Annotated in this window: 59 protein-coding genes (1 of these 59 running past the window's edge); 23 read left to right on the forward strand and 36 right to left on the reverse strand. The window is 46.1% G+C overall.

What is annotated here, in order from left to right:
- Positions 1 to 111: 111 nt before the first annotated feature.
- Positions 112 to 657 (forward strand): gamma carbonic anhydrase family protein, encoded by a 546-nt coding sequence (locus tag AB6D06_RS16840; RefSeq protein ID WP_017058763.1) that lies wholly within the window; start codon positions 112 to 114, stop codon positions 655 to 657.
- Here the strand turns inward: AB6D06_RS16840 and AB6D06_RS16845 are convergent.
- The 4 genes from AB6D06_RS16845 to AB6D06_RS16860 all read right to left on the reverse strand — a co-directional run bounded on the left by AB6D06_RS16845 (position 654) and on the right by AB6D06_RS16860 (position 3,343).
- Positions 654 to 923, reverse strand: a complete 270-nt coding sequence (locus AB6D06_RS16845; RefSeq protein WP_017058764.1) for a DUF1488 domain-containing protein — start codon at positions 921 to 923, stop codon at positions 654 to 656. The genes AB6D06_RS16840 and AB6D06_RS16845 overlap by 4 nt on opposite strands.
- Positions 924 to 940: 17 nt before the next feature.
- On the reverse strand, positions 941 to 1,771 hold the full coding sequence (aroE, locus tag AB6D06_RS16850; protein ID WP_372111112.1) for a shikimate dehydrogenase: 831 nt from the start codon (positions 1,769 to 1,771) through the stop codon (positions 941 to 943).
- 77 nt (positions 1,772 to 1,848) lie between these two features.
- Positions 1,849 to 2,766, reverse strand: a complete 918-nt coding sequence (hemF, locus tag AB6D06_RS16855; RefSeq protein WP_372100684.1) for an oxygen-dependent coproporphyrinogen oxidase — start codon at positions 2,764 to 2,766, stop codon at positions 1,849 to 1,851.
- Positions 2,767 to 2,785: 19 nt separating this feature from the next.
- On the reverse strand, positions 2,786 to 3,343 hold the full coding sequence (locus AB6D06_RS16860; RefSeq protein ID WP_017058767.1) for an L-threonylcarbamoyladenylate synthase: 558 nt from the start codon (positions 3,341 to 3,343) through the stop codon (positions 2,786 to 2,788).
- Between the two features lie 195 nt (positions 3,344 to 3,538).
- Here AB6D06_RS16860 and purE point away from each other — a divergent pair, with 195 nt between their 5' ends.
- Both purE and AB6D06_RS16870 read left to right on the forward strand, forming a co-directional pair.
- Positions 3,539 to 4,024: a 5-(carboxyamino)imidazole ribonucleotide mutase gene (purE, locus tag AB6D06_RS16865; protein WP_004735777.1), complete on the forward strand. Its 486-nt coding sequence runs from the start codon at positions 3,539 to 3,541 to the stop codon at positions 4,022 to 4,024.
- Positions 4,025 to 4,029: 5 nt separating this feature from the next.
- Positions 4,030 to 5,160 (forward strand): 5-(carboxyamino)imidazole ribonucleotide synthase, encoded by a 1,131-nt coding sequence (locus AB6D06_RS16870; protein ID WP_372111115.1) that lies wholly within the window; start codon positions 4,030 to 4,032, stop codon positions 5,158 to 5,160.
- Positions 5,161 to 5,248: 88 nt separating this feature from the next.
- On the opposite strand, the gene AB6D06_RS16875 is transcribed toward AB6D06_RS16870, so the two are convergent.
- Genes AB6D06_RS16875 through AB6D06_RS16890 form a run of 4 tightly spaced genes read right to left on the reverse strand, consistent with a single transcriptional unit; the run spans position 5,249 to position 8,511 of the window.
- On the reverse strand, positions 5,249 to 5,818 hold the full coding sequence (locus tag AB6D06_RS16875) for a type I DNA topoisomerase (RefSeq protein WP_017063003.1): 570 nt from the start codon (positions 5,816 to 5,818) through the stop codon (positions 5,249 to 5,251).
- Between the two features lie 12 nt (positions 5,819 to 5,830).
- Positions 5,831 to 6,307 carry a DUF494 family protein gene (locus AB6D06_RS16880; protein ID WP_029235095.1) on the reverse strand — a complete coding sequence of 159 codons (477 nt, stop codon included), beginning with the start codon at positions 6,305 to 6,307 and terminating at the stop codon, positions 5,831 to 5,833.
- 3 nt (positions 6,308 to 6,310) lie between these two features.
- Positions 6,311 to 7,423, reverse strand: a complete 1,113-nt coding sequence (gene dprA / locus AB6D06_RS16885) for a DNA-processing protein DprA (protein ID WP_372111118.1) — start codon at positions 7,421 to 7,423, stop codon at positions 6,311 to 6,313.
- Positions 7,420 to 8,511, reverse strand: coding sequence for a LysM peptidoglycan-binding domain-containing protein (locus tag AB6D06_RS16890; protein WP_136979559.1), 1,092 nt, complete (start codon positions 8,509 to 8,511; stop codon positions 7,420 to 7,422). The genes dprA and AB6D06_RS16890 overlap by 4 nt, the downstream gene beginning before the upstream one ends.
- Positions 8,512 to 8,651: 140 nt before the next feature.
- Here AB6D06_RS16890 and def point away from each other — a divergent pair, with 140 nt between their 5' ends.
- The 6 genes from def to AB6D06_RS16920 all read left to right on the forward strand — a co-directional run bounded on the left by def (position 8,652) and on the right by AB6D06_RS16920 (position 15,183).
- Positions 8,652 to 9,164 (forward strand): peptide deformylase, encoded by a 513-nt coding sequence (gene def, locus AB6D06_RS16895; RefSeq protein ID WP_017058772.1) that lies wholly within the window; start codon positions 8,652 to 8,654, stop codon positions 9,162 to 9,164.
- Positions 9,165 to 9,201: 37 nt separating this feature from the next.
- Positions 9,202 to 10,149, forward strand: a complete 948-nt coding sequence (gene fmt / locus AB6D06_RS16900) for a methionyl-tRNA formyltransferase (RefSeq protein WP_017058773.1) — start codon at positions 9,202 to 9,204, stop codon at positions 10,147 to 10,149.
- 92 nt (positions 10,150 to 10,241) lie between these two features.
- Positions 10,242 to 11,522 carry a 16S rRNA (cytosine(967)-C(5))-methyltransferase RsmB gene (gene rsmB / locus AB6D06_RS16905; protein WP_017058774.1) on the forward strand — a complete coding sequence of 427 codons (1,281 nt, stop codon included), beginning with the start codon at positions 10,242 to 10,244 and terminating at the stop codon, positions 11,520 to 11,522.
- Between the two features lie 110 nt (positions 11,523 to 11,632).
- Complete coding sequence (gene trkA / locus AB6D06_RS16910; protein WP_004735766.1) at positions 11,633 to 13,009, forward strand: Trk system potassium transporter TrkA; 1,377 nt, start codon at positions 11,633 to 11,635, stop codon at positions 13,007 to 13,009.
- 96 nt (positions 13,010 to 13,105) lie between these two features.
- On the forward strand, positions 13,106 to 14,551 hold the full coding sequence (locus AB6D06_RS16915) for a TrkH family potassium uptake protein (RefSeq protein WP_017077319.1): 1,446 nt from the start codon (positions 13,106 to 13,108) through the stop codon (positions 14,549 to 14,551).
- Between the two features lie 26 nt (positions 14,552 to 14,577).
- Positions 14,578 to 15,183, forward strand: a complete 606-nt coding sequence (locus tag AB6D06_RS16920) for a DUF3157 family protein (RefSeq protein ID WP_372111122.1) — start codon at positions 14,578 to 14,580, stop codon at positions 15,181 to 15,183.
- On the opposite strand, the gene AB6D06_RS16925 is transcribed toward AB6D06_RS16920, so the two are convergent.
- Together AB6D06_RS16925 and AB6D06_RS16930 are read right to left on the reverse strand one after the other, a co-directional pair.
- Positions 15,180 to 15,833, reverse strand: a complete 654-nt coding sequence (locus tag AB6D06_RS16925; RefSeq protein ID WP_372111125.1) for a hemolysin III family protein — start codon at positions 15,831 to 15,833, stop codon at positions 15,180 to 15,182. The genes AB6D06_RS16920 and AB6D06_RS16925 overlap by 4 nt on opposite strands.
- Before the next feature lie 156 nt (positions 15,834 to 15,989).
- Entirely contained in the window at positions 15,990 to 16,781 is a 792-nt protein-coding gene (locus AB6D06_RS16930; RefSeq protein WP_372111128.1) for a sporulation protein, read from the reverse strand.
- A 283-nt stretch (positions 16,782 to 17,064) separates the two neighbouring features.
- Between AB6D06_RS16930 and AB6D06_RS16935 the strand changes: the two genes are divergently transcribed.
- The 6 genes from AB6D06_RS16935 (at position 17,065) to AB6D06_RS16960 (ending at position 22,184) form a co-directional block, all read left to right on the forward strand.
- Positions 17,065 to 17,232 carry a hypothetical protein gene (locus AB6D06_RS16935; RefSeq protein ID WP_004739323.1) on the forward strand — a complete coding sequence of 56 codons (168 nt, stop codon included), beginning with the start codon at positions 17,065 to 17,067 and terminating at the stop codon, positions 17,230 to 17,232.
- Between the two features lie 131 nt (positions 17,233 to 17,363).
- The gene (locus AB6D06_RS16940; protein WP_009848104.1) at positions 17,364 to 17,627 is read left to right on the forward strand and encodes a YihD family protein; all 264 of its coding nucleotides are present in this window, start codon (positions 17,364 to 17,366) and stop codon (positions 17,625 to 17,627) included.
- 326 nt (positions 17,628 to 17,953) lie between these two features.
- Positions 17,954 to 19,372 (forward strand): cytochrome c oxidase accessory protein CcoG, encoded by a 1,419-nt coding sequence (ccoG, locus tag AB6D06_RS16945; protein ID WP_017063014.1) that lies wholly within the window; start codon positions 17,954 to 17,956, stop codon positions 19,370 to 19,372.
- A 73-nt stretch (positions 19,373 to 19,445) separates the two neighbouring features.
- Positions 19,446 to 20,432: a serine/threonine protein kinase gene (locus AB6D06_RS16950; RefSeq protein ID WP_017058781.1), complete on the forward strand. Its 987-nt coding sequence runs from the start codon at positions 19,446 to 19,448 to the stop codon at positions 20,430 to 20,432.
- A gap of 55 nt (positions 20,433 to 20,487) precedes the next feature.
- Entirely contained in the window at positions 20,488 to 21,087 is a 600-nt protein-coding gene (locus AB6D06_RS16955; RefSeq protein WP_017063015.1) for a thiol:disulfide interchange protein DsbA/DsbL, read from the forward strand.
- A gap of 140 nt (positions 21,088 to 21,227) precedes the next feature.
- Complete coding sequence (locus AB6D06_RS16960; protein WP_017066751.1) at positions 21,228 to 22,184, forward strand: DUF2860 domain-containing protein; 957 nt, start codon at positions 21,228 to 21,230, stop codon at positions 22,182 to 22,184.
- Positions 22,185 to 22,246: 62 nt separating this feature from the next.
- On the opposite strand, the gene AB6D06_RS16965 is transcribed toward AB6D06_RS16960, so the two are convergent.
- Positions 22,247 to 23,770 carry a YifB family Mg chelatase-like AAA ATPase gene (locus tag AB6D06_RS16965; RefSeq protein WP_017058783.1) on the reverse strand — a complete coding sequence of 508 codons (1,524 nt, stop codon included), beginning with the start codon at positions 23,768 to 23,770 and terminating at the stop codon, positions 22,247 to 22,249.
- Between the two features lie 472 nt (positions 23,771 to 24,242).
- On the opposite strand from AB6D06_RS16965, the gene ilvG reads away from it, so the two are divergent.
- Genes ilvG through ilvA form a run of 5 tightly spaced genes read left to right on the forward strand, consistent with a single transcriptional unit; the run spans position 24,243 to position 30,579 of the window.
- Positions 24,243 to 25,889 carry an acetolactate synthase 2 catalytic subunit gene (ilvG, locus tag AB6D06_RS16970; protein WP_017058784.1) on the forward strand — a complete coding sequence of 549 codons (1,647 nt, stop codon included), beginning with the start codon at positions 24,243 to 24,245 and terminating at the stop codon, positions 25,887 to 25,889.
- A 1-nt stretch (position 25,890) separates the two neighbouring features.
- A complete protein-coding gene (ilvM, locus tag AB6D06_RS16975; protein WP_017055442.1) occupies positions 25,891 to 26,175 on the forward strand; it encodes an acetolactate synthase 2 small subunit in 285 nt (94 codons plus the stop codon).
- Between the two features lie 12 nt (positions 26,176 to 26,187).
- Positions 26,188 to 27,156 (forward strand): branched-chain amino acid transaminase, encoded by a 969-nt coding sequence (locus AB6D06_RS16980; protein ID WP_372111131.1) that lies wholly within the window; start codon positions 26,188 to 26,190, stop codon positions 27,154 to 27,156.
- 33 nt (positions 27,157 to 27,189) lie between these two features.
- On the forward strand, positions 27,190 to 29,031 hold the full coding sequence (gene ilvD / locus AB6D06_RS16985) for a dihydroxy-acid dehydratase (RefSeq protein ID WP_065584155.1): 1,842 nt from the start codon (positions 27,190 to 27,192) through the stop codon (positions 29,029 to 29,031).
- Between the two features lie 3 nt (positions 29,032 to 29,034).
- On the forward strand, positions 29,035 to 30,579 hold the full coding sequence (ilvA, locus tag AB6D06_RS16990; protein WP_102429012.1) for a threonine ammonia-lyase, biosynthetic: 1,545 nt from the start codon (positions 29,035 to 29,037) through the stop codon (positions 30,577 to 30,579).
- Between the two features lie 100 nt (positions 30,580 to 30,679).
- Here the strand turns inward: ilvA and punR are convergent, their stop codons facing one another.
- Positions 30,680 to 31,594 (reverse strand): DNA-binding transcriptional activator PunR, encoded by a 915-nt coding sequence (punR, locus tag AB6D06_RS16995; protein ID WP_372111135.1) that lies wholly within the window; start codon positions 31,592 to 31,594, stop codon positions 30,680 to 30,682.
- A 163-nt stretch (positions 31,595 to 31,757) separates the two neighbouring features.
- Here punR and punC point away from each other — a divergent pair, with 163 nt between their 5' ends.
- Positions 31,758 to 32,969, forward strand: a complete 1,212-nt coding sequence (gene punC, locus AB6D06_RS17000; protein WP_017063021.1) for a purine nucleoside transporter PunC — start codon at positions 31,758 to 31,760, stop codon at positions 32,967 to 32,969.
- A 71-nt stretch (positions 32,970 to 33,040) separates the two neighbouring features.
- On the opposite strand, the gene AB6D06_RS17005 is transcribed toward punC, so the two are convergent.
- The 24 genes from AB6D06_RS17005 to AB6D06_RS17120 form a co-directional block, all read right to left on the reverse strand.
- Positions 33,041 to 34,660: a sensor domain-containing diguanylate cyclase gene (locus AB6D06_RS17005; protein WP_102429019.1), complete on the reverse strand. Its 1,620-nt coding sequence runs from the start codon at positions 34,658 to 34,660 to the stop codon at positions 33,041 to 33,043.
- Between the two features lie 227 nt (positions 34,661 to 34,887).
- Complete coding sequence (gene glmU, locus AB6D06_RS17010) at positions 34,888 to 36,246, reverse strand: bifunctional UDP-N-acetylglucosamine diphosphorylase/glucosamine-1-phosphate N-acetyltransferase GlmU (RefSeq protein WP_102429011.1); 1,359 nt, start codon at positions 36,244 to 36,246, stop codon at positions 34,888 to 34,890.
- 182 nt (positions 36,247 to 36,428) lie between these two features.
- On the reverse strand, positions 36,429 to 36,851 hold the full coding sequence (locus tag AB6D06_RS17015; RefSeq protein WP_017058791.1) for a F0F1 ATP synthase subunit epsilon: 423 nt from the start codon (positions 36,849 to 36,851) through the stop codon (positions 36,429 to 36,431).
- An 18-nt stretch (positions 36,852 to 36,869) separates the two neighbouring features.
- Positions 36,870 to 38,273: a F0F1 ATP synthase subunit beta gene (gene atpD / locus AB6D06_RS17020; protein ID WP_017058792.1), complete on the reverse strand. Its 1,404-nt coding sequence runs from the start codon at positions 38,271 to 38,273 to the stop codon at positions 36,870 to 36,872.
- Positions 38,274 to 38,307: 34 nt separating this feature from the next.
- The gene (atpG, locus tag AB6D06_RS17025) at positions 38,308 to 39,174 is read right to left on the reverse strand and encodes a F0F1 ATP synthase subunit gamma (RefSeq protein WP_017058793.1); all 867 of its coding nucleotides are present in this window, start codon (positions 39,172 to 39,174) and stop codon (positions 38,308 to 38,310) included.
- A 48-nt stretch (positions 39,175 to 39,222) separates the two neighbouring features.
- Entirely contained in the window at positions 39,223 to 40,764 is a 1,542-nt protein-coding gene (gene atpA / locus AB6D06_RS17030) for a F0F1 ATP synthase subunit alpha (protein ID WP_017063023.1), read from the reverse strand.
- Positions 40,765 to 40,777: 13 nt separating this feature from the next.
- Positions 40,778 to 41,311: a F0F1 ATP synthase subunit delta gene (gene atpH / locus AB6D06_RS17035; RefSeq protein ID WP_010433233.1), complete on the reverse strand. Its 534-nt coding sequence runs from the start codon at positions 41,309 to 41,311 to the stop codon at positions 40,778 to 40,780.
- A gap of 15 nt (positions 41,312 to 41,326) precedes the next feature.
- Positions 41,327 to 41,797, reverse strand: a complete 471-nt coding sequence (gene atpF, locus AB6D06_RS17040; protein ID WP_010433231.1) for a F0F1 ATP synthase subunit B — start codon at positions 41,795 to 41,797, stop codon at positions 41,327 to 41,329.
- A gap of 59 nt (positions 41,798 to 41,856) precedes the next feature.
- On the reverse strand, positions 41,857 to 42,114 hold the full coding sequence (atpE, locus tag AB6D06_RS17045) for a F0F1 ATP synthase subunit C (protein ID WP_004411110.1): 258 nt from the start codon (positions 42,112 to 42,114) through the stop codon (positions 41,857 to 41,859).
- 49 nt (positions 42,115 to 42,163) lie between these two features.
- A complete protein-coding gene (gene atpB, locus AB6D06_RS17050) occupies positions 42,164 to 42,961 on the reverse strand; it encodes a F0F1 ATP synthase subunit A (RefSeq protein WP_009848124.1) in 798 nt (265 codons plus the stop codon).
- An 8-nt stretch (positions 42,962 to 42,969) separates the two neighbouring features.
- Positions 42,970 to 43,359, reverse strand: a complete 390-nt coding sequence (locus AB6D06_RS17055; protein ID WP_010433210.1) for a F0F1 ATP synthase subunit I — start codon at positions 43,357 to 43,359, stop codon at positions 42,970 to 42,972.
- Between the two features lie 191 nt (positions 43,360 to 43,550).
- A complete protein-coding gene (locus AB6D06_RS17060; protein WP_017063024.1) occupies positions 43,551 to 44,432 on the reverse strand; it encodes a ParB/RepB/Spo0J family partition protein in 882 nt (293 codons plus the stop codon).
- 23 nt (positions 44,433 to 44,455) lie between these two features.
- Complete coding sequence (locus AB6D06_RS17065) at positions 44,456 to 45,229, reverse strand: ParA family protein (protein ID WP_029235097.1); 774 nt, start codon at positions 45,227 to 45,229, stop codon at positions 44,456 to 44,458.
- 14 nt (positions 45,230 to 45,243) lie between these two features.
- Positions 45,244 to 45,876 (reverse strand): 16S rRNA (guanine(527)-N(7))-methyltransferase RsmG, encoded by a 633-nt coding sequence (rsmG, locus tag AB6D06_RS17070; RefSeq protein WP_017058801.1) that lies wholly within the window; start codon positions 45,874 to 45,876, stop codon positions 45,244 to 45,246.
- Positions 45,876 to 47,771: a tRNA uridine-5-carboxymethylaminomethyl(34) synthesis enzyme MnmG gene (mnmG, locus tag AB6D06_RS17075; RefSeq protein ID WP_017058802.1), complete on the reverse strand. Its 1,896-nt coding sequence runs from the start codon at positions 47,769 to 47,771 to the stop codon at positions 45,876 to 45,878. Before mnmG ends, rsmG begins: the two co-directional genes overlap by 1 nt.
- 481 nt (positions 47,772 to 48,252) lie before the next feature.
- Positions 48,253 to 48,687: an FMN-binding protein MioC gene (gene mioC / locus AB6D06_RS17080; RefSeq protein ID WP_017058804.1), complete on the reverse strand. Its 435-nt coding sequence runs from the start codon at positions 48,685 to 48,687 to the stop codon at positions 48,253 to 48,255.
- A gap of 50 nt (positions 48,688 to 48,737) precedes the next feature.
- A complete protein-coding gene (gene mnmE / locus AB6D06_RS17085; RefSeq protein ID WP_029235098.1) occupies positions 48,738 to 50,099 on the reverse strand; it encodes a tRNA uridine-5-carboxymethylaminomethyl(34) synthesis GTPase MnmE in 1,362 nt (453 codons plus the stop codon).
- Between the two features lie 130 nt (positions 50,100 to 50,229).
- The gene (gene yidC, locus AB6D06_RS17090; RefSeq protein WP_372111141.1) at positions 50,230 to 51,852 is read right to left on the reverse strand and encodes a membrane protein insertase YidC; all 1,623 of its coding nucleotides are present in this window, start codon (positions 51,850 to 51,852) and stop codon (positions 50,230 to 50,232) included.
- Between the two features lie 2 nt (positions 51,853 to 51,854).
- Positions 51,855 to 52,112 carry a membrane protein insertion efficiency factor YidD gene (gene yidD / locus AB6D06_RS17095; protein WP_004735802.1) on the reverse strand — a complete coding sequence of 86 codons (258 nt, stop codon included), beginning with the start codon at positions 52,110 to 52,112 and terminating at the stop codon, positions 51,855 to 51,857.
- Complete coding sequence (rnpA, locus tag AB6D06_RS17100; RefSeq protein ID WP_017055478.1) at positions 52,079 to 52,402, reverse strand: ribonuclease P protein component; 324 nt, start codon at positions 52,400 to 52,402, stop codon at positions 52,079 to 52,081. The genes yidD and rnpA overlap by 34 nt, the downstream gene beginning before the upstream one ends.
- Positions 52,403 to 52,447: 45 nt before the next feature.
- Entirely contained in the window at positions 52,448 to 52,582 is a 135-nt protein-coding gene (gene rpmH / locus AB6D06_RS17105) for a 50S ribosomal protein L34 (protein WP_004735800.1), read from the reverse strand.
- A 206-nt stretch (positions 52,583 to 52,788) separates the two neighbouring features.
- Positions 52,789 to 53,526, reverse strand: coding sequence for an amino acid ABC transporter ATP-binding protein (locus AB6D06_RS17110; protein ID WP_017058807.1), 738 nt, complete (start codon positions 53,524 to 53,526; stop codon positions 52,789 to 52,791).
- The gene (locus AB6D06_RS17115; protein WP_009848134.1) at positions 53,523 to 54,194 is read right to left on the reverse strand and encodes an amino acid ABC transporter permease; all 672 of its coding nucleotides are present in this window, start codon (positions 54,192 to 54,194) and stop codon (positions 53,523 to 53,525) included. Before AB6D06_RS17115 ends, AB6D06_RS17110 begins: the two co-directional genes overlap by 4 nt.
- A 135-nt stretch (positions 54,195 to 54,329) precedes the next feature.
- Complete coding sequence (locus tag AB6D06_RS17120; protein WP_009848135.1) at positions 54,330 to 55,079, reverse strand: amino acid ABC transporter substrate-binding protein; 750 nt, start codon at positions 55,077 to 55,079, stop codon at positions 54,330 to 54,332.
- Positions 55,080 to 55,390: 311 nt separating this feature from the next.
- On the opposite strand from AB6D06_RS17120, the gene dnaA reads away from it, so the two are divergent.
- Together dnaA and dnaN are read left to right on the forward strand one after the other, a co-directional pair.
- Positions 55,391 to 56,812: a chromosomal replication initiator protein DnaA gene (gene dnaA / locus AB6D06_RS17125; RefSeq protein WP_017058808.1), complete on the forward strand. Its 1,422-nt coding sequence runs from the start codon at positions 55,391 to 55,393 to the stop codon at positions 56,810 to 56,812.
- Between the two features lie 81 nt (positions 56,813 to 56,893).
- A protein-coding gene (gene dnaN / locus AB6D06_RS17130; RefSeq protein ID WP_017058809.1) for a DNA polymerase III subunit beta crosses the window boundary here: on the forward strand, positions 56,894 to 57,671 show its 5' portion. The gene runs 323 nt beyond the window's last position; only the first 778 of its 1,101 coding nucleotides appear in the window; it begins with the start codon at positions 56,894 to 56,896; its stop codon lies beyond the right edge, outside the window.

Raw genomic sequence — 57,671 nt, forward strand, 5'->3', positions numbered from 1 at the left:
GAAGTTTTTCTTACTTTTTTGATTGTTCGAGCGTTTTTTGTTCAAAACACCCCATTTTCACTAGTATTCCTCTTAATTAAGGGCTTAAGGTGCCTATATAAAGGAGGATTTATGAGTTCAATACGCAGTTATAAAGGAATATCCCCTCAGATTGGGCAAGGTGTCTATATAGATACCAGTTCAGTACTGGTTGGTGATATCAAAATCGGTAACGACTCTAGCGTGTGGCCTTTGGTTGCAGCTCGAGGGGATGTGAACCACATTCATATTGGAGAGAGAACGAATATCCAAGATGGTAGTGTCTTGCACGTCACCCATAAGAATGCTGAAAACCCTGACGGTTATCCTCTCTTAATAGGTAATGATGTCACTATCGGGCATAAAGTAATGCTGCATGGCTGCACTATTGAGGATCGTGTACTTGTTGGTATGGGAGCGATCGTGTTGGATGGCGTGATTATCCAAAAAGAAGTGATGATTGGTGCTGGTAGCTTAGTGCCACCAAACAAGGTACTTGAAAGCGGTTACCTCTATGTAGGAAGCCCAGTAAAACAAGCTCGCCCATTAAATGATAAAGAGCGTGCCTTTCTACAGAAGTCTGCAGACAACTACGTTCAGAATAAAAATGACTATCTAGACTCTGTAATTTCAGTCTAAAGCGCTTTGATCTGAATCCGATTAGAGGAGTCATACTCCTCTTCTTCTATTAACTCTTCCGCTAGCTCTTCAATATCGAAACGTAACTCTGAAAAGATAACTAAAGCTTGATCGCCTTCTTCTATATCTTTACCTGCCAATCGTGATAATTCCTCAATAGACATGACACATTCAATCAATGCGCCCGACTGTTGTGCTGGGAACGTGATTGTTCGGCTCTCTTCATCCCAATCTTGGATATCAGGAAATAGAATTGATTGATTCATTTTTTATAAACACCCCATTACATCTCTAGATTTTTACGTAATTCTCTTAAAATCTGTTTTGTTCCCGGACGAAGACCACGCCAAAGCATAAAGCTTTCTGCTGCCTGCCCCACTAGCATACCCAAACCATCATAAGCAGCATGAACACCATTATCTAATGCCCATTGATTGAATACCGTCGTTCCAGATCCATAAACCATGTCATAAACGGCGCTAGTAGAATTGAAAATCACCTCAGACACTTCAGGAAGCTGCCCGCTTAGACCAGATGAGGTAGAGTTAATAATGACATCAAAGCCTTCATTAACATCACTTAGCCCCATCCCCTTGATGTTGCCATGCGACGAAAACATCTCAGCCAGAAGTTCAGCCTTGGAGCTGGTTCGATTAGCGACCACCAGCTGTTGTGGCTTTTGGTCGAGAAGAGGTTGAATCACTCCTCTCGCAGCACCACCAGCGCCAAGAAGAAGAACACGTGCTCCTTTTAGCGTGACTTGATGTTGAAGCAGGTCTTGAACTAAGCCCTCACCATCGGTGTTATCACCAAGGATCTCTCCATCATCTAACTTCTTAAGGGTATTTACGGCACCAGCTAGTTCAGCTCTCTCAGTTAGGCGATTGGCTAACTGATAGGCATCTTCTTTAAAAGGCGCTGTGACATTGCACCCTCGACCACCTTCGCTGAAAAAGGTTTTGGCAGCAGTGATAAATTGACCGTGCTCTGGCTGTAATGCTGTATAGGTAAGTTGTTGGCTGGTTTGGCGAGCAAATAATGTGTGAATGAATGGCGATTTGCTTTGCCCAATAGGATTACCGAAAACGGCATAACGATCTACTTGCTGTGTCATATCCTTACCTAACAGAAATAATAAAAAGGGTCATCTATATAGATGACCCTATCACTATCCCTATAAGGAAGGAAGAACTACCAAACTCGAGGTTTGAGGTAGTCACTATAAAGCAGAGCTTCTGGTGAGCCCGCTTGCGGTTCATAGCGATATTCCCAACGAGCCAACGGCGGCATCGACATCAATATAGACTCTGTGCGCCCACCGCTTTGCAGGCCAAATAAGGTACCACGGTCGTAAACTAGGTTGAATTCAACATAGCGGCCACGACGGTATAGTTGGAAGTCACGCTCACGTTCGCCATAAGGTGTATCTTTGCGACGCTCGACAATAGGTAAGTACGCCGCAGCAAAACCTTCACCGACAGCCTGCATATAAGCAAAGCTCTTATCGAAACCCCACTCATTTAAGTCATCAAAGAACAGACCACCAACACCACGTGTTTCGTCTCGGTGAGGAAGATAGAAGTACTTATCACACCACTCTTTGTGTTCTTGATAAACATCATCACCAAACGGCGCACAAAGATCTTTAGCAGTTTGATGCCAAGATTGGCAATCTTCATCGACAGGATAAAATGGCGTTAAGTCAAAACCACCACCAAACCACCAAATCGGGTCTTCCCCTTCTTTTTCCGCAATGAAGAATCGAACGTTCGCGTGTGAGGTTGGGATATATGGGTTTTTAGGGTGGATAACTAATGAAACCCCCATCGCCTCAAACTTACGTCCGGCTAACTCAGGACGGTGAGCGGTTGCAGAGGCAGGCATTGCTTTACCAGCGACGTGAGAGAAGTTAACTCCACCCTGTTCAAATAAAGCACCATTGGTCATCACGCGAGTACGACCACCGCCACCTAGACGATCGCCAGGTTCTCGCTGCCATGCATCTTCTTCAAACAACGCTACACCATCAGCTTGCTCAAGCTGCTGGCAAATCGAATCTTGTAGGCTCAGTAAAAACTGCTTTACTGCTTCTTTATCAATTGCTGACATCTTACTTCCTTTGCAGGGTTTAACCCTGTCTTAATATTTTCGACGTTTTTGCATCTCTAATTTCGCTTGGCTTCTCACGGCCACCCGTTTGGCCTTCTAGAATCGCGACTAAGTGTTGACCCAGTTGCTGTTGAACTTCTTCAGTCGTCATACAAGGCGGCTCGCCAGTCAGGTTGGCACTGGTAGAGGTTAACGGCTTGCCGAACTCATTACACATTCTTTGAACCAAAGGGTGATCCGTCACTCGTACCGCGATGGAATCAAACTGGCCGCTGACCCAGTCAGTAACTTTGCTGCTGGTTGGCATAATCCAAGTGACCGGACCTGGCCATGTCGCTTTCACTGTTACCAACTGTTCTTCCGTCAACTGGCTTTCATCAATATAAGGAAGCAGCTGCTCGTAACTTGCAGCAATCAAGATCAAGCCCTTTTCAACTGGACGCTGTTTTAACTCGAGTAATTTCTTGATGGCATGTGGATTATCAGGATCACAACCAACCCCAAAAACGCCTTCGGTCGGGTAAGCAATGACTTCACCTTGTTGTAATGCCTGCAATGTATGTTGAAAGTTATCCACGGGTTGCCTCATTAAGTCAGTTATCGAACTCGCTAAGTGTACAAATTATCATTCACTGTGACTAAAGCTATTTGTTTATAAAATGTATCAATTAACAACTTAGACTGACGCAAACGTTTTCCTTAAGTAATTTTACCCGTATAATGCGCGCAAAATATCTAATCACTAATTAAATCGTACCTGAAGGAGTTTGAGATGACTGTCGGTATTATCATGGGTTCTAAATCTGATTGGCCAACAATGAAGCTAGCTGCAGAAATGTTGGATCAGTTTGGCGTGGCGTACGAAACAAAAGTGGTTTCTGCTCACCGCACACCTCAGTTGCTTGCAGACTACGCAACCAGTGCGAAAGAGCGCGGTATTAAAGTAATTATTGCTGGTGCTGGCGGTGCAGCGCACCTTCCGGGCATGGCTGCTGCTTTCACAAGCGTACCTGTTTTAGGTGTTCCTGTTCAGTCTAAAGCACTGAAAGGCATGGATTCTCTGCTTTCTATCGTACAGATGCCAAAAGGCATTGCGGTAGGTACTTTGGCTATCGGTGAAGCTGGCGCTGCCAATGCTGGTATCTTAGCAGCTCAAATCATTGGTACTCACAATGAAGAAGTGATGGCAAAAGTAGAAGCGTTCCGCTCTGAGCAAACAGAAACGGTTCTGGCTAATCCAAACCCTGCTGAGGACTAATTCCCATGCATGTTCTTGTGTTAGGCGCGGGCCAACTTGCTCGCATGATGTCCCTAGCTGGGGCGCCGCTGAATATTGAAATTTCTGCTTTTGATGTTGGCAGCAAAAATATTGTTCACCCATTAACGCAAGCGATTCTAGGCAACGGCTTAGACAATGCGATTGAGCGTGCGGACGTCATTACTGCTGAATTCGAACATATCCCTCACGATGTTCTTGAGGTATGTGAGCGCAGCGGTAAGTTCTTACCGACAACAGAAGCAATCAAAGCTGGCGGTGACCGTCGCCTTGAAAAAGCCCTGTTAGACGAAGCAAGCGTGAAAAATGCTAAGTACTACGTGATTAACTCTCGCGAAGACTTTGACGCTGCGATTGCTCACATAGGCTTGCCAATGGTCTTGAAGAGCACACTTGGCGGCTACGATGGCAAAGGTCAATGGCGCTTAAAGACATTAGACAATGTTGACGCGACTTGGACAGAAATGGCCGAGTGCATTGCCGCAACAGACAACCAAGCGATTGTTGCTGAAGAGTTTGTTCCGTTTGACCGCGAAGTATCACTGGTTGGTGCTCGTGGCGCCAATGGCGAGATTCAAGTGTATCCACTGGCTGAGAATGTTCACACCGACGGCGTGTTGAGCTTATCGACAGCGATTGATGACATTGAACTGCAAGAGCAAGCGAAAACCATGTTCACCGCTGTTGCAGAACGTTTGGATTACGTTGGTGTACTCGCGCTAGAGTTCTTTGATGTTCAAGGTTCACTGCTAGTTAATGAGATTGCACCACGAGTTCATAACTCTGGTCACTGGACGCAACAAGGCGCAGAGACTTGTCAGTTTGAAAACCACCTACGTGCCGTATGTGGCATGCCACTAGGCAGCACTAAACTGATTCGTCCAACCGCAATGATCAACATTCTTGGTGAAGATACCCTACCTGAAGCGATTCTGGCTCAAGGTGGTTGTCATGTTCATTGGTATGGCAAAGAGAAGCGTGCAGGTCGTAAGATGGGCCACATTAACGTGAGCGCTGACTACAACGCAGAATTACAAAGAGCGTTGTGCTCATTGGCTGAGATTCTTGATAAACAAGCCTACCCTGCTGTGCATGAGTTTGCTGAGCAGAAGAAGTAAGCCTACATTGGCTTATTGATATAAAAAGTTTATTGGATACAAAAACGGCGCTCAGTGAGCGCCGTTTTTTTGTGTCTATAATATCGAGTTATTGAGATTGAATGTGGTGACACTTGCGATCAGCGCATTGCTTCTTGGTACCACTGGCTGTTTTCTTCTCAAGTAACAACGGGAACTGGCACTGTTCACAACGACCTATAACAGGTGGCTGATTAACGGCGAACTTACACTTAGGGTAGTTATCACACGCATAGAAGGTTTTGCCATAGCGAGATTTACGCTCAACCAAGTGGCCTCGACCACACTCAGGGCAGGCAACAAGTGGCTGCTCTTCAGGTTGTTCTTTCGGTTGGTCCAAAGATTCGATGTGATTACACTCTGGATAACTGCTACAGCCAATGAACATCCCAAAGCGACCTTGCCTTAATACCAATTCGTTTTGGCATTTAGGACACGGAACGCCCAGCTCTTTCACCACATGACCATCATTTTGATGAAGAGGCTTGATGTAATCACAGCTCGGATACTGCTTACAGCCTAAAAATGGGCCGTGCTTACCATGGCGAAGCTGAAGCTCCCCACCACACTGTGGACATGGTTCATGCTCTAACGCATGTTCATGTGCTGAAAAAAGCTGATTATCAATCTTACTACTCATGATAAGCCTGTATTAATGCAAGATACCTTGCTCTTTGGTGTACAACAGCTCTTCCATTTGCGTGTAAGCACTTTCATTACCCGGTACATTGAACAGTACCATTAAGATAATCCACTTCAGATCATCCAACTCAAATTCATTGGTCTCTAACCCCATGACACGATCAATCACCATTTCACGAATCTCTGTCGTGAGGACGTTGATCTGCTCAAGGAACAACAAGAAACCACGACACTCCATATTAATACGTGATATCTCTTTACTTGTGTAAACACGCATCGAGGTATTAGAGCACATAGTAATCGCCGCTTGGTTATCGGTATCTTGCAGTGCAGCAAGGTCTTCTAACCAATGGAGAGCCTTATAAATATCATCTTGGTGAAACCCCGCTCGAAGAAGTTCATCTTCAAGTTCGTCTTGATCCACCTGCAATTCAGAATCGCTATGGATGTAGGTTTCAAACAAGTACATCAGTATGTCCATCATCATAGCTTAGCCTCTCCCCTTTCGAATATAGCCACCGGAAACTGCAACAACATGCCCTGAGAGCTCAAGCTCTAAAAGCTGCATCATGACTTCATGCACAGGTATATGGGTTCTCTGTGCCAAAATATCAACGGGTGTCGCCTCTAATCCTACGTTAGCTAACAGCTGTGGAAATGGCAATTGTTCATTTTCACCCTCATTCGGCGTAGGTTCGAATAAGCTCGGCTGCTGATCTATAGACCAGTTTAACAGACTCTTTATTTCAATCAGAACATCTTGAGCATTTTGCACTAAACATGCTCCAGCTTTGATGAGACTGTTACCTCCGCGACTGGTTGGGCTATGAATAGAACCGGGCAGCGCAAACACTTCTCGACCTTGCTCCATGGCATAGCGAGCGGTAATTAAAGAGCCACTCTTCTCAGCCGCTTCCACCACCAAGGTTCCTAACGACAAGCCACTTATAATACGGTTACGACGGGGGAAATGTTCAGGTCTTGGTTTAGCACTCGGTCGAAACTCTGAAATCAGCGCTCCGTTCTCACAGATCCTCTCAGCTAGATTTCGGTGGCGGGCAGGATAAATGGAGTCCAAGCCAGACCCCAACACTGCAAAAGTTTCCCCTCTTTTATCTAGAGCACCATCATGAGCATAGCCATCGATACCTAAAGCTAAGCCACTGGTGACAATTAAACCGTTTTGGACAAACTCTTTGGCGAAGGACTTGGCGGTCTGCAGTCCTTCAATACTGGCATTGCGGCTGCCGACCATTGCGATTTGAGGCTCAATCAGTTTTTCAACGTGACCTTTAACGAAAAGCACACTCGGCGCAGAGGCGGTCTCATTCAGCAGTTTGGGATAATGCGAGCAATTCGGGGTAATGATGTGATGATTGGGTTGTCTTGCTTGCCACGCTAGGCAAGCCTCCACTTCTCTTGGGGCTTGCTCTCTTAAATAGGAGATTTGCTTGGCAGACAAGCCAATCGCTTGCAGTTGCTGGCTTGAGTAGCCAACAATATTAAAAGGAGAATCAATGCTCAGCAGTCGAGAAAGTCGCTTGCCACCCAATTGCGGTACAAAACTTAGAGTTAGCCAAGCGATCAGTTGTTGCTCATTCACTCGGTGCCCTTAACCTCTTCCGTCAACGCAAGATCCAAAGGCGATACTGCCAGAATGCCCTTGCTAACAGGCTTAGAGCTCTGAGTGATCAACGCGAGGCTAAAATACTCATAAGGACGAATGACCATCAAGCTACCCAGCGAGGTACTTGGCAATTGCACCTTATCGCTCGCCGCAGACTCTTTATAACTGTATTCACCTTGCTTACCAAACACCACCGCACCGCTTTCGCTGAGGGTAAACATAGAACCTTGGCGAAGGTTATCCTGTGAACCTTTGTTGATCACTACCACCTGATTCTTCGCGCTGTATTGGCTGCCATCTAATGAGCCCAAGATATTAGCAAATTGACCCGCCGCACTAGGTGCAGGATAAAACGTGGTAGAGAGCTTCACCTGATCAACACCAAGTTCTGGTAGCACAAGGTCGTTCAGCAATACCTCTTGCAGCTGAGTGTCTATCTGCAAGCTGCTGAACTCAGCATCCACTTCTTTTAAGCGCGCCGTGGCGACCAAACGCAAAGAGGTCATACTTGCTTGGGGTTGCTGCCGTTGGTAGGTTTCAACTGCGCGGTAGATACCCCACTTTTGATGCTGTTGGTTACCTGAGATAAATAACCGTTCTACACCCGATAAGAAGCGTTTGCCATCGCTGGTACCTAATACTCGTTGCGCTGATTCGATATCTTGCTGCTCTACCAAGCGATCAGACTGTAAATATGGCAAAACCAGCCCTTCATTGACGGTAGGTACTGCTTTCTTCTCAGAGACACGAATCTTAGGGCTAAGCTTGATAACAGGCTTGAGGCTCAATACAGGCTCGCCATTAATCCAAACCAAAGACAGTTTATCTCCGGGATAAATGAGATGAGGGTTTTCTATCTCTGGATTGACCTGCCATAACCTTGGCCACAACCATGGACTATCGAGATACATCGCAGAGATATCCCACAAAGTATCGCCCTTAACCACCACATACGCCTCAGGTGCGCCCTGTTTAATGGTTAAAGGTTGCTCACTATTTTCAGCCGTAGCGGCGAACGAAATCGAGGCACAAATAAGAGATAAAGCAGGCAATAAATGACGCATGACCTAGGTTCCTTGGTCTGAATATATGACATCTGATTGGAGAATTACCTTCAGGATGCTGTCATTTGACCTCTAAAATGTCTAGAATTGAGCCAACAAGGTTTAAGCTGTTTCGGCACAGTTCAATATTTCGAGTGTATATGTCTGTATTACAAGTATTAACATTACCAGATGATCGTCTACGTACCGTGGCGAAACCGGTAAAAGAAGTTACCCCAGAGATTCAAAAGTTCGTTGATGACATGATTGAAACCATGTACGACGAAGAAGGTATCGGCCTTGCGGCAACGCAAGTAGATTTCCACCAACGCATCGTTGTTATCGATATTTCAGAAACACGTGATGAGCCAATGGTGCTTATCAACCCTGAAATTACTGAGAAGCGCGGCGAAGATGGAATCGAAGAAGGCTGCCTATCTGTACCAGGCGCTCGAGCTCTAGTACCTCGCGCTGCAGAAGTAACGGTTAAAGCACTAGACCGTGACGGCAACGAATTCACATTCGACGCTGACGACCTTCTGGCTATCTGTGTTCAGCACGAACTTGACCACCTAGAAGGCAAGTTGTTTGTTGATTACCTATCGCCACTAAAGCGTAAACGTATCCAAGATAAGCTAGCGAAGATTAAACGTTTCAACGAGAAACAAGGTTAATAACCGCTGCTATTACTAAATTAGAAGGAAGCCTACCTTGAGTCAGTCTTTAAGAATTGTCTTTGCAGGTACTCCGGATTTCGCCGCCCGTCACTTGGCGGCGTTGTTGTCTTCGGAGCATGAAGTTGTTGCTGTTTACACACAGCCAGATCGCCCAGCAGGCCGCGGTAAAAAACTCACTGCGAGCCCAGTAAAAAACATCGCACTTGAAAACAATATTCCGGTTTACCAACCAGAAAACTTCAAGTCAGATGAGGCTAAGCAAGAGCTAGCTGAATTGAACGCTGACATCATGGTTGTTGTCGCTTACGGCTTATTGCTTCCGCAGGTTGTATTAGATACGCCTCGCTTAGGTTGTATCAACGTACATGGCTCTATCCTACCGCGCTGGCGTGGTGCTGCTCCGATTCAACGCTCTATTTGGGCGGGTGATAAAGAGACAGGCGTGACGATCATGCAGATGGATATCGGCCTAGATACTGGCGACATGCTAAGTATCGCGACGCTGCCTATCGAAGCGACAGATACTAGCGCATCTATGTACGAGAAATTAGCGGGCCTTGGCCCTGATGCGCTTGTTGAATGTCTAGCGGACATCGCTTCTGGCAAAGCAGTTGCAGAAAAGCAAGACGATGAGCTTGCGAACTACGCGAAGAAGCTAAGCAAAGAAGAAGCGCGTATCAACTGGAGTGATGAAGCTGCGCATATTGAGCGCTGCGTTCGTGCCTTCAACCCATGGCCAATGAGTCACTTTGAAGCTGCTGAGAACAGCATTAAAGTATGGCAAAGCCGTGTGGCAGAGCAAACTTCTGATAAGCCTGCAGGTACCATTCTGCAAGCGGATAAAACTGGTATCTATGTTGCGACAGGGCAAGGCGTACTTGTTCTTGAACAACTGCAAGTTCCAGGTAAAAAAGCCATGTCAGTTCAGGATATCTTGAACTCACGTGCAAGCTGGTTTGAAGTTGGTACACAGCTTTCTTAATCCGCTTTTAAAGCTGCTAATTACGCAGCTAAGAAAACCTTTACGAGGGCAGAGATGCCCTCATGTATTCAAATAAATATTCGGTACCCCTCATGAATGTTCGCGCTGCTGCTGCAAATGTCCTATTCCAAGTTGTCGATAAAGGCCACTCTCTTTCACACGCTCTCCCTGCGGCTCAAAAAACGATCCGTCCGCGAGACCATGCTCTACTGCAAGAGATTTGCTACGGCGCACTTCGTTACCTGCCTCGTTTAGAGTCAATCGCTAACGAACTGATGGAAAACCCACTTAAAGGTAAAAAGCGTGTATTCCACCACCTAATCTTGGTGGGCATTTACCAACTAAGCTTTATGCGTATCCCTTCGCATGCTGCGGTTGCTGAAACGGTTGAGGGTACTAAAACACTGCGTGGTCCAAGCCTGAGTGGTTTGATCAACGCTGTACTACGTAGCTACCTACGTGACCAAGAAGAACTAGACGAGAAAGCCGTTAGCCACAATGCAGGCAAATACGGCCACCCAAGCTGGATTCTAAAAATGCTTCAAGAGAGCTACCCAGATCAATGGGAGCAACTGGTTGAAGCAAACAACAGTAAGGCACCAATGTGGCTGCGCGTTAACCGCCAACACCACACTCGTGACGAGTATGTTGAACTGCTTAAAAACGAAAACATTGAATACACATTGCACCCTGAAGCTGCTGATGCCATAAAATTAGCTGCACCTTGTGATGTTACTTTGCTTCCTGGCTTCGACAGAGGTTGGGTATCAGTGCAAGACGCTGCCGCTCAGCTTTCGGTTGATTACCTAACACCAAAAGATGGTGAGCTGATCTTAGATTGTTGTGCTGCACCAGGTGGTAAAACGGCACACATTCTTGAGCACACTCAAGATACTGAAGTGGTTGCGATTGACTGCGACATCAAACGTCTAGACCGCGTTTACGATAACCTTGAGCGCCTGCAACTGCGTGCCGACGTAATTTGTGGTGATGCTCGCTACCCTGAAGAGTGGTGGATGGGTGATAAGTTCGACCGTATTCTGCTTGATGCACCTTGTTCAGCGACTGGCGTTATTCGCCGTCACCCTGACATCAAGTGGCTACGTCGTGCGTCTGACATTGATGCGCTGGCTGAACTGCAAAGCGAGATTATGGATGCAATGTGGCGTCAGCTGAAAGAAGGCGGCACCATGGTTTATGCGACTTGTTCTATCACGCCGCAAGAAAACGTGCTGCAAGTGAAAGCATTCCTAGCACGCACTGAGAACGCTACGTTGGTTGGGTCTGATATCGAAAATCCGGGTCGTCAAATACTACCTGGAGAAGAAGATATGGATGGCTTCTACTACGCAGTTCTAGTAAAACAGGCATAACAACTAACAGCGGCTAAGAATTTATTTCTTAGCCGCTGTTTCTTTCTAGTGCATTACCAAAGCGAAAAGAGAGCACTAGAATTACAACGGCAAAAAATAAGAGAAAGGCTATGAAGATCATTATTCTAGGTGCTGGACAAGTTGGCGGTACCCTTGCTGAAAACCTGGTTGGTGAAAACAACGACATCACCATTGTCGACCGTAATGCTGACCGACTTCGTGAACTTCAGGATAAGTACGACCTTAGGGTTGTAAACGGTTATGCCAGCCACCCAAACACACTACGTGAAGCGGGTGCGCAAGATGCCGACATGTTGGTTGCCGTAACCAACATGGATGAAACCAACATGGCTGCGTGTCAGGTTGCTTTCTCTCTTTTCAATACGCCGAACCGAATTGCTCGTATTCGCTCTCCTCAATACCTAGAAGAGAAAGAAGCGTTATTCAAATCAGGTGCCATCCCAGTCGATCACCTGATCGCACCCGAAGAACTAGTGACCAGCTACATCGAGCGCCTGATTCAATACCCAGGCGCACTGCAGGTTGTGAGCTTTGCTGAACAGAAGGTTAGCCTAGTAGCAGTAAAAGCCTACTACGGTGGTCCACTGGTGGGTAACGCACTGTCTGCTTTGCGTGAGCACATGCCGCACATTGATACCCGTGTTGCCGCTATTTTCCGTCAAGGTCGCCCTATTCGCCCACAAGGCACCACCATCATTGAAGCCGATGATGAGGTTTTCTTTGTGGCAGCGAGTAACCATATCCGCTCAGTAATGAGTGAGCTACAACGCCTAGAGAAACCGTACCGCCGCATCATGATTGTCGGTGGTGGTAACATTGGTGCAAGCTTGGCAAAACGCCTTGAGCAGAGCTACAGCATCAAGCTTATCGAGCGCAGCTACACTCGTGCCGAAAAGCTGTCTGAAGAATTAGAAAACACCATCGTCTTCTGTGGCGATGCGGCAGACCAAGAGCTGCTAACCGAAGAGAACATCGATCAAGTGGACGTGTTCATTGCCCTAACCAATGAAGATGAAACCAACATCATGTCAGCAATGCTGGCGAAGCGAATGGGTGCCAAGAAGGTAATGGTACTGATTCAGCGTGGTGCTTACGTAGACCTTGTTCAGGGTGGCGTGATTGATATTGCTATCTCTCCACAGCAAGCGACCATTTCTGCGCTGCTTACTCACGTTCGTCGTGCTGATATTGTTAACGTATCATCTCTACGTCGCGGCGCTGCAGAGGCGATCGAAGCCATTGCTCACGGTGACGAAACCACATCGAAAGTGGTTGGCCGAGCGATTGGCGACATCAAGCTACCACCGGGCACCACTATTGGTGCGATTGTTCGCGGAGAAGAAGTACTTATCGCGCACGATAGAACCGTAATCGAACAAGATGACCACGTAGTGATGTTCCTAGTGGACAAGAAATACGTACCTGATGTTGAGTCTCTATTCCAACCGAGCCCGTTCTTCTTATAGCCTTGTTCTCGTAAGTATCTTCTCGCAACCTTCTTCTTGTGAGAACGACGCTCCGGCACAAAGCTGTAATCAATTAAAGCTATGGTCTATTAAGCTATGGTCAACTTTCGTCCGATATTATTAGTGATAGGGTTAGTGTTATCAAAACTCGCCCTTTTCATGTACATCCCCACATTGGTTGCCTTTTTCACAGGCACCGGTGGCTTCCTCGAGTTTGGTCAATCGGTAGTGATCACGCACATTGTGGCGTTCATCTGCTTGAGCTTAGGGCGCTCCGCTAAGTTCCGACTTGGGGTGCGGGACATGTTCCTGATCACCTCTCTGGTATGGACGATAGCCAGTGCCTTTGCTGCACTGCCGTTTGTCTTCATCAACCACATCAGCTTCACTGACGCCTATTTTGAAACCATGTCTGGTATCACCACAACAGGCTCAACCGTATTAAGCGGCTTAGACAGCATGGCACCAAGCATTCTGTTGTGGCGTTCTATATTGCAATGGTTAGGTGGCATCGGCTTCATCGTTATGGCGGTAGCGGTTCTGCCAATGCTCAACGTCGGTGGTATGCGCCTGTTCCAAACCGAATCATCCGACTGGTCAGATAAAAGCAGCCCACGAGCAAAAACGGTCGCGAAGAACATCGTGGCGGTTTATCTGGTTCTGACTGGCTTGTGCATCATTAGCTATCTCTTTGCGGGCATGGGCATCTTTGACGCGATCAATCATGCCTTCACAACACTGTCTACGGGTGGTTACTCAACATCAGATGGCTCGATGAACCACTTCTCTAACAGTGCTCACTGGGTGGGAACCCTGTTCATGTTCCTTGGTGGTCTGCCGTTCCTACTGTTCGTTAGCGCACTGCGTGGCAGAAAACTCTCAATCCTCTACAAAGACGCGCAAGTGAGAGGCTTCACCTATCTATTCTTAGTCACCAGTGCAGTGATATCGACATGGTTGGTGGTTAGAGATGGCTACACAGTCATGGATGCGATGCGTGTTTCGATGTTCAATATTGTGTCCGTAGTTACCACTACCGGTTTTGGCTTAGAAGACTTCACCGCGTGGGGCGCTTTACCTACCACGCTGTTTGCCTTTTTAATGATGGCGGGCGCGTGCTCAGGTTCAACCTCTGGCGGTATCAAAATCTTCCGCTTCCAGATCGCGATGACCATGCTTCATAAGCAAATGATGAAACTGATTCACCCGTCGGGCGTGTTTGTTCAACGCTACAATCAGCGACCGGTGAATGACGATATTGTGCGTTCACTAGTCGCATTTGGTTTGATGTTCTTTATTACGATTATCTTAATTGCAGGTGGCTTGAGCGCGATGGGGCTTGATCCCGTGACCAGTATATCTGGCGCCATCACAGCCGTTGCCAACGTTGGTCCTGGTATGGGCAGCGTTATCGGTCCAACCGGGAACTTTGCTCCACTGCCCGACGCCGCTAAATGGTTGCTAAGCTTAGGAATGCTGATGGGGCGACTCGAGATATTGACGCTCATTGTTCTATTTTTCCCAGCCTTTTGGCGACGTTAACCAAGCACAAAATCAAGGAAACACAGATGAAATCATACGTACTTCTCGCTAGCGCATTGCTCGCAAACTCAGTATTCGTAAGTTCTGCCTTTGCTGATCAAATGGTCACCTTGCCTGATGGCAAGCAAGTGTTACTCAAAGATGATTTTACTTGGCAATACGTGGCACCGAAGCAAACGGAAGCAGCAGCGACAACATCTGAGTTCGCAGTGCCTGTTTCAGCAGCGCCTATTGCAGCAGCCCCTGTCGTAGCCGTACCTGTCGCAATGAACACGCGTGGTACTACGATTGTGGTTGATAGTAAGAAGCCAAGCTTACAGCTGTCTCAATCAGGAGTAGATGTTGTACTGGGTGCAAGTCGCTATGAAGATGGTGAGCTTATCATTCCGACAGCCATCACTAACCAAGGCACTCAAGCGGTCATTTTGGTATCACTTAACATAAGCGTATTTACTACAGAAGGTGAGTTGTTGGCAGAAGAAGAGGTTGCAGTGTGGAAATCAATCAAACGAATGGCCGACACATACCTACGACCAAAGACAGGTGAAGAAGGCAAGCTCATCAAGCTCGACCTAGAACAACACCCTGAATATCAGATTAAAGCTGAGATTACTGAAGTACTGGCTCGCTAAACCGGAGTCACATACAAATAAATAGCGAAGAAATGGCAAGCGCAGCCCGCCAAAACAAACAAGTGCCAGATGGCGTGGTTGTAAGGGATGCGTTTTGCCACATAGAAAATAACACCCAACGAGTAGATCACGCCACCGAGCGCCAATAACACCAAGCCACCTATCTCGATATTCATCGCCAGTTGATACACCACAATCAACGACAACCAGCCCATCGCTAAATAAATGAACAGCGATAGACGCTTAAATCGGTAGACGAAGGCAATCTTCATGATGATACCGACCAGCGCAATTCCCCAAATAACCGCCATCAAGCCCATCGCCAGTGGGGTTCTTAAACCAACCAATAAAAACGGGGTGTAGCTACCTGCGATGAGTAAATAAATTGCACAGTGATCGAGGGTTTTCAATAAACGCTTGGTTTTTTCTGTGGTGATCGAGTGATAAAGCGTGGAAGCGAGAAAGAGTAGGATAATACTGCTGCCATATACCGCCATACTCGCAATAGTCAGTATGTCGGCTTGATGGTCAAACGCACGAATCAGCAGCAGGATTAAACCAACCACGCCAAGCACAACACCCAAGCCATGGGTTATCGCATTGGCGCGTTCTTCGATGTCACTGTATTCGCTCGCCGATGATGCAGACATGATTATCCTACTAGAGTAAATGTTCGATTTGCCTAGTATTGCACATTAAGCTTACACGTGTAAGCTTAAATTTTTATGACATCTTTTATGACATTAATAACGCCTAAACGGTGTGATGAAGCTAAGGTCTCTAAAGCTACAGAACCAAAGAGCTAACTAAGATGCGTTGTCTAGATACTCAAGTACCATCTTGCCCGCATCTTGTGGTGACGTATCCAATGGCACACTCAATTGACGCTGCAGTTGGCCAATGCCTAACAAGCTCGCCAACATGCCTTTTGCACCATCGCGATTACGGTCTATCTCAAACCACAACTTAAGCTCGGTTTCATCACGATGAGCAACCACTTCCAGTTCACGCCAGCGGCCATGATATGGACCAGTGGTAGGGACAAACTCAAACTCTTGAACAAATGGCAGTTCAAAGCCCTCTACTTCTTCGCACTCAACTTGGCGAATGCGTAAACCTTGAGCTTCTAGTTCATTAAAAATACCATCAAGAAGTGCATCTGGGCGAACCGTTAAAATATCCTTATCCGATGGATCAATCGCCATCGCAATATCGAGCCCGGTTTCTAGCCACACCTTTGAATCACCAATCGTGACAGGTGTGTTCAGCGGGACATCAAACTCACATTCAAAATCACGGGTTTCACCCGGCTGAATAACAAAGGCATACGGCAGGCTCCATTTGGCCAACGAGTATGTCTGGTGCATTCGACGTGTTTGACCGCCCTCTTGCCTTTGCGAATTCATAGTAATTTCTTTGACGTAACGACAGCACAAGTTGAGATCGATATTGTCGATCTCTTGTGGCTGAGCGCCACCATAGACATGCACAATAATGCTCGCCTTCTTGCCTGGATAAAGCACTTCCTGTTGCAATACAGAATCCACCTTGGCAGATCCAATTCCAAAACTTGCTAACGTTTTCTTTAAGAACGACATATGCACCTCCTTTAAAGCATCATCTTAAGCCTGAAAGAGGTTCAAACTCAAATATACTGCTCACACTATTTTAGCTCTAATATCGTCTATTTATCACTCAGGCGTCGATCGATAACTTAGATAGTGATAATCTAAGCCTTGATATGCATGCATATCATTATCCTGATTTATTTTTCGGATTGGCGAAAGCCAGACGAGTGACGCTTCAAGCAATTGAGGTGGAGCTCATGGTAAATCAGGCCATTAGATTGGCAATGGATATGCCTGACCGTTAGGTAAATTAATGCGCCCAACAGCTGTCAGGTTCTCGCACACCAACCGTAGTGCGATGCGTCGTCGTAGTGGCTTTGTTGCTGCTCCAACGGCTAAGAAATTGGCTCCTACAATGACTCTAGTTGAGAAGACTGCTTTATTAGCACCGACTACAACGAAAGTGATTAAAGCCGCTTAACAAAAAGCGCAGTTTTTACTGCGCTTTTTTCTTGCCCGCTCCCATCTTGAAATGTGTTTACACATTGGTATTCCCTACCCGATTTGATACCTTAGCCACAAATCATTATAAAATTTGTGGAGAAATAAAGTATGAAGTGTCACCGCATTGAAGAACTGCTTGAACTGATGGAGCCTGAGTGGCAGAAAGATCAAGAGCTTAACCTATTAGAGTTCATCATTAAGCTATCAAAAGAAGCGGGCTACCAAGGCAAGCTTGAAGAACTGACTGACGATGTTCTTATCTATCACCTAAAAATGCGCAACAGCGAAAAAGATGAGATGATCCCGGGCCTGAAAAAAGACCAAGAAGATGATTTCAAAACCGCAATTCTAAAAGCACGTGGCCTTCTTTAGTCGCCCGTTAGTTTAGAGCTCAATTGCCGTATAGATAAAACACTCAATTTTAAAAAGCGACCACCAGGTCGCTTTTTTGTTTCTGTTCGCTATTTTTTCGTCACAACTGTTATGACTTTTGTTGTTAAAGGTTGATAGCGTTAAAGAAATGAGAACAAGATTGTCGCTATAATCGCCATCCATAAGAATCTTCTAAAATAATAAGAGTGAGTGCGATAACAACAAATGCACCAAGCTCAATTTCAACAGGTTCTCTAAACCATACTTTCAAGTAATGTCGTCATGCCCGACTTAACCGGGCAAACAAGCCACAAAAAGGATAGTCCATGAGTCAGGATAAAATCGATATCAAAGATGTGACTCCTAAAACCTTTAACCCGAAAACACATAAAGGTAATGGAGATCGATTTAACCCAAGTAACCGAATCTATGTTCGAGAAAGCAAAGGTAAATTCCAACAACTGCGTCGCTATGGCGGTTGGTTCTTACTTTTACTTTTTGCGCTTATCCCATGGATTCCCTTTGGTGAACGTCAAGCGATCTTGCTCGATATCGGCAGCCAACAGTTCAACTTCTTTGGCACCACCTTATACCCGCAAGATCTGACCCTACTCGCGATCCTATTTATGATTGCCGCGTTTGGCCTGTTTTTCATAACCACCTTCTTAGGCCGTGTCTGGTGTGGCTATTTATGCCCACAAACCGTCTGGACCTTCATGTATATCTGGTTCGAAGAGAAGCTAGAAGGCGCTGCCAATAAGCGAAGAAAACAAGACTCGGGCAAACTGACGAGCAATTTAATCCTCAGAAAAACCCTCAAACACATTGCGTGGTGGGCGATTGCCATTGCGACGGGCTTAACCTTTGTTGGTTACTTCATCCCAATCAAAGAGTTAGTGGTTGGCTTCTTTACCTTTAACTCGTCTTTCTGGCCGGTGTTTTGGGTACTGTTCTTTGCTGGATGTACTTATGCCAATGCGGGTTGGATGCGTTCAATTGTTTGTCTGCACATGTGTCCTTACGCGCGTTTCCAGTCGGCAATGTTCGATAAAGACACCTTCATCGTTGGTTACAACACAGAACGTGGTGAAAGCCGTGGCCCTCGCTCTCGTAAAGCCGATCCAAAAGAGCTTAGTCTAGGCGACTGTATTGACTGTAATCTGTGTGTACAAGTGTGCCCTACGGGTATCGATATCCGTGACGGCCTGCAATACGAGTGTATTAACTGCGGCGCGTGTATTGATGCCTGTGACAACACGATGGAGCGTATGGGCTATGAGAAAGGCCTGATCAATTACACCACCGAGCACAGACTTGAAGGTCACTCGACCAAGGTAATGCGTCCCAAGCTGTTGGGCTATGGCGCTATCTTGATCGTGATGCTGGGCTTGTTCTTCGCCCAAATCGCGAGCGTTGATCCTGCCGGCCTAAGTGTTCTGCGTGACCGAAACCAACTGTTTAGAGTCAATAACCAAGGGTTGGTTGAAAACACCTACACCTTGAAAGTGATCAACAAGACTCAACAAGAGCAAGAGTACAAACTCGATGTTAGCGGACTGCCCGATTCTATCTGGTATGGTAAACAGACGATTACTGTCGATCCAGGCGAGGTTTTGAACCTACCTATCAGTTTGGGCGCCGACCCAGAAAAACTGAGCTCACCAGTTTCGACAATTCAGTTTATACTCTCGGATAATGAAGAGTTTACGATGGAAGTCGAAAGCCGCTTTATCAAGAAGCTCTGATACCCGCACCGTAGTGCTTGGTATAACAACCCAATAAATGGAAAAAGGCTCAGTAATGAGCCTTTTTTATTCTATGACGATGCAAGCCTTTAACTTTGATAACCTGACTCCTGACTTCATGTGGTACGCACTGGAGAGCATCGGAGTTCGCGCTGAATCCGGGCTTCTCGCTCTCAACAGTTACGAAAACCGTGTCTATCAGTTCACCGATGAAGACCGTAAGCGCTACGTCGTTAAGTTTTACCGTCCACAACGCTGGAACAAGGCACAGATCCAAGAAGAGCATGACTTCGCACTCGAGCTTATCGAACAAGAGATGCCGGTTGCGCCTCCAATGCGAATCAACGGTGCAACCTTACATGAATACCAAGGCTACCTATTTGCACTATTTGAAAGTGTTGGCGGCAGACAGTATGAAGTTGACAATCTAGATCAATTGGAAGGCGTAGGACGCTTTCTTGGTCGTATTCATAAAGCCAGCGCGGGAAGAACATTCCAGCATCGCCCGACCATCAGCTTAGATGAATACCTTTATCAGCCACGTAAGATTCTAGAGAACTCTCAGTTTATCCCGACGCACCTAGAAAATGCCTTCTTCAATGACGTTGACCTTCTGATCAAAGAGCTAGAGAGCCAGTGGCCGAGCAACATTGAGAATATCCGCCTGCACGGTGACTGCCACCCTGGCAATATTTTGTGGCGCGATGGGCCAATGTTCGTCGATCTTGATGACGCACGTAACGGCCCTGCGATACAAGATCTGTGGATGCTGCTCAATGGCGAGCGCCAAGATAAGCTGATGCAACTGGATATTTTGCTAGAGAGTTACCAAGAGTTTTGCGATTTTAATACCGCACAACTGAAACTAATCGAACCACTACGCGGTCTACGTATGGTGCATTACATGGCATGGTTGGCGAAACGATGGCACGATCCTGCGTTTCCTCTGGCCTTCCCGTGGTTTAATGATCCGAAATATTGGGAGCAACAAGTACTTGCTTGTAAAGAGCAAATTGCTACCCTGCAAGAGCCACCACTTTCGTTAATGCCTCAGTGGTAACAGCAATCGCAACATACAACTAGATAAAAATTCAAACATAATGGAGATTGGATAAATGAAAAAGCTATTCGCATTTTTCTCATTGATCATGTTGAGCCTTACCGCTCACGCTGCGAAATTTAACGAAGGTGAACACTACAAAGTTCTCGACCTAGAAGCATCAAAAAAACCAATGGTGACAGAGTTCTTCTCTTTTTACTGCCCACACTGTAATAGCTTTGAGCCAATCATCCAGCAGCTAAAACAACAGCTACCTAAAGACGCTAAGCTACAGAAGAACCATGTTTCATTCATGGGTGGCAACATGGGTCTGCCAATGAGCAAAGCTTACGCGACAATGATTGCACTGAAAGTTGAAGATAAAATGGTGCCAGTGATGTTTAACCGCATCCACACAATGAACAAGCCACCACGTGATGAAGAAGAACTGCGTCAAATCTTCCTAGACGAAGGCGTTGATGCGAAGAAATTCGATGCTGCGTATAACGGCTTTGCTGTAGATTCTATGGTTCGTCGCTTCGACAAAGCATTCAAAGACAGCGGCCTTTCAGGTGTACCCGCTGTTGTGGTTAACAACCGCTACCTAGTAGAAGCTCAAGGTATCAACTCTCTTGATGAGTACTTCGAGCTCGTGAACTTCTTATTAAAGAAGTAAGCCATTGATGAAAGGAAGCTTCGGCTTCCTTTTTTTTTGCTAGTTCAAAAATCATTATTGATAAATAATTAACCTGGAAGTTTAAAGCTTTACTGCTATTAATAACCCGTCCTAAGAACCGGTGGGCAAGGAGCCCTTGAATGAAAATAAAAATAACTCTCTTGGCATTGAGCGTTGCGGCTTCTCCCGCTTTTGCCAAGCTTGCAGACCAACAAGGTTTCAGTGGTGAAATCTCTCTCAATACCGGGGTTACCTCTTCCACCTCGAACTTTAATACCGATGCTGATAGCAATCTTTCATCCACAGATCAGAAGGCTTCTTCGGAAAGCTCTTTTCTGGTTGCTCCTTTAGGTAGTGTTGCTTATACCTTTGGTGAAAAGCTAAACCATCAGGTATACACAGGTACCGCGCGAGATGATGTAGCAACAGGTACTGTAGTTCTCGAAGTCGGTTACAAATACCAACTTGAGTCAGGCATGGTGATCGACGCTTCACTGCTGCCAACCATTATGTCTGGTGAAACTTGGGCTGATCCATACAACACCACATCAGCTCGCACCAAGACCGATGAAACTGGCAATGCGTTTCGTTTGAAGCTAAGCAACATTGCGGGCTCAGCTTTCTCGCTAGACATGGCCTATGCGACCAAAGATGTCGACAAGGATGATATTCAAGATCAAGAGCTCAAACGAGATGCCAATACTCTCTACTTGAAAGGTCAATATCGCCTGCCACTTAGTCGTACCATGATGCTTATTCCATCCGTCATCTATCAAACACGTGATGCTGATGGTAAAGCTGAATCTTACGACCAATTCGGTGGTGAGGTAAGCTTGTTTGGTGGCATGGGGCGTCACAAGTACGCACTAACAGCGGGTTACAACCAACGCTCTTACGATGCGAGCAACCCGATCTACGACAAGAAACGCAGCGACGACAATATCAACCTATTCGCCGCCTATGAGTATGATCAATTCATGGATTGGGAAAACTGGTCGTTTATTTCACTGGCAGGCTACGGCACCAGCGACTCGAACATTACCTTCTACGACGAGTCTCAATATATAGTTTCAGTTGGCTTGAACTACAAGTTCTAACCTTAGCGAGTATGAACTGCAATCCAACGAAAGCCTGCATCTAAGCAGGCTTTTTCTGCTTGCTAGACAGCTTGAGCCGTGAGTTGTTTCAGCAAGCGATCCATCGCGCGATAGCCTAGCGCTTCTGATAGATGTTTCTTTTCGATCTGCTCGTTACCGTCAAGGTCGGCAATGGTTCGTGCCACCTTAATAATTCGATGATAAGCACGAATCGATAAACCCAAGCGATGTAGTGCTGTCTCAAGAAACTCTGCATCTTCGCGTCGCAGTGGGCAATACTTCTCAATTTCTCGGCTACCTAACAGTGCATTCGATTTATGGTTGCGAGATAGCATTAACTCTCGCGCCTGCCTAACCCTTTGCTTAACTACTTGAGTGGTTTCACCGCGATCACCGCCTTCGGCCAACATTCCTTTTGGCAACAGAGGTATCTCCAATGACATATCGAACCTATCCAGCAAGGGCCCAGATAAGCGATTGAGGTAACGCAGGATGATCTGTGGGTTGGCGCGCGCCTGGTTACCTTCGTAATAACCCGTTGGACTTGGGTTAAGTGCACCGACCAATTGAAAACGCGCAGGAAAACGAGTCTTGCCCGCAGCACGGGAGATAATGATCTCGCCCGACTCTAGTGGCTCTCGTAATGAATCAAGCACCTTGCGCTCAAACTCCGGCATCTCATCTAAGAACAATAAGCCGTTATGCGCTAAAGAGATCTCTCCGGGGCGAGGCACCGAACCACCACCCACTAATGCCGCCATTGAACTGGAATGGTGAGGAGAGCGAAAAGGTCGTTGCTTCCAGTTGTATTGATTGATTTCTTGTTGCGTTAACGAGGCCACCGACGCGGTTTCCATCGCTTCGTCATCACTCATTTCAGGTAATAGGTCACGCAGTCGAGAAGCGAGCATAGTTTTTCCGGTTCCGGGTGGGCCAAGAAACAATAAGTTATGATTCCCAGCAGCGGCTATCTCTAGAGCTCGCTTGCCTTGTTGTTGGCCGATAATATCTTGTAGGTCGCGAAGCACTGAAACATCAGCCTGATGATGTTCCGTTCTATATAGCCCAAGCTGAGCCTGTCCACACATGTCAGCACAAACCTCCAACAAGGTTTGTGCAGATTTATGCGCTCCCTTGCCCACCAGCGCAGCCTGATCACCGTTATGATGTGGGACAACTAAGCATCGCTCTACACTGTCGGCGGCTAACGTCGCAGGCAAAACGCCCTTTACCGAGCGAAGTTCTCCTGACAATGCCAACTCACCGATAAATTCATGTTGAGCTATTTTTGATGTCGGAAGCTGATCTGACGCCACCAAAATCCCAAGCGCGATGGGCAGGTCAAAACGGCCACCTTCTTTGGGCAAATCGGCTGGGGCGAGATTAACCGTGATTCTTTTCGATGGAAACTCAAAGCGAGAATTGATGATCGCGCTTCTCACTCGGTCTTTAGATTCCTTGACCGTTGTTTCAGGTAGACCCACCAGCGTGAAGCCAGGCATTCCGTTGCTTATATGCACCTCAACGGTCACTTCTGGCGCCTCTACACCCACACTAGCTCGGCTATGAATTATCGCGAGTCCCATAACTTTCCTTTGTCTTTGATTTAAAAGTATTCGCTCTGGATATTCGTTGCTCACCAAAGCGATAAGGTTGTTATATAGCTTGGTGGAATGGTATTTTAATGTGAAAAAAGAATGACATTTCCCTTGTCATGCGGCAGATTTGTGTGATAACACTAGAGATGTAGACATTTACTGAAGACAATAAACGAGAAAACTCGAATATTATGATTTTTAACGCTCGCATTTACGCACTGATTAACCTGATTATCGTAGTCATTATTAAGACTGCGCGGGGGCGAGTGGGAAGAAAGTAACCACGAATTAGAAAAAACCCCCGCACTGACAAGTCCGGGGGTTTTTTCTAATTTAAACATTCGATTTTTATATTTTTGAGCATTTTCGGCTTTGCCGATTTACAGGAAGAATGGGAGCACAAGATGTGCAGAGACAAAGGAAACAGTTACCAAAATAAAGGTAATACGGGAGAATTCCGATGAAAGGCGCAGAACTAGTCGTATCCGCACTCAAGCAACAAGGAATTGAGACCGTATTTGGTTACCCCGGTGGTGCCATCATGCCAATCTACGATGCACTCTATGACGGCGGGGTTGAACATATCCTATGTCGCCATGAGCAAGGCGCCGCTATGGCCGCGATCGGCATGGCTAGAGCAACACAAGATGTCGCTGTTTGTATGGCAACCTCGGGACCAGGTGCAACCAACCTAGTCACTGGCCTTGCTGATGCCTTTATGGATTCAATCCCATTGGTTGCTATCACAGGTCAGGTTGCAAGTTCCCACATTGGTACCGATGCATTCCAAGAAATGGATGTGATTGGTATGTCTCTGTCATGTACTAAACACAGCTACCTAGTAACTGATATTGAAGAGCTAGCTCCAACCCTCGCTGAAGCGTTTGTGGTAGCAAAGTCTGGCCGCCCTGGCCCGGTTATCGTCGATATCGCTAAAGACGTTCAACTAGCAGAAGCACCTGTTAACGCTCTTCCTGAATTTACTCCACCCGCAATTCCTGTTGCGACAACTGATGCCATTGAACAGGCACAGTACTTTTTGTCTCAAGCGACCCGTCCTGTTTTATACGTAGGTGGTGGTGTTCAACTTGCTAAAGCAACCGATGCGGTTCGTGAGTTTTTACGCCTAAACCCAATGCCAGCAGTAAGCACACTGAAAGGCTTGGGCACTATCGAACGTGACGACCCACACTACCTTGGCATGCTGGGTATGCACGGCACTAAAGCCGCTAACCTTGTGGTTCAAGAGAGTGACCTGTTGATTGTTGTCGGTGCTCGTTTTGATGACCGAGTAACTGGCAAACTCGATACCTTTGCGCCGCATGCTAAGGTTATCCATATCGATATCGATGCCGCTGAGTTCAGCAAACTGCGTCTTGCCAATGCGCCAATTCGCGGTGACATCAACAAGATCATGCCTCAACTAGAGCTAAGCCAAGACATCTCCTCTTGGGTTCATCACTCTGAAGGTCTTCGTAGCTCATTCAAATGGCGTTACGACCACCCTGGTGATCTGATTTTTGCTCCACTGCTGTTGAAGCAACTGTCAGACATGATGCCAGCAAGCTCTATCGTATCGACTGATGTGGGCCAACACCAAATGTGGGCAGCTCAGCACATTCAGCCTCGCGATCCACAGAACTTCATTACCTCTGCCGGTTTAGGCACCATGGGCTTTGGCTTGCCAGCTGCAATGGGTGCATCGGTTGGGCGTCCTGATGACCAATCTATTCTTATCTCTGGTGATGGCTCGTTCATGATGAACGTGCAAGAGCTTGGCACGCTGAAACGCCGCCAAATCCCAGTGAAGATGGTACTTCTTAACAACTCTCGCTTGGGTATGGTTCGCCAATGGCAATCGTTGTTCTTCGATGGCCGCCATAGTGAAACTATCCTAGATGACAACCCAGACTTCGTAATGCTAGCGAAAGCGTTCGATATCCCGGGTAAAACCATCACGCGTAAAGAAGAAGTAGAGCCAGCACTAAAAGAGATGCTAGAGAGCAAAACCGCCTACCTACTTCATGTTCTTATCGATGAAGAAGAGAACGTATGGCCACTAGTACCGCCAGGTGCTTCAAACAGTGAGATGTTGGAGAACACATAACATGAAAAGATACCTATTAGACATCAAAGCCGATGATAAGCCTGTACTACTAGAGCGTGTTCTTCGTGTTATCCGCCACCGTGGCTTTATTGTTAAGCAAGTAGCGGGCACTCAAAACCACGAAAGCAAAGTGGCGAGTGTTGAGATCATTGTAGACAGTGACCGTCCGATCTCTTTCTTAGTCAATCAAATCGAAAAGCTGTGGGATGTGCGTACCGTTGACGTTATCTCTATCAGTCGTAATGAATTGCCAAACAACAACTTACAACAAAAGATAAACGCATAAGGAACCACAAACATGACAGCTAAAACGGCAGACTATATTTGGTTTAACGGTGAGATGGTTCCTTGGGCAGAGGCGAACGTTCACGTCCTGACTCACGCAATGCACTACGGTACTTCCGTATTTGAAGGTGTTCGTTGCTACAACACACCAAAGGGTCCGGTTATTTTCCGTCACCCTGAGCACGCTAAGCGCCTAAAAGACTCAGCAAAAATCTACCGCTTCCCTATTCCTTACACAGAGGAAGAAATTATGGAAGCGACTCGCGAAACGCTACGTCAAAATAAGCTAGAGTCAGCGTACATCCGCCCTCTAGGTTTCGTAGGTAACGTTGGTTTGGGTGTCTGCCCGCCAGAAAATACTGAGATGGAACTGATCATCGCTGCTTTCCCTTGGGGGTCTTACCTAGGCGAAGAAGCACTAGAAAACGGCGTTGATGCAATGATTTCTAGCTGGAACCGTGCCGCTCCAAACACGATCCCAACCGCAGCAAAAGCCGGTGGTAACTACCTATCTTCACTATTAGTTGGTGGCGAAGCTCGCCGTCATGGTTACGATGAAGGCATCGCACTGAGTGTTGATGGTTACCTTTCTGAAGGGGCTGGTGAGAACATCTTTGTGGTACGTAACGGCGTGCTATCCACACCACCAGCGACCAGTGCGATTCTGCCGGGTATCACGCGTGATTCGATCATGACACTAGCAAAACACATGGGTTATGAGATCCGTGAAGAGAACATTGCTCGTGAAGCGCTATACCTTGCCGATGAAGTATTCATGACAGGCACAGCGGCGGAAATCGTTCCGGTTCGCAGCGTAGACAAAATTACAGTAGGTGAAGGCAAACGCGGTCCTATCACTGAAAAAGTTCAAGCGGCTTACTTTGGTCTATTCAATGGAACCACTGAAGATAAGTGGGGCTGGTTAGACTACGTTTACCCAGCAAACCAAACTTCAGAAAACCAAACGCAAACAACTAAGTAAGCAACAGCCAAATATTTTATAAGGATTTAAGCAATGCCAATCTATCGTTCAGCAACGACTACCCACGGACGCAACATGGCTGGTGCGCGCGCTTTATGGCGTGCAACTGGCGTTAAAGATGATGACTTCGGTAAGCCAATCATCGCAGTTGTAAACTCTTTCACTCAATTCGTACCAGGCCACGTTCACCTTAAAGATATGGGTCAATTGGTAGCAGGTGAAATCGAGAAAGCGGGCGGTATCGCTAAAGAATTCAACACCATCGCAGTTGATGATGGTATCGCAATGGGTCACGGTGGCATGCTGTACTCACTGCCATCACGTGAGCTTATCGCAGACTCAGTAGAGTACATGGTGAATGCTCACTGTGCGGATGCGATGGTATGTATCTCTAACTGTGACAAAATCACTCCGGGAATGATGATGGCAGCAATGCGCCTTAACATCCCAGTGATCTTTGTATCAGGCGGCCCAATGGAAGCGGGTAAAACTAAGCTTTCCGATCAAATCATCAAGCTAGACCTTGTTGACGCAATGATCCAAGGTGCCGATCCAACCATTTCTGATGAGCAAAGTGAGCAAGTAGAGCGTTCTGCATGTCCGACATGTGGTTCATGTTCAGGTATGTTCACAGCGAACTCAATGAACTGTCTAACAGAAGCGCTTGGTCTATCTCAGCCAGGTAACGGTTCTATGCTAGCAACCCACGCAGACCGTGAAGAGCTATTCATCAATGCTGGTAAGCGTATCGTTGACCTGACTAAGCGTTACTACGAGCAAGATGACGCATCAGCACTGCCTCGTAACATCGCGAACCGCGCAGCCTTTGAAAATGCAATGGCTCTAGATATCGCAATGGGTGGCTCGAGTAACACCGTTCTTCACCTATTGGCAGCAGCTCAAGAAGGTGAAGTCGACTTTGATATGGGTGATATCGACGAGATGTCTCGCCGCGTTCCACACCTATGTAAGGTTGCGCCTTCAACACCTAAATACCACATGGAAGACGTTCACCGCGCTGGTGGTGTTATGGCTATCCTAGGTGAACTAGACCGCGCAGGCCTACTGAACAACCAAACTCGCACTGTACTTGGCCTAAGCATGCAAGAGCAGCTAGCTCAATACGACATCATGCAGACAGAAGACGAAGCGGTACTTAAGTTCTTCCGCGCGGGCCCAGCAGGTATTCGTACCACCAAAGCCTTCTCACAAGATTGCCGTTGGGATCGTCTTGATGACGACCGTAAAGAAGGTTGTATCCGTACTAAAGAGAATGCATTCAGCCAAGAAGGTGGCCTAGCCGTACTTTCAGGCAACATCGCCGTTGACGGTTGTATCGTTAAGACAGCAGGTGTTGATGAAGAGAACCTGAAATTCCAAGGTCCTGCTATCGTATTTGAAAGCCAAGATAGTGCTGTTGATGGCATCTTAGGTGGCAAAGTGAAAGCGGGCGAAGTGGTTGTTATTCGTTACGAAGGTCCTAAAGGTGGTCCGGGCATGCAAGAAATGCTTTACCCAACCACTTACCTAAAATCTATGGGTCTAGGCAAGTCTTGTGCTCTATTAACAGATGGTCGTTTCTCGGGTGGTACATCGGGTCTGTCTATCGGTCACGCTTCTCCAGAAGCAGCAAGTGGCGGTGTGATTGGTCTAGTAAACACTGGCGATATCATCACTATCGACATCCCTAGCCGTTCGATCACACTTGATGTGCCTGAAGCTGAACTAGAAGCGCGTCGTGTTAAGCAAGACGCACTAGGCTGGAAACCAGAAAACCGTCAGCGTGAAGTGTCTTTCGCACTGAAAGCTTACGCAAGCATGGCGACCAGTGCCGACAAAGGCGCCGTGCGTGATAAGTCTAAGCTAGAGGGCTAGTCTATGAGTGATGACACGGTCAGTCCCCAAAAACAAACTGGCGCAGATTATCTGCGTCAGATCCTGAGAGCGCCAGTTTACGAAGCCGCAATCGTGACACCTCTGCAAGAGATGCCTCGCTTAAGTGCTCGCATTGGTAATCAGGTTCAGCTAAAGCGTGAAGACCGTCAGCCGGTCCACTCGTTCAAGCTACGTGGTGCCTACAACATGGTATCAAGCCTTTCAGAGCAACAGAAAGCCGCAGGTGTGATTGCAGCATCGGCAGGTAACCATGCTCAAGGTATGGCGCTGTCCGGTTCTAAGCTTGGTATTCAAACCACGATTGTGATGCCAAAAACCACACCAGACATCAAGGTTGATGCGGTACGTGGCTTTGGCGGTAACGTAGTTCTACACGGCAGCAACTTTGATGAAGCTAAAGCTGAAGCAGAACGCCTTTCCGCTGAACATGGCTACACCTTTGTGCCTCCATTCGATCACCCATTGGTGATCGCCGGACAGGGCACCATGGGTATGGAAATGCTTCAGCAAAATGGTCACATGGATTACATCTTTGTGCCGGTTGGTGGTGGTGGTTTGGCTGCGGGTGTTGCCGTGCTAGTTAAGCAATTGATGCCGGAAATAAAAGTCATCGCGGTTGAACCTGAAGATTCATCTTGCTTGAAAGCAGCACTGGATGCCGGTGAGCCAGTAGTACTGGATCAAGTCAGCATGTTTGCCGATGGCGTTGCGGTTAAGCGCATTGGTGAAGAGACATTCCGTCTGTGTCAGCAGTACATCGATGGTCACATTGCCGTGTCTAGCGATGAGATCTGCTCTGCGGTCAAAGACATCTTTGAAGACACTCGTGCGATTGCCGAGCCTTCTGGTGCGCTTGCTCTGGCTGGTTTAAAGAAGTTTGCAGAGCAGAACCAACTGCAAGGCAAACAACTGGCAACTGTACTTTCTGGTGCTAATACCAACTTCCATGGTCTGCGTTATGTCTCTGAACGTTGTGAACTAGGTGAGAAGCGAGAAGGTCTACTTGCGGTTACGATTCCAGAGCGACAAGGAGCATTCCTAGAGTTCTGTAATATTATTGGTGGTCGAGCGGTAACTGAGTTTAACTACCGCCACAACGACGAAAGCCTAGCGAATATCTTCGTTGGTGTACGCCTACAAGGTGGTCAAGAAGAACTCGAACACATCATCAATGACTTACGTGAGGGCGGCTACCCGGTTGTCGATCTCTCTGATGATGAGATGGCAAAACTGCACATTCGTTACATGATTGGTGGCAAACCATCAAAACCATTGAAAGAGCGCCTATACAGCTTCGAGTTTCCTGAATACCCAGGAGCATTGATTAAGTTCCTTGATACCTTAGGTACCCATTGGAATATCAGCCTGTTCAACTACCGTAACCACGGCGCTGATTACGGCCGTGTATTGTGTGGATTCGAACTGGATGATGATGATTTAGCTCAGTTCTCAACACATCTACGAGAGCTTGGCTATCAGTGTAAAGATGAAACCGATAACCCTTCCTACAAGTTCTTCTTGTCATAAGAGTTAACGACCGAATCAAAAAAGAGCGAGTATTTACTCGCTCTTTTTATTGGTGCTGATTCAGCTCAAGCTTGAAAAGGATCTTCTTGTAAACAGATCATTAGATCGCCTTGCGATGATCCAACCAATCTTGGTGAAGTTGCTCACTCGATCCTAGGTACTTCACCATCCATTCGATCAGTTTATGGTTATCGTCTTTTCGCCAGACCAAACAACAATGACTCTGCGGGCTCGGTTCAGGCAGTATTTTTTCCACCAGCAAGCCTTGCTCGATAATTGGCGCGGCAATGTGCCTCGGCATATAACCCACCCCAACTCCATTCTTGAGGCACTCTATCGCACTGTACCAATTAGGTAATAGAAGACGTCTCTGACTCGCATAATGGCCAGTGTGACGCTTTGGCAGTACGCTAGAGGTATCATCCAAACAGATCGCGGGATACTGGCTAACAAAGGCTTCATTAAGGTTTTGCTCTCGTACACATGGGTGACTTGGCGACATTACAAATGCCCAATCTAATTGCCCCATGTCTTTGACTTCAAAATCGCCACCAACTGGCACAGCTGAGGTGGCGCCAATCACGATATCCGCCCTGCCCTGTGCAATCGCTTCCCATGAGCCGTTGAATACCTCCATGTTGATCTGAAGTTCGGCAAACTCAAAGGTTTGATAGAACTCTTCAATCATCGGCTTCATCTTGTCGAGCTTCACCACATTATCGAGCGTCAGACGCAAGGTTTTCTTCCAACCTCGAGCTGCTCGACGAGTCTGGGCACTGACCTCTTCCATTTGCCTCAGTAGTGCACGCGCCTCTTCAATGAACAGTTCACCTGCCGGAGTGAGCTCAACCTTTCTCGGTAAACGCCTGAAAAGCAGCACATCCAGTTCTTGTTCGACCTGTCTGACACCATAACTGATCGCCGAGGGCACTTTGTGCAACTGCTCAGCCGCCGCGGTAAAACTGCCCAAGCGCGCTACCGTATCGAGCATTTCTAAAGAGGATTTAGAGAACATAAGCCTTCAAATTTTTTGATTGATAACCACATATTTTAGCGTTTTATTTTATCAGGTCTGAAAAATAGAATGTCAGCATAAATAAACAGGGGCTTTCACTTCTGTATATCAAACAATTTTTTTGATGATAAAAACATCATTACCTTTAGCTTAATGGCATCTTATGAATATTTCTAAATTTCAATTGGTCTACCTTGCAGTTCTTTCAATGCTTGGCTTTATTGCGACCGATATGTACCTTCCTGCATTTAAGGCAATGGAAGTTGATTTCGCAACCGGCCCGGAGCAGATTGCCCTGTCTTTAACGGTATTCCTTGGCGGTATGGCAATGGGTCAGCTTCTTTGGGGTCTGGCGAGTGACAAGTATGGTCACCGTAATACGCTGGCGGTTGGTCTTGTTATCTTTACTGCAGCTTCATTCGGCTTAGCATTCAGCACCGAGGTATGGCATCTACTGACACTGCGCTTCATTCAAGCGATCGGCGTATGTGCTCCTGCGGTAATCTGGCAAGCAATGGTTATCAAGCGTTACTCACAAAGCAGTAGCCAACAAATTTTTGCAACCATCATGCCTTTGGTTGCGCTATCTCCTGCATTAGCACCTCAGCTAGGTGTGTTACTGGCGGATAGCTTTGGCTGGCACAGTATCTTCATCACGTTGACCTTGATGGGTGCACTGCTAGTGGCGACAACAATGGCTCAACCAAAAGAAGCGCCTGAAGTAAAACAGACATCGATTAAGACAGACATCAAGATGTTGCTTAAATCAAAGCCTTACATGGGTAATGTTTTAATGTTTGCATCAGCATCTGCCGCGTTCTTCGCTTACCTAACGGGTATGCCAGAGATCATGGCTCAGCTAGGTTATGAAGCAAAAGACATCGGTTTGAGCTTCATCCCACAGACAATCGCGTTCATGGCGGGTGGTTACTTCGGTAAGCAAGCGGTGAAGAAATATGGCGATGGTGTTGTACTAAGAAATCTTATCGGTTTGTTCAGTGTAGCGGCGATGCTTATCTTTATCGCATCACAGTGGGAACTGACGTCAATCTGGCCTCTACTAGCACCTTTCTGTTTGATTGCTGTCGCAAACGGTGCTCTTTACCCAATCGTAGTAAACCGTGCCCTATCAAGCGCTAAACAAAGCCCAGCAACAGCTGCTGGCCTACAAAACAGCCTGCAAATCAGTATCAGTGGCCTATCAAGTGCATTGGTCGCGGCAATGGCTAGCCAAGCACTAAGCGCGACGGGTATTGCCGTTGTGATCTGTTTGGGTGCGTTGTGGGTTGGCTATATTGTTTCGAACAAAGAGCTTTCTGAACACTTCGCGACACCTGACAACTCTCGAGTAGTCGCTGACGAGAAACAAGACTAGTTTCTAAGTTAACGAAAACAAAAAAGAGCGAGATTACTCGCTCTTTTTTTATATCTAAATTTTACTTCTACTTATTTTGCAGCAACTTCACCATCGACTACTTCTAACGCTGGCGCTTTATGGCGGCTATATTCATCATAGTTAACCACTCGGCTGCGGCCCATATCTTTCGCCATGTACAAAGCATTATCGGCCATCTTAACCAGAGACTCGGTATCAGACGCTGGCTTAGGATAAGTGGCGACACCTATCGAAACACCCAACTGACCTAATGACAGACCTTTATGCTCAAGGTGCATTGAACGCACCGTATCACATAAGGTTTGACCAAACTCCGTCGCTTCTTGCATTGAATAATGTGGAAGCAGTACCGCTAACTCCTCACCACCGAGTCGGCAAGCAATCTCGTCTTCGCTAACACTCTGTTTGAGCAGTGCGCTGATCTCTTTCAATACGAAGTCACCTGCATCATGACCAAAGTTGTCATTGAAGCGTTTGAAGTGATCCAAATCGAGCATCAATAGCGATAATGGCTGCTCGCTGGTGGGCGAATTCATTGAGTGCTCTTCCAGTTTTTGTTCGAAGAAACGACGGTTGAATAAGCCAGTCAGCGGATCGCTCAATGCTTGAGAACGCAGTTTCTCTTGCAAGCTGAGGTTGGCTAAAGCGAGCCCCAAGTGTTCAGAAACACTAAAAGCCAACTGTTCGATAATCGGATCAATCTTGATATCACCTTGACCAAAATAGAGGTGCATAATGCCAATGGTATTGCCGTGCGCCGTCAGCGGAATACACAAGGTTTGATTGTTGTCCATTTCATGCATGTGACCACAAGTAAGAGAATGAAAATCGTTATTCGATAGATGAGCACGCCCTTTGCGCAGCGACCAGCACTCTTCCGGAGCAAAGCTGACACTGCCTGGCCATGTTTCTCCCCAATCAAGCTGAGTGATCAACTGGTTACGAGATGCACGCATCAAAGAAACACTGCCATTCACCTGACCAAGAATACGCGGCAAGATATCTGAAACGATCTGCTGCGCCTCAACCATGTTGCTGCACGCGGCCAGCATAGTCGCAAGGCGATGCATCAGCTCAATTTCATGGGTTCTTTGGCGAATCCGTTCATCTTGCTTCTTTTGCTCCTCTTCCACTCGCTGAACGATTTGGCGATTGCTCACGTAAGAGGTGCCAATCAAGAAGCTTAAACTCAGCACGACCATGCCCACCAGTATTCCCATTAATTGGAAGTTCATCTGTTTCAATTGATGCATTGGCGAGGAGATCACGACAACGAAATCTTGTCCGTTAACGCTCTCTTTCATTGAATAATAGATTCGGTCGATGGAGGTCACGGTACTAAAACGGACATCACTGCCAATACCTTGTTGAAGCGCTTGTTGGAATTCGGGGCGGTTAGCGTGGTTTTCCACTCTCGCCAATGCATGCTCAGATAAGTCCGTATCCCCTATCACTACCCCATCGGTATTGATCACTTGAATTCGAAGGCGAGTATTGGCTTGGGTTAACCCTCCAATGTAGTGATCAACATCCACGCCAGCCGTAAATAACTCACTGTCTTCACGAATTTCATAGATAACATCGGACATCAAAGAGACAAGATGATCGCGCTCATTCTCCACCACTAACTTTTCCAAGGTGACATAAAAGCCATAGAGACCTATTAACATTGAAAAAGACAAAATAATGATCGGCAATGTTTGCCATTTCTTTTCAACCAATATCACGATGTATTAACCCAACCTTACCGAACCGTAACCTGAATACTAACAAGCCTCCAACAAAATACAATTGGCAAATCTATTATTTCACTGTCAGTAAATTCTGACAAAAAAGCCAGCAACTGACGTTACTGGCTTTGATTGGAATCCAATTTTAAGTGCTGGAGGCGGAAAGGTTACTTCTTAGTCGGACGTTTCCAATCAGCGATCTTGCGCTCTTTAGCTCGGCTGATAACCAGCTCATTTTCCAACACATCACGCGTCACTGTAGAGCCAGCTCCAACGGTAGCACCATTACCAATCGTAACAGGCGCGATTAATTGGCTGTCTGAACCAACGAATACGTCGTCGCCAATGATGGTCTTAAACTTATTCGCACCATCATAATTACAAGTAATTGCACCCGCCCCTACGTTTACACGCTGACCAATTTCAGCATCGCCCAAGTACGTTAGGTGATTCGCTTTAGAACCTTCACCAAGGCGAGTGTTCTTCACTTCAACAAAGTTACCAACGTGCGAATCGTTACGCATGTCTGCACCAGGGCGTAGGCGAGTGAATGGACCAACGGTACAGTCTTCCCCCACCGTTGCCCCTTCAATAACGCTGTATGGACGAACGATGGTGTTGTCGTCAATCTCACAGTCTTTCAGTACACATCCCGTACCAATAACCACATTATCACCAATGCTGACACTGCCTTCAATGATAACGTTAGTATCGATCTCGACATCCATACCGCACTGCAGATCACCGCGTAGATCAAAGCGGCTAGGGTCGCGTAGCATCACGCCTTGCTTCAATAGCTTATCGGCTTGCGTAGCTTGGTAAGCGCGCTCTAGGCGAGCCAGTTGCGAACGATCGTTAACGCCTTCCACTTCAATTGGGCTTACTGGGTGTACCGCTTCAACTGCACGACCTTCGTCGTGAGCCGCAGCGATAACGTCAGTCAGGTAATATTCACCCTGTGCGTTGTCGTTGCTTAGACCTGACAACCAGCGCTTCAGATCGCCACCAGTCGCCACCATAACGCCGGTATTGATCTCTTTGATAAGCTTCTGCTCATCCGTTGCATCTTTCTGTTCAACGATAGCCACAACAGGGCCATTACGACGAATAATACGTCCGTAGCCCATCGGGTTGTCTAACACGACAGTAAGTAGCGCGATGCCACCGTTTGGTTGAGCGTCTAATAGGTTTTCAATGGTTTCAGGTGAGATTAGTGGAACATCACCGTAGAGCACCAATACTTTTTCATCATCAGCGAAATGTGCAGATGCTTGATCCACAGCGTGACCTGTGCCGAGCTGTTCAGCTTGCAGTGCCCAGTTTACAGATTCTTCAGCTAAGGTAGCCTTCATCTGATCACCACCGTGGCCGTAAACCAGGTTGATGTTTTGAGCGCCTAGACCATTACATGTATCGATAACATGTTTCACCATTGGCTTACCCGCAAGTGTGTGCAGAACCTTTGGTGTGTTTGAATACATGCGAGTGCCTTTGCCCGCCGCGAGAATTACCGCGCTAAACTTCATTGTAAACCTATCCAACGTTATTTTTATTAAGCCGATATTGTAACCGTTTTTGGGCAAAAAATTAAATCGCAATAACCATTTAACCGGTAGTGATACGTAAAAGAAGCATTTTTGAGAATCTAAAAATGCAAAAAGGCGACCCTTAGGTCGCCTTTATCTCAGAGTCTGTAATCTTAAAAAGATTAACGACGCTGTTTTGTCAGTTCGATAACTCGTAACTGAGCAATGGCTTTAGCCAGTTCACCGGCCGCTTGTGCGAAGTCTATGTCGCCATGCTGATTTTGGATATTCTCCACAGCCTTGCGCTTAGCTTCTTCCGCCTTTGCTGCGTCTAGCTCTTCACCACGGATAGCTGTATCAGCCAGTACAGTTGCTGTACCAGGCTGAACTTCTACCATACCACCAGAAACATAAATTATTTCTTCGTGGCCGTGCTGCTTAACAATACGCACCATGCCAGGCTTGATAGCGGTCAGCAGTGGACAGTGACCATGGAAAATACCAAGTTCACCCTCACTACCGGTCACCTGAAACGTCTCAACAAGGCCTGAGAAAATTTGTTTCTCTGCACTTACAACGTCTAGGTGAAAGGTTATTGCTGCCATATCGCCTCCTAGTTAGCCTTATAGCTTCTTAGCATTCTCGATAGCTTCGTCAATTGCACCACAGTACATGAACGCTTGCTCTGGAATGTCATCGTATTCACCAGATAGAAGACCTTGGAAGCCACGTAGAGTCTCTTTAAGAGGTACGTAAATGCCTGGGTCACCTGTAAATACTTCCGCTACGTGGTAAGGCTGAGTTAGGAACTTCTCAATCTTACGAGCACGAGATACAACTTGCTTATCTTCTTCAGATAGCTCGTCCATACCTAGGATAGCAATGATATCTTTCAGCTCTTTATAGCGCTGAAGAGTAGATTGAACGCCACGAGCGATGTCGTAGTGCTCTTGTCCAACTACCAATGGATCCAGTTGACGTGAAGTAGAATCTAGCGGGTCGATCGCAGGGTATAGACCCATAGATGCGATGTTACGGTTAAGTACAACCGTTGCATCCAAGTGAGCGAACGTTGTTGCTGGAGACGGGTCAGTCAAGTCATCCGCAGGTACGTATACCGCCTGTACAGACGTGATAGAACCAGCTTTAGTTGACGTGATACGCTCTTGTAGAACACCCATTTCTTCAGCCAGTGTAGGTTGGTAACCTACCGCAGAAGGCATACGACCTAGAAGTGCTGATACTTCAGTACCTGCTAGTGTGTAACGGTAGATGTTATCAACGAACAGTAGAACGTCACGACCTTCGTCACGGAAGCGCTCTGCCATTGTTAGGCCAGTCAGGGCAACACGTAGACGGTTACCTGGTGGCTCGTTCATCTGACCGTAAACCATCGCTACTTTTGATTCTTCAGGTTTTTCGATGTTTACAACACCTGCTTCCTGCATCTCAAAGTAGAAATCGTTACCTTCACGAGTACGCTCACCTACACCTGCAAATACAGATAGGCCTGAGTGTTGAAGTGCGATGTTGTTGATAAGTTCCATCATGTTAACGGTCTTACCTACACCAGCACCACCGAATAGACCGATTTTACCACCCTTAGCGAATGGACAAATCAAGTCGATTACTTTAACACCAGTTTCTAGAAGAGCTGTCTCGTTAGACTGCTCTTCGTAGCTTGGAGCTTCACGGTGAATGGCGTAATGCTCTTCAGCACCAATCTCGCCACACTCATCAATCGCGTCACCTAGGACATTCATGATACGACCCAATGTCTTAGTACCTACTGGTACTGAGATTGGAGCGCCAGTATTTTCAACTGTCAAACCACGACGTAAACCATCAGAGCTACCCATTACGATTGCGCGAACTACGCCACCGCCAAGTTGTTGCTGAACTTCAAGAACTAGACGTTCTTGTACTTCATTAACATTCAGAGCGTCGTATACACGAGGTACTTCACCCTGTGGGAACTCTACGTCGACTACCGCACCGATGATCTGTACGATCTTACCTGTAGCCATCGTTAATCCTCTAACTATTTAGTTTTACCTAAGCTTAAACCGCAGCTGCGCCTGAAACGATCTCAGAAAGTTCTTGTGTAATTGCCGCTTGACGCGCTTTGTTGTACACAAGTTCTAAGTCATCAATAATGTCACCAGCGTTATCTGTTGCTGATTTCATAGCAATCATTCGAGCCGCTTGCTCACAAGCAAGGTTCTCGACCACACCTTGATATACTTGAGATTCGACGTAGCGAACCAGTAGTGCATCTAGTAGTGGTTTTGGCTCAGGCTCATAAATGTAGTCCCAAGCATGATCGCGTTTCATGTCTTCGCTGTCTGATTTAGGCAAAGGAAGTAATTGATCGATCGTTGGTTCTTGTACCATAGTGTTTTCAAACTTGTTGAACACTACGAACAGGCGATCCAATTCGCCTTCATCATATTTCTTCAGCATAACGCTTACAGAGCCAATCAAGTCTTCAAGGCTTGGGCGATCGCCCAGACCAGAAACTTGAGCTGCTACTTTCGCGCCGCTGTTGTTGAAAAATGCTGTCGCTTTTGAACCTACAATTGCAAGTTCAACGTCAGCACCTTTCTCAGACCAATCTTTCATGTCGTTCATGGCTTTTTTGAACAAGTTAATGTTCAAACCACCACAAAGACCACGGTCTGTAGAAACGATGATGTAACCAACACGTTTGGCTTCACGTTCCTCAAGATAAGGATGCTTATACTCGAGGCTACCATTAGCCAAATGACCGATCACTTTACGCATTGTTTCTGCATATGGACGAGTAGCTTCCATTGCGTCTTGAGAACGACGCATTTTTGAAGCTGCTACCATTTCCATTGCTTTCGTAATCTTCTGTGTGCTTTTAACACTACCGATTTTATTACGTATCTCTTTTGCGCCGGCCATCGTTACTCTCCGTTAATGGTATGAGGTGGCCCTAAGACCACCTACCAATTACCAGGTCTGGGTTGCCTTGAAATCGTCAACAAGCTTCTTCAGCTCAGCTTCGATTTCTTTATTGAAAGCACCCGTTGTGTCGATCTGTGTTGCTAGATCGGCATATTGACCACGAGCAAACGACAGTAAAGCAGCTTCAAAGTCTAGAACTTTAGAAAGTTCAACGTCTTGAAGGTATCCACGCTCTGCAGCGAAGATTACTAGAGCTTGGTCAAATACAGACATAGGAGCGTATTGCTTCTGCTTCATCAGTTCTGTAACTTTTTGACCGTGGTCTAGCTGCTTCTTAGTCGCTTCATCAAGATCCGAAGAGAACTGAGCAAATGCTGCAAGTTCACGGTATTGAGCTAGAGCAGTACGGATACCGCCAGATAGCTTCTTGATGATTTTAGTCTGCGCCGAACCACCTACACGAGAAACTGAGATACCAGGGTCAACAGCTGGACGTACGCCCGCGTTGAATAGCTCAGTTTGTAGGAAGATCTGACCATCGGTAATCGAGATTACGTTCGTCGGTACGAATGCAGATACGTCACCAGCTTGCGTTTCGATGATAGGAAGAGCAGTTAAAGAACCCGTCTTGCCTTTCACTTCGCCTTTAGTGAATTCTTCTACGTAGTGTTCGCTTACACGAGCAGCACGCTCTAGTAGACGAGAGTGAAGGTAGAAAACATCACCTGGGAACGCTTCACGACCTGGTGGACGCTTAAGTAGTAGCGAGATTTGACGGTAAGCTACAGCTTGCTTAGATAGGTCATCATAAACAATCAGTGCATCTTCACCGCGATCACGGAAGTATTCGCCCATCGCACAACCAGCATACGGTGCAAGGTATTGCAGCGCTGCAGATTCAGAAGCCGATGCAACAACAACAACAGTGTTTGCTAGTGCGCCGTGCTCTTCTAGTTTGCGAACTACGTTAGCAATAGTCGACGCTTTTTGGCCGATAGCTACGTAGATAGAGAAAATACCAGAATCTTTTTGGTTAATAATCGCATCGATCGCCATTGCTGTTTTACCAGTCTGACGGTCACCGATTACTAGTTCACGTTGACCACGACCGATAGGGATCATTGAGTCAACAGACTTGTAACCAGTTTGAACAGGTTGATCTACCGATTTACGGTCGATTACACCTGGTGCGATAATTTCTACAGGCGAAGTCAATTTAGCTTCGATTGGACCTTTACCATCAATTGGCTCACCTAGCGTGTTTACAACACGACCAAGCATTTCAGGACCTACTGGTACTTCTAGAATACGACCAGTACCTGTAACTTTCATGCCTTCCTGTAGGTCAGCATACGGGCCCATTACAACAGCACCAACCGAATCACGGTTCAAGTTCAGTGCTAGAGCGTAACGGCCACCCGGTAGTTCGATCATTTCACCTTGCATCACGTCCGCTAGGCCGTGGATGCTAAGGATGCCATCGCTTACAGAAACGATAGTACCTTCATTGCGAGCTTCACTAACAACGTCGAAAGATTCAATACGTTGTTTAATTAGATCGCTAATTTCAGTGGAATTAAGTTGCATGCTCCAATCCCCATTAAGACTGCAATGCATCGCTCAGGCGGTCTAAACGACTGCGCGCTGAGTTATCGATGACTAGGTCTCCGGCTCGAATAATAACTCCACTAAGTAGAGTCTCATCTATACTGCAATTCAGCTGAACTTTGCGCGCAAGGCGCAGTTCCAATTTGCTGATAATGCTTGTGCGTTGTTCTTCAGAAAGTTCAACAGCTGAAGTAACTTCAACGTCGATCTCTTTCTCATACTCTTTTTTGAGTATAAAGAACTCTTTACAAACATCAGGAAAAGCCATTAAGCGGCCATTCTCTGCCATCACTTTAATTAAGTTCTGGCCGAATTCATCAAATTGTTCGCCACAAATTACAATGAATACTTCAGCTAATTTTTCAGCAGTCATAGAGCCGCTTAATAAATTGTGAACATCATCATTTTGTGCCACTTCGGCAGCAAAAGTAAGCATTTGACCCCATTGGTCTAGCTCACCTTTATCTACCGCAAAGTCAAACGCTGCTTTAGCATAGGGGCGTGCGATTGTAGTCAAATCAGACATATACAGCCCCTTGCTTTAAAGTTTTGCAGTAATGTTGTTAAGAAGATCATCGTGTACATCTTTATCGATTGTACGCTCAAGGATTTTCTCAGCACCAGCTATAGCCAGAGTTGCGACTTGTTTGCGCAGGTCATCACGGGCACGTGTACGCTCTGCTTCAATTTCTGCTTCAGCTTGCGCTAAGATTTTCTGGCGTTCTGCCTGAGCTTCTTCGCGTGCTTCATCAATAATTTGAGCTTTACGTTTGTTTGCCTGATCAATAACCTCAGTTGCAGTGCGCTTTGCTTCTTTCATTTGCTCAGAAGCGTTGGCTTGTGCCAGGTTCAAGTCTTTAGCAGCGCGTTCAGCGGCTACAAGACCGTCAGCAATTTTTTTCTGACGTTCTTCAATTGCTTGCATGATTGGTGGCCATACATATTTCATGCAGAACCAAACAAACAGTGAAAAAGCAATTGCTTGACCTAGCAGAGTTGCGTTCATATTCACAACAGCTACCCCTCGTTAAGAATCAACTACAAAAATTTAATTAACTATTAAAGAGTTAATTAGCCTGCTAGTTGACCAACAAATGGGTTAGCAAACGTGAATAGTAGTGCGATTACGATACCGATCATTGGAACAGCATCCAGTAGACCAGCGATGATGAACATCTTAACTTGTAGCATTGGAGCCATTTCAGGTTGACGCGCAGCGCCTTCTAGGAATTTACCACCAAGAATAGCAAAACCAATTGCAGTACCTACGGCACAAAGACCAACAATAATAGCAACAGCGATTGCTGAAAAACTTAGTACAGTTTCCATTTACGTTCTCCGATTAACATTAATAGTTAGAATAAAGCTTAAAAATTTTTTAGTGATCACTATCTTCATGAGCCATTGATAAGTAAACGATTGTCAACATCATGAAAACAAACGCTTGAATCAATATAACTAAGATATGGAAGATAGCCCAAGGTAGTGCACCTACCCATTGTAAGTACCACGGTAGCATTGCCGCGATAAGAATAAACACCACCTCACCCGCAAACATATTACCAAATAAACGCATACCTAGAGATAGTGGCTTCGCTAATAACGAAATTACCTCAAGTACCAAGTTAAATGGGATCATGATTGGGTGATTAAATGGATGCAGTGCCAATTCTTTAGCAAATCCGCCTAGGCCTTTCACTTTGATGCTGTAGTAGATCATCAGAGCAAAAACACCCAAAGCCATTGCCATGGTTATATTTACATCAGCTGTAGGAACCACTTTCAAGTAAGGGATACCTAGCCAATGCTCTGCAGGATATGGTAAGAAATCGATAGGCACTAAGTCCATCAAGTTCATAATGATAATCCAGCAGAATATAGTCAGTGCTAGTGGGGCAATCAGAGGGTTGCGACCATGGAAAGTTTCTTTAACGTTGTCGCCAACGAATTCCACTACCATTTCAACAAAACACTGAAGCTTACCAGGTACACCTACTGTTGCTTTCTTAGCGACTGAGCGAAAAACCCAAAGGAATAACATCCCTGTCAACACCGAAAAAAACAGACTGTCTATATGTACGTTCCAGAAACTTGTCTCCTCTACAAGACCAAACTTAGCTAAAGAAAGGTTTTGTAAATGGTGTTCAATGTATCCGGATGCTGTTGGCGCAGCCATAACTCATCCTATTTTTTATTGTTAATGAAAAGCACTGGCGCAAAGATATTAATACCTAGAACCAGTAAATAGGTCAGTTTGAGGGGAATTAATTCCACCTGCATATACATGTAGACAATAGAGAATAGTAGAACTGTGATAAGGATCTTTAGTGCTTCACCTGCATAGAACGACGCCGCAACTAACTTAGTTGCGCGAGCTCCACAAAATAGGAAAGCACACACACAAAAAACCACATTCGCGATGACAAAAATACCGCCACCAACCAATGCAGCAAAACCCCAATCAGGATTAACAGCTAAACCTAACCCTATCGCCACTAATATAACCGCGCTAAGCTCGATCAATAACATTTGCTTTGCAAGCACTCGTCCTGGTCTTGCTAACGCCGCTACCATGTATTCGTTCCTCTTTAAGCCCACTTTACCACTCGCTTAAAAGCGTGCTGAGAAATTGGCGAAAATTATACGTTCAGCCAAATTGATTGCAATAAGAATGCAGCAATCATTTACATTTCTGTATACAAACCGACAACTTTTGTAAGAAATTACTTGTTTATTACATAATTGACCTAAATCAATTATCTCATTTAGTACTCTAGTTTAGCAATAAGTTGCTCTAATTTGTGAGGCTCATCAAGAGTAATTGTCACTTTTGACTTACCGCTAACAGAACGAGTAACTGAAACGTTTGCTTGCAATTTTTCCGTGAGTCTTCGTGAAAGTTCGATGGCCTCAGTGTCTTCGGGCTTCGATTCCGCTTCAACGTCTGGTTTTAAGCACTTTTTGACAAGTTGCTCAGTTTGACGCACGGTCATTTTTTTGGTTGCTGCAGTATTCGCTGCCTCAACCTGGGTAACACCTTCAAGCGCAAGCAGTGCTCTAGCATGCCCCATTTCTAGTTGTTTACTGGAAACTAAACCTTTTACTTCATTTTCGAGCTGATTTAGACGTAATAAGTTACTAACGGTAGCTCTGGATTTACCAATCACATCGGCGACCTGCTGATGTGTCAGTGAAAACTCGTTCTGCAAGCGCTCTAGCGCTTGTGATTCTTCGATAACATTCAGATCTTCACGTTGAATGTTCTCGATCAATGCCATCGCAATCGCGGCCTTGTCTTCTACTCTCTTGATCAAGCATGGAACTTGTTTAAGACCAGCTTGACGAGCCGCTCTCCAACGACGTTCACCAGCAATAATCTCAAATTGGTCGTGCGCTAAAGGGCGTACAACGATCGGTTGGATAATGCCTTGAGATTGTATAGATGCCGCTAACTCTTCTAGCGCTTCCGGCGCAATATCCTTACGCGGTTGATATACACCTGGCTTTAAGCAACCGACAGCAAGTTCGATGAGCTCACCATCAGCCGATAACGCTTGACTATGAGAAGCTACTTGTTGTTTTTCACGAGCCAGAGAGCTAGTTGCAAGCAATGCATCTAGCCCCTTTCCTAAACCGCGCTTAGACATTGAGCGAATTCCTTTGGTTAGACCTATACTGGGACTTCTTCACGACGCAACATTTCGCCTGCAAGAGCAAGATATGCCTTCGCTCCTGCGGAATATTTGTCGTAGTACATTGCTGGCTTGCCATGACTAGGCGCTTCTGCCAGACGCACATTTCTAGGGATAACAGTTCGGTAGACTTTGCTACCAAAATGTTTTTTGAGTTGATCAGATACTTCGTTCGATAAGCGGTTACGAGGATCGTACATAGTACGTAGAAGACCTTCGATCTTAAGATTCTCGTTTACTACCGCAGCGAGTTTACTGATGGTATCCATCAACGCAGTCAAACCTTCCAAAGCAAAGTATTCACATTGCATAGGAACCAATACGGAGTCGGCCGCAGCCATCGCGTTGATTGTAAGAAGGTTTAATGAGGGCGGACAATCAATAAAGATGAAATCATAGTTATTACGAATGGGTTCGAGTGCATTTTTTAAACGAACTTCACGAGCAAACACTTCCATCAGCTTGATTTCTGCCGCAGTAACATCACCGTTCGCGGCGATGAGGTCATAATTGCCAGATGTACTCCGGCAAACCACCTCATCAAATGGGGTGTCTTCAACCAACAAATCGTAAGCTGTTGCTTCAACTTGATACTTGTCGACACCGCTCGCCATAGTGGCATTACCTTGAGGATCGAGGTCAACAACCAATATCTTGCGTTTTGTTGCCGCCATTGATGCTGCTAAATTAATGCAAGTTGTTGTTTTTCCTACGCCACCCTTCTGGTTGGCAATTGCTACGATTCTACCCACTATGGCCTCGCTGATTATCCCTGACGCGATAAAGTAACTAGATGACGCTCTCCATCAAGCTCTGGCACTTGCAAAGCTTTAATGTCTGTCACTGAACACCATTCAGGTAACAGGTCGATTTCGTCTCTAGGATGTTGTCCCTTAAGAGCCAAAAATACACCGGATTGCTCTTTAGGTAAATGGTGACACCACTCTACCATGTCTGTCATTGACGCAAATGCACGACTGAGCACTGCATCAAACTTTTCTTCTGGTTGAAATTCTTCAACGCGACTTTGAACCGGTACCACGTTGTCGATACCCAGCTCATGAATCACCTGTTTGATAAAACGAATACGCTTACCTAGGCTGTCTAGCAAGTAAAACTCGCAGTCTGGATTCATGATTGAGAGCGGAATCCCAGGAAGACCAGGTCCCGTACCCACATCGATAAAGCGCTTACCTTGTAAGTGAGTGCTAACAATGATGCTATCTAAGATATGTTTCACCATCATTTCTTGTGGGTCACGAACTGATGTTAGGTTATAAGCTTTGTTCCACTTGTTCAGTAACTCAACGTAGCCAACCAACTGGCCACGTTGTTTTTCAGATACTTCAAGTTCAGTCTGGCCAATAAGGTGATCCAGTTTTTCGCGTAATGCGCTCATTATGCTTCCTCACCTTTTTTCAACAGGCCGTGTTTTTTCAAGTAAACCAACAGAATTGAGATTGCTGCAGGTGTGATACCTGAAATTCGCGAAGCAATACCAATTGAGTCAGGCTTAGCTGTCGTTAGTTTAAGAACCACTTCGTTAGAAAGTCCTTTTACCTTGCTGTAATCGATATCAGCAGGCAGTTTGGTGTTTTCATGACGCAGTGATTTTTCAATTTCGTCTTGTTGACGCTGAATGTAACCATCGTACTTCACTTGGATCTCAACTTGCTCAGACGCTTGTTGATCTTCCAGTGCAGGACCAAAACGATCCAATGCGGTTAACTGTGAATAAGTCATTTCAGGGCGACGAAGAAGATCTTCACCGCTCGCTTCACGAGACATTGGTGTTTTCAGAATTTGGTTCAGTTGATCAATATCTTCAGATTTTGGATTAATCCAAGTCTCTTTCAGACGTTGACGCTCCTTCTCCATGTTTTCCATCTTCTCGTTGAAACGAGCCCAACGAGCGTCATCAACAAGGCCAAGTTCACGCGACTTTTCAGTCAAGCGGATATCGGCGTTGTCTTCACGAAGCAGCAGACGGTATTCCGCGCGAGACGTAAACATGCGGTAAGGTTCTTTGGTACCCATGGTAGATAGGTCGTCGATAAGCACGCCCATGTAAGCTTGGTCACGACGTGGACTCCAGCCTTCTTTGCCTTGAGTAAACAAACTTGCATTCAGACCGGCCATCAAGCCTTGTGCAGCCGCTTCTTCATAGCCAGTGGTACCGTTGATTTGACCCGCAAAGAATAGACCTTTGATAAACTTAGTTTCGTAAGTCAGCTTAAGGTCGCGAGGATCAAAGAAATCGTACTCAATCGCATAGCCAGGGCGAACGATATGAGCATTTTCAAAGCCCTTCATCGAACGAACAATTTGAACCTGTACATCAAACGGCAGACTGGTAGAGATACCATTCGGGTATAGCTCGTGAGTCGTTAGACCTTCTGGCTCAATAAAAATTTGGTGACTGTTCTTGTCAGCAAAACGCATTACTTTGTCTTCAATCGAAGGGCAGTAACGAGGGCCAATGCCTTCAATCACACCCGCGTACATAGGGCTGCGATCAAGGTTGGCACGAATTACGTCATGCGTATTTTCATTGGTATGCGTGATGTAACATGGAATTTGACGAGGTTGTTGAGCTCGGCTGCCCATGAACGAGAAAACAGGCGTCGGGTTATCACCGTGCTGAACCTCAAGCTCAGAAAAATCAACGCTACGCGCATCGATACGAGGAGGAGTACCTGTTTTCAGGCGATCAACTCGGAATGGAAGATCACGAAGACGGTCAGCCAGTGCGATCGATGGTGGATCACCAGCACGGCCACCTGAAGAACTTTCCATACCAATATGGATCTTGCCGCCTAGGAATGTGCCCACAGTCAGAACCACAGCGCTTGCGCGGAACTTAAGGCCCATCTGCGTTACCACACCTACCACTTGATCCTGTTCAACGATCAAGTCATCAACCGACTGTTGGAACAAAGTCAGGTTTGGCGTGTTTTCAAGAACGTTACGAACAAAGGCTTTGTACAGTGCGCGGTCAGCTTGTGCACGAGTAGCACGAACCGCAGGGCCTTTTGATGCGTTCAATGTTCTGAACTGAATACCTGCATGATCAATAGCTTGCGCCATTAATCCACCCATTGCATCGACCTCTTTTACCAAGTGGCCCTTACCGATCCCGCCAATGGCTGGGTTACAAGACATTTGTCCTAGTGTATCGATATTATGAGTAAGTAATAACGTACTTTGACCAGTACGTGCAGATGCGAGTGCGGCTTCCGTTCCTGCATGGCCACCACCAACAACGATGACGTCAAATTTTTCGTGATAAAGCATGAACCGACCTCAGGTATTCAAACGTTTTCTAGATTGATAAAAAGGAGCGATATTCTACCTGTTTTCATAGCCTGAGAAAACGTTTTTGGGATTTTTCGAAAAAGCTGTTTTTAATTAATATAGATAAGATCTTTAAGGAGATCTTTTATTAGATCTATTATTAGGATCGAGGGTATCTGTGGATAAGTCGGAAATAATCAACGAGATCATGGATCTTTTTTGGATCAAATGATGTGATCTAACTTTGATCAGGATGAGGATTAGCTGGGATCAAAATGGCTACTTATTCACAGGAGGAAATTAGCCTAAAACTTGTTATTTGGATAACTATAGGTTAATCACCGTATATGTATGATCTTATCCACAGCAGAAATTGAAAATAGATCACTAATTTTCGATGTTTTTGAAAAAAGTTATTCACAATCACGATGTTCAGAGACAAAAAAAGCGGCATAAGCCGCTTTTTGAGAGAGGAGAGAGGTTAAAACTGGTCGCTATGATCGTTGAACCAAGCTTCTGCTGCGTCTTCTGGTACCGGAGTTTCCAATACATCGATGGTAAAACAGTCAGAAATAGGCTGAGCACCGAGCTCTTTCATCTGGCTGTGGACTGATTTTCCCGCCAAACAGAAGGTATCGTAACTCGAATCACCAAGCGCCACGACAGCAAAGCGAACCGGGCTTAAATCTGGAGATTGCTGGGTCAATGCGTCGATAAACGGCTTAATATTATCTGGAAATTCACCCGCACCATGAGTTGAAGTCACCAGCAACCAAAAACCTTGTTGGGGAATATCATCGAATTCAGGCTGATTATGAAGGGTGATCTCGTGGCCTTGCTCTTCAAGAAGATCATTAAGGTGATCGCCAACGTACTCTGCACCACCTAAGGTGCTGCCTGTAATAATGTGGATCATTAAGCTGTCCTTACTAAAGAAAAAGGCCAGCATGAGCCGGCCTTTAAAGGTTATTTACCAATACAGAAAGAGGTGAAGATACGGCCGAGTAGGTCATCGGAACTGAATTCACCAGTAATCTCGTTAAGGTGTTGCTGCGTTATACGCAGTTCTTCTGCCAAGATTTCCCCTGCCATATAGCCTTCGAGCTGTTGCTGGCCAATATCTAGATGCTCAGATGCGCGTTCTAGGGCATCTAAGTGGCGACGACGTGCCATGAAGCCACCTTCATTGCCACCAGCAAAGCCCATGCAATCTTTTAAGTGATTACGTAGTGCATCAACGCCTTGTCCCGTCTTTGCTGATAGTCGAATCAGAGTTGGATCATTAACATGGCAAATCCCGAGATCTTCACCGGTTTGATCGGCTTTGTTACGAATCACGGTCATTCCGATGTTATTCGGCAGACGATCAACGAAATCTGGCCAGATATCTTTCGGGTCGGTTGCATCGGTAGTGGTGCCATCGACCATAAATAAAACGCGATCGGCTTGAGCAATTTCTTCCCAAGCGCGTTCAATACCGATTTTTTCGACTTCATCCGAGGCTTCACGCAGGCCTGCGGTATCAATAATGTGCAGTGGCATACCATCAATATGGATATGTTCACGAAGTACATCACGGGTTGTACCTGCAATATCAGTCACAATCGCGGAGTCTTTACCCGATAATGCATTCAGTAAGCTCGACTTACCGGCATTAGGACGACCTGCAATCACCACCTTCATACCTTCACGCATGATGGCACCTTGATTGGCTTCTTGGCGAACCGCTTCGAGGTTGTCGATGATAGCTTGTAAGTCAGCACTTACTTTACCGTCAGCAAGGAAATCAATCTCTTCTTCTGGGAAGTCGATAGCGGCTTCAACATAGATGCGTAAGTGAATCAGAGAGTCCACCAGCGTATTAATGCGTTTCGAGAACTCACCTTGCAACGATTGCAGAGCTGATTTCGCCGCTTCTTCTGAACTGGCATCAATGAGGTCAGCAATCGCTTCTGCTTGGGTTAAATCCATCTTGTCGTTCAAGAAGGCACGCTCCGAGAACTCACCAGGGCGTGCTGCGCGTAGCCCTGGAATCGCGAGGATGCGCTTGATGAGCATATCCATTACCACAGGGCCACCGTGGCCTTGTAGCTCTAATACGTCTTCACCGGTAAACGAGTGCGGGTTAGGAAAGTAAAGCGCGATGCCTTGGTCTAGCTCTAAACCATCGTGAGATTTAAAAGGGGTGTACTCAGCGTAACGTGGTTTCAGTACTTTGCCGGTAACTTCAAGCGCAACTTGGGCTGCTTGTGGGCCTGAAACGCGAATAATACCGACGCCGCCACGGCCGGGTGCAGTCGCTTGAGCAACAATCGTATCTGTAGTCATAGTTGTGCCTGCTAGCATGTGAAAGCCAAAAAGGGGCGCTCACGATTAATCAATTAGCTGAATTGTAATCAGCTAAAAACAAAAAGGCGACCTTTTGGTCGCCTTTCTTTGTCTCTTTCTATTATCGAACTTACTTAGAATGTAAGCCTTTCTTTTCCAGCGCGCGGTAGATAAGCGTTTGCTGAATCAGAGTTACGATGTTCGATACTAGCCAGTATAGAACCAGACCTGAAGGGAAGAACAGGAAGAAGAATGTGAACATAACCGGCATAAAGGTCATGATCTTCTGCTGCATTGGATCCGTTACAGTTGTCGGGCTCATCTTCTGGATTAGGAACATTGAAGCACCCATCAGAAGTGGCAAGATGTAGTATGGGTCTTGTGCTGAAAGGTCAGTAATCCAACCGAAGAACGGTGAGTGACGCAGTTCAACAGACTCCATTAGTGCCCAGTATAGCGAAATGAAGATAGGCATTTGCAGAAGGATAGGTAAACAGCCACCTAGTGGGTTTACTTTCTCTTTCTTGTAAAGCTCCATCATTTCTTGGCTCATGCGTTGACGGTCGTCGCCGATACGCTCACGCATTGCAGTCAGCTTAGGCTGAAGCATACGCATTTTCGCCATAGACGTGTACTGAGCTTTCGTTAGTGGGTACATAGCACCACGAACGATGAAAGTTAGACAGATGATTGCCAGACCCCAGTTCACAACGATGCCTTGAATGAACGAAAGCAGAGTATGAAGTGGTTTAGCAATGAACCATAACCAACCGTAGTCAACTACTAGGTCTAGGTTAGGTGCAACAGCAGCCATTTGGTCTTGAAGTTTAGGACCAACCCAAAGCGTTGCTTTGAAGTTTACTTCGTCGCCAGTAGCGATGGTTTTGTTCGGCATGCGAACACCGATGTCGCCAAGGTTACCAATTACACGAGTGTAAAGGTTGCTGCCTGCTTCGTCGCGTGGGATCCATGCACTTGCAAAGTAGTGCTGAATCATCGCTGCCCAACCTTGACCGTTTGCTAGGTTAAGAGACAGGTTGCGATCTTGCATGTCGTCGAAGCTGTATTTTTTGTAACGCGTATCTTCCGTAGAGTAAGCACCACCACGGTAAGTTGGCATTGTTAGGCTACCGCCGTCATCCATTACGTTCTGACGCAGGTGAGCGTACATGCCGAATGTCGCGTTGTTACCAGAGTTGTTGACTACATCGTATTCAACATCCATTGCGTAGCTGCCACGCTTAAGGATGAATGTTTTCGTGTAATCAAGGCCGTTCGCTTGGTAAGTCATCGGGATGCGTAGTTCATCCTGACCATCAGCAAGCGTGAAGCTGTCTGCTGAAACTGTGTAGCTTGGGCGGTTTGTGCTGCTTAAATCGATACCTTGAGGACCCACTAGACCGCTTTGTGCGATAAATTGGTGACCTGGTTCGTTTTTAAGAAGAACAAACGTATCTTCAGAATCGAACTCAGCAGAGTAATCGTTTAGGTTTGCTTTAACGACATCACCACCAACCGTATCAATTGACAGAGTCAGTACATCAGTTGTTACTGTGATAGTTTTAGCAGAAGAAGCAACTTGACCAGGAGCCGGGTCTAGATCATCTGCATAAGATGGCGCTGGTAGGGTGCTGCCAGATTGTGCCTGCTCAACCGCTTGTGGTGCTGGATTCTGAGCTACGTTCCATTGTTGGAACAGTAGGAAAGAAACCAAAGCCAATGCGATTAACAGGATATTACGTTGAGAATCCATCGTTATTTATCTCTGTCTTGTTTTTGGACTGGTGGAACGGGGTCAAAGCCCCCTTCGTTCAAAGGATGGCATTTTAATAGACGTTTGCCTGATAACCAACACCCTTTTACAAAACCGTGAGCTTTCAACGCTTCTATCGCATATAAAGAGCAGGTTGGAGTAAATCGGCAGCGTGGGCCGATGAGTGGACTAATAAACCATCTATAAAAATAGATGGGTATTAGCGCTATCCACGCGAAGGGCGAGACAGGCGAAGCCATAATTTGTCGAGTAGCTTGAACATTTCTTCATTGCTTAAATCTTGCGCGCTCTTCTTAGCGATTACAACAAAATCTTTGTTAGGAAGTTTGTGTTGAGTGTTACGAAAGCTTTCACGAGTAAGACGCTTGAATCGGTTACGACCCACGGCGGTTTTAATCTGCTTTTTCGGAACGGCTAATCCAAGACGAGGATTTGAAAGAGAGTTATTTCGGGCAATGATGGTGAAATGAGGGGAGCCAGCTCGATGAGCTTGCTTGAAGACATTTTGATAATGTTCGGGAGTTAACAAGCGTAACTCCCGACCGAAGGCTAGCTTATTCAAAATAATCAAAGATTACTTAGAAAGACGCTTACGGCCTTTTGCACGACGTGCATTGATTGTTGCGCGACCGTTCTTAGTAGCCATGCGAGCACGGAAACCGTGAGTACGCTTACGCTTTAGAACTGTAGGTTGAAAAGTGCGTTTCATTGTAATTACCTTACTGATCAGTAGTTTTAGGTTTTTGTTAAACCCGGCGTGGGCATTTTTTCTCTTCTTTATATAAGAAAGGAAAACCGACGCCTCTCAACAAAGAGGCGGAATTGTAATCACTGTCACAAAAAGTGTCAATGATTGGGTTAACTAAAATTCCGGTCGGGGGATTATACGTAGAATAACTAAAATCACAAGGATCCTTAGTCGATCCCAACCTTATTTAAGAATTTTTTTAATTTAGGATCCTGTGGATTACCAAAAATATCCTGTGGAGATCCCTGCTCGATAATATGACCGTCAGCCATGAAGATCACTCGGTCTGCGACCTCTCTCGCGAACTGCATTTCATGGGTAACCACCAGCATGGTTTGATGCTGATTTGCCAGTTTTTTCATTAGGTTAAGCACTTCGCCAACCCACTCAGGATCGAGCGCTGAAGTCGGCTCATCAAACAGTAAAAGCTCGGGTTGTAGTGCCATTGCACGGCCAATACCCACCCGTTGTTGCTGGCCACCAGAGAGCGCGGCTGGGTAGCTATCACCTTTGTCACCTAAGCCAATATCATCAAGTATTTGTTGTGCTTTTTCATGGGCTTGCTGTTTTTTCCAACCACGAACGGTAATTAAACCTTCAGCAATATTCTGTCTCGCGGTTTGGTGAGCGAACAGTGCATAGTTTTGGAACACAAAACCGGTCTTACGACGCAGTGCAAGCACCTCTGCCTTAGTGTGTTTCTGAGTATCAACCTTGATATCATCAATCGAAATCGTGCCTTGATCGGCTTGCTCTAGAAAATTCACACAACGCAGTAGGGTAGATTTACCCGTACCACTTGAACCTATGATGACAATTATCTCACCTTGTTTGATTTCTAGGTCGATCCCTTTCAAAACTTCGGTGTCACCAAACTGCTTGTGGATATTTTGTAATTTGATCATCGTACATACGCCTTATTCAGTTTCACTTCGGCCCAAATTTGAATACGAGTGAGGATAACCACCACGCCCCAGTAAATCAGTGCGACTGCTAAGAAAGCCTCGAAGAAGCGGAAACTTGAAGAAGCCTCCATCTGAGCTTTAGCCATGATTTCGGCGACACCTAGGGTGAAGGCAAGTGAAGTCGACTTGATCATATCGATGAAGTAGTTCATCAACGACGGCAGTGCCACGCGAGTTGCTTGCGGTAAGATCACTCGGCGCATCGCTTGGCTGGTTGTCATACCGACCGAAAGGCTGGCTTCCATCTGGCTGCGATCAATACCGATAATCGCGGCACGAATACTTTCTGCCATATACGCGGCAAAGTGCAGGGTTAAGCCAATCACAGCGGCGCTGAAGGCATCCAACCCAACCATCCACGGGAAGACTTGTGGTAAGCCGTAATAAAGGAGGAACAGCTGCACCAACAGTGGTGTGCCTCGGAAGAAGCTAATGTACAGTTGGCTCAGTTGGTCGAGCACTGGGATTTTGAATACACGAATATTCGCCAGTATCAGAGACAGGATCAGAGCAAAGAACAAGCCCCAGGTCGCCATCTCCATCGTGGTGCCTAAATACTTCAGTAGTATTGGCAACAGCTCTAGCATGTAATTAAAGTCAAATCCCATAATCTATCTCGTATTTTTATTGGCAGTGTTGTTCTATATGTAAGTACTGTTGTATCAGGTTTTTTAATCAGTGCACAAAAGCAAAAAGCCCACCGCTGTATAAAGCAGTGGGCCTTGAATGGAGAAAGTGAGTAATTACTTCTGAGTAATGTCCGCACCAAACCATTTCTGAGAGATACTTTCTAGCGTACCATCTGCGCGCATTGCTGCTAATGCTTCATTTACTTCTGCTTGCAGTTTTTTGCCGTTATCGTTGTCGACGAAAGGCCAAGCGTTTTCAATTGTTTCGAATGGCTGACCTGCTAGTTGTAATGGTAGACCAGTCTTCTTGATAAGCTCTAGTGCTGATAGGCGATCCATTACGAATGCATCGGCACGACCCAGTGCCACGTCATGTTCAATACCTGTATCGTAGGTTTTTACATTGATCTTGCCATCTTTGTCGTAGCTGCGAAGCAGTTGTTCAAAGTTTGAGCCTAGGTTTACCGCAACCGTCTTGCCATCAAGGTCTTCGATGCCTTTAATGCTGTCATTACCTTTACGAACGGTAATTTGTGCGCCGTCTACTACGTATGGGTCTGCGAATAGGTATTTCGCTTTACGTGCATCCGTCATTGTAATTTGGTTTGAAATGGTATCGATGCGACCCGTTTCAAGAAGACCAAACAGACCAGAGAAGTTTGCCGTTACGTATTCAACCTTGTAATCGTTACGCTTACCGATCTCATCCCATAAATCCACTTCAAAACCCTGTAGCTGGTCTTGTTTAACGAACGTAAACGGGAAATAGCGACCAGACATGCCGACTTTAACTTCAGTCGCAGCTTGAACAGTAGCAGCAGAGAGTGCGATAGCCGCAATTGCAGCCTTAATCCAGTTATTCATTTGGTAACTCCTTATATTTATGGGTTTGGATGTTACTGGGAAAATGCTCACTAGAATAAATAACCAGATGTTATTAACCATAACCAGATTGAATTCCCGATTTGGGGATAACTAGCAAGGATCCGGGCATAAGTGGATCATTGTGTGAGTAAATTAGGGGCAAGATGTGTGGATCCACCGATAAATTACAAATTTATTGTGAATAACTTGGATCTTATTCACTGGATCTGTGATCAATTGCTGGTGATCTGACTTATCAACAGGTAAAATTAGCGGTCATTTCATATTACTTTAAATAGAGTGAGGGCACCGTGTCATCTTCGCTTTGGTTGCAGTGTTTGCAACAGCTTCAAGAAGAGTTACCAGCTACAGAATTCAGTATGTGGGTTCGTCCGTTACAAGCGGAACTCAATGACAATACTCTAACTCTATTTGCACCGAACCGTTTCGTACTCGATTGGGTTCGTGATAAGTATCTAAATAGCATTAACCGTCTGCTGCAAGAATATTGCGGTAACGATATCCCACATCTTCATTTTGAAGTGGGAAGCAAGCGTGTGATTGCACCAAAGCCTGCGACACCGACACCAACTCAGACTCGCACTGCAGCTGATGTGGCCGCTGAGTCATCAGCACCTGCGCAATTACAAGCTCGCAAACCTGTCCATAATATCTGGCGTGATGAAGAGCCTGTCGCGGTTGACTTGAATCACCGCTCAAACGTGAACCCAAAACATAAGTTCAATAACTTTGTTGAAGGTAAGTCGAACCAACTCGGTTTGGCTGCGGCACGTCAGGTTTCTGATAACCCAGGTACAGCCTACAACCCGTTGTTCCTATACGGCGGCACTGGTTTAGGTAAAACGCACTTGTTGCATGCGGTGGGTAACGCCATTGTTGATAATAAGCCGAATGCGAAAGTGGTTTACATGCACTCAGAGCGTTTTGTTCAGGATATGGTAAAGGCTCTGCAAAACAACGCGATCGAAGAATTTAAGCGCTACTACCGTAGTGTTGATGCATTGCTTATCGATGACATCCAATTCTTTGCTAATAAAGAGCGTTCTCAAGAAGAGTTCTTCCATACCTTTAACGCGCTGCTTGAAGGCAATCAACAGATCATCCTAACGTCTGACCGTTATCCAAAAGAGATCAACGGGGTAGAAGATCGTCTTAAATCTCGTTTCGGCTGGGGTTTGACGGTAGCGATTGAGCCACCAGAGCTTGAGACACGTGTTGCGATCTTGATGAAGAAAGCCGAAGACCACCAAATTCACCTTGCGGATGAAGTGGCGTTCTTTATTGCCAAGCGTCTACGCTCTAACGTTCGTGAACTGGAAGGCGCATTGAACCGTGTTATTGCGAATGCAAACTTCACTGGCCGCCCGATCACGATCGACTTCGTGCGTGAAGCACTGCGTGACCTACTTGCACTGCAAGAAAAACTGGTCACTATTGATAACATTCAAAAGACAGTAGCCGAGTACTACAAAATCAAAGTCGCTGATCTATTGTCTAAGCGTCGTTCTCGTTCTGTTGCTCGTCCACGTCAATTGGCGATGGCACTGGCGAAAGAGCTAACAAACCACAGCTTGCCTGAGATTGGCGATGCATTCGGTGGTCGTGACCACACGACGGTACTGCATGCTTGTCGTAAGATTGCTCAGCTGCGTGAAGAGAGCCACGACATTAAAGAAGATTATTCGAACTTGATTCGTACCCTTTCTTCTTAATACACAGTATTCTTAACCTTAATAAGCAGAATCTTGGCCACGTACTATTACGCAGTGCCATTTAGACCGTAAGAGCAAGATATGAAATTTACCATTGAACGTAGTCACCTGATTAAGCCATTACAACAAGTATCTGGCGCACTCGGTGGCAGGCCAACGCTTCCAATTCTAGGAAACCTACTGATTAAAGTAGAAGATAACGTGTTGTCGATGACAGCGACGGATCTAGAAGTTGAACTGATCAGCCGTGTAACGCTTGAAGGTGATTTCGAAGCGGGTAGCATTACCGTACCTTCACGTAAATTCCTAGATATCTGCCGTGGATTGCCAGATAACTCAGTGATCACGGTGGTATTGGATGGTGACCGTATTCAGGTTCGCTCTGGTCGTAGCCGCTTCTCTTTAGCAACATTACCTGCGGCAGATTTTCCAAATATTGAAGACTGGAGCAGTGAAGTTGAAGTGTCAGTGACACAAGCTGAACTTCGCGGTCTTATCGAGAAAACACAATTCTCAATGGCGAACCAAGATGTTCGTTACTACCTCAACGGTATGTTGTTTGAGATTGAAGGCTCTATCCTGCGCAGCGTAGCGACCGATGGTCACCGTATGGCAGTATCTCAAGCACAACTGGGTGCGGATTTTGCTCAGAAGCAGATCATTGTTCCTCGTAAAGGTGTTCAAGAGTTAGTGAAGCTATTGGATGCACCTGAACAGCCAGTAACACTGCAAATTGGTAACTCTAACGTGCGAGCTGAAGTGAACAACTATGTCTTCACTTCTAAGCTGGTTGATGGTCGTTTCCCTGATTATCGCCGCGTAATGCCGCAAAATACCACCAAGACACTTGAAGCTGGCT

This window comes from Vibrio sp. 10N.239.311.G01, assembly GCF_041465805.1.
Classification (GTDB): domain Bacteria; phylum Pseudomonadota; class Gammaproteobacteria; order Enterobacterales; family Vibrionaceae; genus Vibrio; species Vibrio crassostreae_C.

Coding starts and splice junctions, on each gene's coding strand:
- AB6D06_RS16840 (WP_017058763.1), top strand. CDS start 112: ATGAGTTCAATACGCAGTTATAAAGGAATATCCCCTCAGATTGGGCAA.
- AB6D06_RS16845 (WP_017058764.1), bottom strand. CDS start 923: ATGAATCAATCAATTCTATTTCCTGATATCCAAGATTGGGATGAAGAG.
- aroE (WP_372111112.1), bottom strand. CDS start 1,771: ATGACACAGCAAGTAGATCGTTATGCCGTTTTCGGTAATCCTATTGGG.
- hemF (WP_372100684.1), bottom strand. CDS start 2,766: ATGTCAGCAATTGATAAAGAAGCAGTAAAGCAGTTTTTACTGAGCCTA.
- purE (WP_004735777.1), top strand. CDS start 3,539: ATGACTGTCGGTATTATCATGGGTTCTAAATCTGATTGGCCAACAATG.
- AB6D06_RS16870 (WP_372111115.1), top strand. CDS start 4,030: ATGCATGTTCTTGTGTTAGGCGCGGGCCAACTTGCTCGCATGATGTCC.
- AB6D06_RS16875 (WP_017063003.1), bottom strand. CDS start 5,818: ATGAGTAGTAAGATTGATAATCAGCTTTTTTCAGCACATGAACATGCG.
- AB6D06_RS16880 (WP_029235095.1), bottom strand. CDS start 6,307: ATGATGATGGACATACTGATGTACTTGTTTGAAACCTACATCCATAGC.
- AB6D06_RS16890 (WP_136979559.1), bottom strand. CDS start 8,511: ATGCGTCATTTATTGCCTGCTTTATCTCTTATTTGTGCCTCGATTTCG.
- def (WP_017058772.1), top strand. CDS start 8,652: ATGTCTGTATTACAAGTATTAACATTACCAGATGATCGTCTACGTACC.
- rsmB (WP_017058774.1), top strand. CDS start 10,242: ATGAATGTTCGCGCTGCTGCTGCAAATGTCCTATTCCAAGTTGTCGAT.
- trkA (WP_004735766.1), top strand. CDS start 11,633: ATGAAGATCATTATTCTAGGTGCTGGACAAGTTGGCGGTACCCTTGCT.
- AB6D06_RS16915 (WP_017077319.1), top strand. CDS start 13,106: ATGGTCAACTTTCGTCCGATATTATTAGTGATAGGGTTAGTGTTATCA.
- AB6D06_RS16920 (WP_372111122.1), top strand. CDS start 14,578: ATGAAATCATACGTACTTCTCGCTAGCGCATTGCTCGCAAACTCAGTA.
- AB6D06_RS16925 (WP_372111125.1), bottom strand. CDS start 15,833: ATGTCTGCATCATCGGCGAGCGAATACAGTGACATCGAAGAACGCGCC.
- AB6D06_RS16930 (WP_372111128.1), bottom strand. CDS start 16,781: ATGTCGTTCTTAAAGAAAACGTTAGCAAGTTTTGGAATTGGATCTGCC.
- AB6D06_RS16935 (WP_004739323.1), top strand. CDS start 17,065: ATGCGCCCAACAGCTGTCAGGTTCTCGCACACCAACCGTAGTGCGATG.
- AB6D06_RS16940 (WP_009848104.1), top strand. CDS start 17,364: ATGAAGTGTCACCGCATTGAAGAACTGCTTGAACTGATGGAGCCTGAG.
- ccoG (WP_017063014.1), top strand. CDS start 17,954: ATGAGTCAGGATAAAATCGATATCAAAGATGTGACTCCTAAAACCTTT.
- AB6D06_RS16950 (WP_017058781.1), top strand. CDS start 19,446: ATGACGATGCAAGCCTTTAACTTTGATAACCTGACTCCTGACTTCATG.
- AB6D06_RS16955 (WP_017063015.1), top strand. CDS start 20,488: ATGAAAAAGCTATTCGCATTTTTCTCATTGATCATGTTGAGCCTTACC.
- AB6D06_RS16960 (WP_017066751.1), top strand. CDS start 21,228: ATGAAAATAAAAATAACTCTCTTGGCATTGAGCGTTGCGGCTTCTCCC.
- AB6D06_RS16965 (WP_017058783.1), bottom strand. CDS start 23,770: ATGGGACTCGCGATAATTCATAGCCGAGCTAGTGTGGGTGTAGAGGCG.
- ilvG (WP_017058784.1), top strand. CDS start 24,243: ATGAAAGGCGCAGAACTAGTCGTATCCGCACTCAAGCAACAAGGAATT.
- ilvM (WP_017055442.1), top strand. CDS start 25,891: ATGAAAAGATACCTATTAGACATCAAAGCCGATGATAAGCCTGTACTA.
- AB6D06_RS16980 (WP_372111131.1), top strand. CDS start 26,188: ATGACAGCTAAAACGGCAGACTATATTTGGTTTAACGGTGAGATGGTT.
- ilvD (WP_065584155.1), top strand. CDS start 27,190: ATGCCAATCTATCGTTCAGCAACGACTACCCACGGACGCAACATGGCT.
- ilvA (WP_102429012.1), top strand. CDS start 29,035: ATGAGTGATGACACGGTCAGTCCCCAAAAACAAACTGGCGCAGATTAT.
- punR (WP_372111135.1), bottom strand. CDS start 31,594: ATGTTCTCTAAATCCTCTTTAGAAATGCTCGATACGGTAGCGCGCTTG.
- punC (WP_017063021.1), top strand. CDS start 31,758: ATGAATATTTCTAAATTTCAATTGGTCTACCTTGCAGTTCTTTCAATG.
- AB6D06_RS17005 (WP_102429019.1), bottom strand. CDS start 34,660: ATGTTAATAGGTCTCTATGGCTTTTATGTCACCTTGGAAAAGTTAGTG.
- glmU (WP_102429011.1), bottom strand. CDS start 36,246: ATGAAGTTTAGCGCGGTAATTCTCGCGGCGGGCAAAGGCACTCGCATG.
- AB6D06_RS17015 (WP_017058791.1), bottom strand. CDS start 36,851: ATGGCAGCAATAACCTTTCACCTAGACGTTGTAAGTGCAGAGAAACAA.
- atpD (WP_017058792.1), bottom strand. CDS start 38,273: ATGGCTACAGGTAAGATCGTACAGATCATCGGTGCGGTAGTCGACGTA.
- atpG (WP_017058793.1), bottom strand. CDS start 39,174: ATGGCCGGCGCAAAAGAGATACGTAATAAAATCGGTAGTGTTAAAAGC.
- atpA (WP_017063023.1), bottom strand. CDS start 40,764: ATGCAACTTAATTCCACTGAAATTAGCGATCTAATTAAACAACGTATT.
- atpH (WP_010433233.1), bottom strand. CDS start 41,311: ATGTCTGATTTGACTACAATCGCACGCCCCTATGCTAAAGCAGCGTTT.
- atpE (WP_004411110.1), bottom strand. CDS start 42,114: ATGGAAACTGTACTAAGTTTTTCAGCAATCGCTGTTGCTATTATTGTT.
- atpB (WP_009848124.1), bottom strand. CDS start 42,961: ATGGCTGCGCCAACAGCATCCGGATACATTGAACACCATTTACAAAAC.
- AB6D06_RS17055 (WP_010433210.1), bottom strand. CDS start 43,359: ATGGTAGCGGCGTTAGCAAGACCAGGACGAGTGCTTGCAAAGCAAATG.
- AB6D06_RS17060 (WP_017063024.1), bottom strand. CDS start 44,432: ATGTCTAAGCGCGGTTTAGGAAAGGGGCTAGATGCATTGCTTGCAACT.
- rsmG (WP_017058801.1), bottom strand. CDS start 45,876: ATGAGCGCATTACGCGAAAAACTGGATCACCTTATTGGCCAGACTGAA.
- mnmG (WP_017058802.1), bottom strand. CDS start 47,771: ATGCTTTATCACGAAAAATTTGACGTCATCGTTGTTGGTGGTGGCCAT.
- mioC (WP_017058804.1), bottom strand. CDS start 48,687: ATGATCCACATTATTACAGGCAGCACCTTAGGTGGTGCAGAGTACGTT.
- mnmE (WP_029235098.1), bottom strand. CDS start 50,099: ATGACTACAGATACGATTGTTGCTCAAGCGACTGCACCCGGCCGTGGC.
- yidC (WP_372111141.1), bottom strand. CDS start 51,852: ATGGATTCTCAACGTAATATCCTGTTAATCGCATTGGCTTTGGTTTCT.
- yidD (WP_004735802.1), bottom strand. CDS start 52,112: ATGGCTTCGCCTGTCTCGCCCTTCGCGTGGATAGCGCTAATACCCATC.
- rpmH (WP_004735800.1), bottom strand. CDS start 52,582: ATGAAACGCACTTTTCAACCTACAGTTCTAAAGCGTAAGCGTACTCAC.
- AB6D06_RS17110 (WP_017058807.1), bottom strand. CDS start 53,526: ATGATCAAATTACAAAATATCCACAAGCAGTTTGGTGACACCGAAGTT.
- AB6D06_RS17115 (WP_009848134.1), bottom strand. CDS start 54,194: ATGGGATTTGACTTTAATTACATGCTAGAGCTGTTGCCAATACTACTG.
- AB6D06_RS17120 (WP_009848135.1), bottom strand. CDS start 55,079: ATGAATAACTGGATTAAGGCTGCAATTGCGGCTATCGCACTCTCTGCT.